Source organism: Aquimonas voraii, from assembly GCF_900101825.1.
Lineage (GTDB): Bacteria > Pseudomonadota > Gammaproteobacteria > Xanthomonadales > Xanthomonadaceae > Aquimonas > Aquimonas voraii.
The window spans coordinates 57,672-108,065 of sequence record NZ_FNAG01000012.1; the positions used below are offsets into that span (position 1 = coordinate 57,672).

Below are 50,394 nucleotides of genomic sequence, written 5' to 3' on the forward strand. Positions count from 1 at the left end.
AGGGCGAGCAGCACTTCGACTTTGACCGCGTGCTGCTGGCGCTGGGGCGTACGCCGAATACTCAGGGCTTCGGGCTGCAGGAGCTTGGCGTCGAGCTTGGCCCGCGTGGCCATGTCGCGGTCGATGCGCTGATGCGTACCAACTTCCCGAACATCCTCGTGGCCGGCGATGTCGCCGGGCCCTACCAGTTCACCCACGTCGCCTCGCACCAGGCCTGGTACGCCGCGGTGAATGGTCTGTTGGCACCGTTCTGGAGCTACGCCGTTGACTATCGGGTGATCCCCTGGGTCACCTTCACCGACCCTGAGGTGGCGCGCGTGGGCCTGAGCGAGGACGAAGCCCGCGAGCGCGGCATCGAGGTCGAAGTCACCCGCTACGGCATCGATGACTTGGACCGCGCGATCGCCGACGGCAACGCCCACGGCTTCGTCAAGGTGCTGACCGCACCCGGCAAGGACCGCATCCTCGGCGCGCTGATCGTCGGCGCGCACGCCGGCGAGCTGCTGCCCGAGTTCGTGCTGGCAATGAAACACGGTATCGGCCTGAACAAACTGCTCGGCACCATCCACGTCTACCCGACCATGAGCGAGGCCAACAAGTACGCCGCCGGCGTGTGGAAGCGTGCCAATGCCCCGCAGACCGCGCTGCGCTGGGCCGAGCGCTTTTTCGCCTGGCGGCGGTAGACCGGATCTCGCCGCCGGAGCCTGGGCGCCGGCACGTCGGCGCCGGCAGCCGCCCTTGCGATCGCGTGCCCGCACTGATCGAATCTGCGGCGGGCACATCGCCCGCGGCAGCAGGAGCCCGGCGTGGACGTCGACATCACTGAGCTGTTGCGCCAGCACCGGGCCGGCGATCGCACTGCCTTCGACCGCCTGCTGCCGCATGTCTACCCGCAGCTGCAGATGATCGCCCGCCAGCAGCTGCGGCGCTTTGCCGATGCCGCCCTGCTGCAGGCCACCGAACTGGTGCAGGAGACCTACCTGCAGCTGGTCGAGGAGTGCGGCGTGGACTGGCAGGACCGCGGACATTTCTTCGCCATCTGCGCGCGCGCCATGCGCCGCATCCTAGTGGATCTCGCGCGTCGGCGCAGCGCGCAGAAGCGCGGCGGCGACGGTGTCCACGTCGAGCTGGAGGAGAACAGTGCGTCCATCGAAGCCTTGAGCGAGCAGGTGCTGGCCCTCGACCAGGCCCTGCAGCGGCTGCACGTGGCCAATCCGCGCCTGGTCGCGCTGATCGAATGCCGCTGCTTTGCCGGCTTGGGAGAGGCCGAGGCCGCCGAGGCGCTGGGACTTTCGCTGCGCACCGTGCAGCGCGACTGGCTGCGCGCGCGGGTCTGGCTGCAGGCGGCCCTGACGTGATTCAGGCGCCGGGCCCGGCGACCTCTGATGGCAGCGTCTCCGGGACGGCGGCGCGGTCGGACGCTGGGCTGGAAGCCTCGGGCGAGAGCTTCGGCGCTTCGGCTTCCGCCGGTGCGGACCTTGCCGCTCTCGATGCCGAGGCTCTGCGGCAGCTCGACGCCGCGCTGGAGCGGCTGCTTGAGCTCGACGCCGCCGCACGCGCCGACGCCTTGGCCGCACAGCCGGCGGCGCTGCAACCTGCGCTGCGCCAGCTGCTGGCGGCCGCCGAGCACCTGCAGCCGGAGCGCACGGCGGCGCCGCTGCAGCTGCTGCAGGCGCTGGCGCAGGCACCCGAAGCGCCGGATCTGCAGACGCAGGCGACAGCTGACACGGCCGTCCAGCAGGTGGGCGAATGGCGGCTGCTGGCCGAGCTGGGCCGCGGCGGCATGGGCAGCGTGCATCTGGGCGAGCGGCGCAGCCATGGGTTCGTGCAGCAGGCGGCGGTCAAGCGCCTGCATGCGGGCATCGACTCGCGCGAGTTCCTGCGGCGCTTCGAGCGCGAGCGACGCATTCTTGCCGAGCTGTCGCACCCGGGCATCGCCCGGCTGATCGACGGCGGCGAAGACGCCGATGGCCGACCCTATCTGGTGATGGAGCGGGTCGAAGGCGAACCCATTGACCGCTACTGCGACAGCGCCCGGCTCGACATCGGTGCCCGCGTCGCGCTCTGCCTGCAGGTGCTGGATGCGCTCGCGCATGCGCACCGCAGCGGCGTGCTGCATCGGGACATCAAGCCCTCGAACCTGCTGGTCGATGCGTCCGGGCGGCCGCATCTGCTGGACTTCGGCATCGCCAAACCGCTACAGGGCGCGGCCGACGAGCAGGCCACCGCCACCGCGCTGCGTCTGCTGACGCCGCAGTATGCCAGCCCCGAACAGCTGCTGGGCCAGCCGATGGGCGTGGCCGCCGACCTGTACCAGATGGGCCTGCTGCTCTACCTGCTGCTGAGCGGCTGCCAGGCGCAGCAGCCCACCGACCCCAGCCCGGCGGCGCTGCAGCGCGCGGTGTGCGAGCAGCTGCCGCTGCCGCCGAGCCAGCACTTCGCCGAGGGCGACGACCTGCAGCGCCGCGCCGAGGCCCGCAGCGCCTCGCCGAAGGCGCTGCGGCGAAGGCTGCGCGGTGACCTCGACCGCATCGTGCTGATGTGCCTGCGCAAGGAGTCGCCTGCGCGCTATGCCGATGCCGACAGCCTGGCCGAGGATCTGCGGCGCTGGCAGCGAGGGCTGCCGGTGCGTGCGCGCAGCCCGAGCCTCGCCTATCGGCTGCGGCGCCTGCTGGCGCGGCATCCGTTGGAGTCCGCGGTGCTCGGGCTGCTGGCCGCGGTGCTGCTGCTGTTCGCCCTGCAGCAGCGCGAGCAGGCGCTGGCGCTGGCGGCCGAGCGCGACCACGCGGCGGCGCAGGCGCTGCGCGCCGAGCGGGTCAAGGCGATGCTGCTGCAGCTGCTCGCCCAGGCCGACCCCGAGCGCAGCGGAGTCGCCGACCTCAGCGTGCGCGAAGTGCTTGCACGCGGGCTGGAGCCGCTCGAAGCCGAGCTGGCGGCGGACCCGCCGCTGGGCTTCGACCTGCGCCTGACCGTCGCCGACGCGCAGCTCAGTCTGGGGTTGCCGGACGAGGCCTGGGCCGAGATCGAACGCGCGGGCGCGGTTCTGGCAGAGGGCGCGCGCAGCCTTGAGCAGCGCCAACTCTGGTGGCTCCTTGCCGGGCGCGCGCGCTATGAGCTGGGCGACTATGCCCAGGCGCGCACTCTGCTGGAGCAGGCCGTCGCCGGGTCTGAAGCTCATGACTCGGACGCATCGCGCACGCTGCAGTGGGAGGCACGCAAAGCCCTCGGCTGGGTCGAGCTCGCAGATGGGCGGATCGAGCGGGCCGATGCCCTGTTCAGCGCACTGTTGGCAGAGATCGAAGCGCAGACCGTGCCCACGAGCCGGCCACAGCCGGGCCTTCCGCCCGCCACCCCGTCAAGCTCACAGCCGGACAGCGAGCTGGCCCTGGCCGGGATCCTCAACAGTCTGGGCTCGGCGCGTCGCGCTGCCGGCCAGCTCGACTCGGCCACCGGGCTGCTGCAGCGCTCCAACGCGCTGTATGCGCGCCTGCTGCCGGCCGGCCATCCGGAGCGTATCCACGTCATCAACAATCTTGCCGTGCTGTATCGCAGCCGCGGCGATGAGGCTGCGGCTGAAGCCCTGTACCGGCAGGTGCTGGACGACAGCCGTGAGACGCGCGGAACCCTGCACCCTGGAACAGCGACGATCATGAACAATCTGGCGCGGCTGCTGAAGTCGCAGGGCCGCCTGGAGGAAGCGCTGGCGCTGTTGCACGAAGCCCTGAAGATCCGCAGCGAGCGCCTGGGCGAGCGTCATCCCCTGGTGGCGATGACCCACAGCGACATCGGCTGGGTGCAGCACGACCGCAGCGAGCTCGCAGCCGCAGAACAGCACTACCGGCTTGCACTCGATCTGTATCCCGCCGGCCACGCCTGGCGCGCCGCCACCGTGTTCAACCTCGGACGTGTGTTCGAGGCGCGTGGGCAGCTGGAGCACGCCGAGCAGCACTACCGCGAAGCCCTGCAGGACCAGCAGCGCCAGTACGGCGCCGAGCACGAACGGGTCGGCATCGATCATCTGCATCTCGGCATCGTGCTGCGCAAGCAGGGCAGGCTGCAGGACGCGGCGCTGGAGCTTGATCACGCCGCCCGCGTGTTCGCCGCTGCCCTGCCTGCGACCCACGACCGCTTCGCGCAGCTGTGGATCGCCCAGGCGGATCTTGCCGAGTCTGCCGGTCGCAGCGCCGAGGCGCGTGCCCTGCTTGAGCGCGCACTGGCCCACCGCCAGCACCGCTTGGGGCCGGACGATGGCCGCACGCAGGCGGTGCGCGCGCGACTGCGACCCTGATCCACGTTCAGCGGCAGGCCGGATCGAGCCGGATCTGCACGCGTCGGCGGTTGTTGCCCTCGTTCGATTCCTTGACGGCGTCGTCGACGTCGAGCACGGCTTCGATCCAGCTGGCTCCGCCCGTCAGCGGCACCGTCAGCTCGAAGGTCCGGGCTTCGCCCGGCTCCAGCGACGGCTGCTGCAGCTCGCCAACCGCTCTGCCGGGGCTGTCATCGCGCTGCAGAAGCGGGCGCTGGCGCAGCAGGTGCCGCGCTGGGTTGCTGGCGCGCTGGCCGCCGTTCATCACGCCGATCTGCAGCTTGAGCTGACAGCGGCCGGCGGTATCGGCGACCACGGAAACCTGCAGGCGGTCGCCCCATTGGCCTGACTGCGTACCGAGCCTCAACTGCGGCAGCAGCATGAGGTCGGGCCGCGGCAGCTGTATCGGCGCATGCAGATGCAGCTCGCCCTGTCCGGGCCCATCGGGGTCCGTGCAGTTGGAGTAGTGCACGGTGCCGCCCGGAGGTCGCGGGCAGTTGCCGGCCACGACGGCCTCGGTCACCGCCGCTCCGGGCGTGCTGGCGGTCGACGGATGGGAACCCACCGGCGCTGCGCCAGACGTGGGCTGAGCGGAGACGTCCCCGCCCGCCGCGATCAAGGCGCAGCCGAACGGCAGGAACAGGAGGCGGGCGGTCATGCGCATGGCGGTGTCCTTGCGGTGGGTGGGAGGGGCCGTGCCGGCTGGGCGAGGCCCGTGGAAGTAGTCGGATTCTTCCACCCAAATCCGCCAGCCGCGAGATTCGCGCCGAGGGTGGCGGGTTCTATCTGCGCTCTGCGACTAGGCCAAGGCGAGCCGGGAAACCGCCCGCGCCGCATTCCCCTGACCGAACCCGAGGAGCCCACCATGAACACCCATTCCAGCTTTGGCCAGAACACCGAAATCAACGCCGAACTGCAGGCCGAACTGCAGGCGCCCGTGGTCGAAGCGTTCGGCCCTGAACAGCTCGACGCCCGTGAGCGCGCGCAATCCGACCGGATCGCCCGCGAGGCCGCCGCGCTCTGCCTCAAGGCCCTGCTGCACCGTGTCGATCCGCAGCGACATCCGGTCAGCGCCGATCCGACCAGTCTGGAAGCGCGCGCCGCGGCCTGTGCTGCGACCTTGCCTGCACTCGCAGTCGCGCGTCTGGCGCCGGGCCTGAAAGCGCTCTCGCGCCGGCCCACCCAGCTGCGCCGCCTGCTGGGCGAGCAGGGCCCGAGCCTGGCCGATTTGCGTCCTGCCGGCCTCGATGCGAGGCTCGATCTGCGCCCCAGTCTGCCGGCGCTGCGCACGCTACCCGCACCGTCGCGACTCGCCCGCGCCACGCCGCGCTCGGCCACCCAGTTCACCCGCTGTCACCTGCTGCTGCGTGCGATCCACTGCGTGCGCGAAACTCAGCCGGCGGGCTGGGACGAGATCATCTTCGGTGGTCTGCGCATCGGCGCCAGCGGCAACGTGGCGGTAATGCGCGGCTTCGACGCCGGCGACTTCCGCACTGGCCACTACGCCAGCTATGGCGAACTGTTTCTGGGCCAGTACAGTCTGCGCACCACGCCGGGCTATCCGAAATCGCTGTACGCGATCTTCCAGCTGGTCGAATCCGACAGCAACGATGCCGCCGTGGCCAGAGCCCTGACGGATGCGCTCAGCAGCCTGGTGGGTCTGGTGGTGAGCTTCTTCGCAACGGCAGCCGCCGGAGCCGCCGCAGCGGCTGCGGTCACGCTGATCGGCAATCTCATCGGCGCGCTCATCGACGAAGATGCGCTGCGTCCCTATGGCATCCGCCTGACGCTGAACAGTCAGAACCAGTTCGGTGGTGCGGTCGGACCGAAGCAGCACACCGGCAACATCACCGGCCACGGCGGCATCTACCGCATCGGCTACCGCTGGGTGCTGGGGGCCTGAGCGAAAGGCGCTGCGGCCGCCACCGGCTCAACCGCTCAGCGGCCGCAGCGTTCGCGTGGCAGCGTCGACGACGAATGCCTGTCGGATTCGCCGCGCAGCGAGGCGGGCGGGATCGGCATAACCCTGCTCGCGGCAGGCCTCCGGCGGCAGACAGAGCAGCCGCACATCGAGCGCATCCATTCGCGCTTCGATCAGGGTCACGCCGTGCACCCGGGTCCGCGCGTGCTGTACGCGCGGGTCGCCGTGGACGATCAGCCGGTCGAGCGCATCCACCATGCGCCGTCCGACCTCGGCCGTGTTCGGATCGCGCTCGACCTCGCTGGCGAGGATGTCGGCCAGCGTGGTCGAGGACACTGCGGGCGTGGTGATCTCGACGCTGCGTGCGCTGTGCTGGGTGGCAAACGCCGCGTGGATGTCACCGGACAGCAGGACGGCGCCGCCGGCGGCCTCGAAGGCGTCGAGCAGGGCGCGGCGTGCCCGCGGAAAGCCATCCCAGTGGTCGACATTGAGCAGGAAGCGGCGCGCCAGCAGCGGCGGCGCACCGAGTTCCGGCAGCGACAGATCCAGCTCGATCGGGGTGAACGAGATCGAGCTGGCGACCGTCTTCCACACGGCGTCGCTGGTCTGCAGACGCTGCAGCAGCCAGTCGCGCTGAGTCTGCGACAACGGTGAATCCTCGGCGCCGCGCAGCGCGGCGAGTGCCTTCCACGGTGCCTGCAGAACGAAGTAGCGCGAGCCCACGCTGCTGAACAATCCGGTCTTGCCGAGGCTGGCCCAGCACAGGCCGCGGCCAATCGCCGCCTCAGCCCTTGGAATTTCCGCCCGCATGGCCTCGGGTGCGCTCGCGTTCCAGCGCTGCAGCAGGGCGGCCAGCACCGGCAGGGCGATGCGGCCGCGCGCGCAGCGCTGCGCATAGGCCATCGCCGCCTCGCTCGACAGGCCCTCGCGGGTGGCAGCCGCAGTGAGCAGGCCGACCAGGGTGGGCTTCAGCGCGGCGTGCTCTGCGCTCTCCAGATCGATGAAGGGCAGCAGGCTGTCGTCCAGCGTCGCCGGCTCGATGCCCACGCCGGGCAGCGCTTCGCGCAGCTCGGCCTCGGTGTACAGCAGTTCGCCGGGGAAGGCGTCCTCCGGCACCAGGTGATCCGGCCGCTCGCTGCGGGTGTCGATCAGGCTCACGTCGAGCACGCGACCGAAGCGCAGCCCGCGCCAGATCCGCGTGGCGGGAAACAGGGCCTCGCGCGCCGGGGCTGAGCCCTCGGCATCCAGCATGCCTTCGGGGTCGGCTGGCAGGTATTCGAACCAGGCCTGCTCGGCGTTGCGGCGACGCTCGCGGTCGCGCTCGTCGACGCGGCCGTCGTGGTGGGTGGCGACGTCCTGCCAGCTGTCGTCGGCGAACTCGTGGTCGTCCCAGATCGCGATCAGCGGAGCGCGCTCCAGCAGCCGCTGCAGCACCGGGTCGGTGCGCACGGTGCGGTGCAGCTGGCGGTAGTTGTCGAGCGAGTTGGCGGTGTAGTACGGCGGCTCAGCGCTGCCGAGCTTGAGTGCGCCGTCGAGGTCATCGAACACGATGCGGCGCTCGCCGCTCTCGCTCTGGAACTGCGGGTCGCCGGCGGTCTCGTAGATGAAGTCGCCGACGTGCAGCACGAAGTCGAGCTCTTCGTCCAGCAGAGGCAGCAGGCTGTTGTACCAGCGGCCGCCGTAATCCTGGCAGCTCAGCAGGGCGAAGCGCAGAGGCGCTTCGCTGTCGGCGGCGGGGGCGGTGCGGGTGCGGCCGATCGGCGAGCTGCGCCAGCCCTCGGGCGTGTCGACCACGAAGCGGTAGTGGTAGCGCGTGCCGGGCTGAAGGTCGGTGAGCCGCAGGCGCACGCAGCCGTCGTGTTCGGCGAGCGCACGCAGGGGCAAGCTGCGCGCCTGCGCAAAGTCGTCCGTTTCCGAGAGCTGCAGCCACAAGGGCGCTTCGCTCTGGCCCGGCGCGAGCTTGAGGCGCGTCCACAGCAGCACGGCCTGCGGGCGCGGATCGCCCGAGGCCACCGACTGCGGAAAGCGAGCGCGATCCACGCTGAGATCGGCCGCCGGCGGGGTGCGCCGGGTGCTGCAGGTGGGCAGGGCCAGGGCCAGGCTGGACAGGCTGGCGCTGATCAGGAAGTCGCGGCGATTCATGCGCGGCATGCGGCGTCATCGGTGTGGCGAAGGCCGCGCAGTAGACGCGAGTTCGATGACCCTACGGTGACGCACGGCGGTCATGCGGATGCAACTTCGGCTGCGCAGGCTTGCGGGCTTTCCAGCCCGGACGCTTTCCGCATGTCGCACGCCCGCTCTCCGCTCGCGTTGTCCATCGCCCTCGCCCTGCTTGCGCTGCCCGCGCAGGCCCTGCGCGCCGACGCCAGCGCTGCCGCCACCGAACTCGATCGCATCACCGTCACCGCGCAGAAGCGCGAGCAGCAGGTGCAGGAAGTGCCGCTCGCGATCACTGCGCTGTCGGGCGAATTCCTCGACCGGCTCAACATCAGCGGCTTCGCCGACATCAACGGCTATGTGCCGGGCCTTCAGACCCAGGTGCAGAGCCCGAACAACCCGGGCTTCGTGATCCGCGGCATCACCTCGGACAGTGGCGATTCGCAGGTCGAACCGCGGGTGTCGGTGTTCCAGGACGGCGTGTCGATCAGCCGCTCGCGCGGTGCCGTGGTCGAGTTCTTTGATCTGGAGCGCATCGAGGTGCTGCGCGGCCCGCAGGGCACGCTGTTCGGCCGCGGCGCGCAGATCGGCGCGGTGCACCTGATCCAGAACAAGGCCCGCAACGAGAGCTCGGCGCACGTGCGCTTCGGCCTCGGCAATCTGGATGCCATGTCGCTCGAAGGCCACGCCAACACACCGATCAGCGACACGCTGTCCGCACGTCTGGCGGTCTTCCACGAGCAGCGCGACGGCTTCATCGAGAACCTCTCCGGCGGCGATCTGAACGGCCGCGACACCAGCGCCCTGCGCCTCAGCTTCGGCCTGGATCTCGGCGAGCGCTCGCGCATGGACCTGATCTTCAACCACCAGACCGACAGCCCGCCTGGCACCGCCTTCCGCAGCAATGTGATCCCGACCCGCGAGGGCAGCACCGAGTTGTTCCGCAGCGCCGCCGATCTCAATCGCGGTGAAGAGTTGGGCCTGGACCGCCACGTCAACGGCGTCACTCTGCTGGGTGACTTCGCACTCAGCGACAGCGTGAGCCTGAGCAGCATCAGCGGCTGGCGCGACTTCGGCTCGCGCGAGGAATTCGATGCCGACGGCTCGCAGGTCAATGTGCTGGAGTTTGCCGAAATTGCCGAGGGCCGCCAGTTCAGCCAGGAGCTGCGTCTGAACTATGACGACGGCGGCCGCTTCCGCGGTTTCGGCGGCCTGTCCTGGTTCGACGAGCGCGGCAGCCAGCGCGTGCCCTTCGCCACCGACGAGCGCAGCTTCTACGCCCTGCTGTCGCCGGTGCTGAGCGGCGCCACGGGCGGCCAGCTGCCGGTGGTGCCGCTGCTGAATCCGGACGGCACGCCGAACACTGCCAACGTGCCGCCCGGCCTGCCGGGTCTGGCGCCGGGCCTGCCCGCCTTCATCGCGCTGAAGCCGCTGCATCGCGAGGAGTACGCCAACTTCGGCGCGGTCGAGGCCCTGGAGTTCTTCGCCGACGGCACCTGGCAGTTCAGCGAGACGCTTGAGCTCACCCTGGGCCTGCGTGGCACCCGCGAGAAGGTCGACAACGGCTATGAGGCGCTGTACTTCGGCCAGCCCAGCGCGCTCGGCCAGCTGCTGCCGAGCCCGGCCGCGCCGGCCTTTCCGAATGTGCTGTTCCGCCCCACCGATGGGGTGATCCGCGGCAGCGAGGACTATGACTCGATGGTCGGTCGCGCGGTGCTGGCCTGGCGGGTCAGCGATACCCTGAACACCTATGCGAGCGTGTCGCGCGGGCGGCGTCCGGACGTGCTGCAGGTCGACGGCGGCGGCGTCGAGGAGATCCCCGCCGAGATCGTGCTGAGCTACGAGGTCGGCGCCAAGGGCGAGCTGGCGGACGGCCGCTTCCTCTACGACCTCGCGGTCTTCCACTACGACTACAGCGACTTCCAGGCGCAGGTGCAGAACCCGAACGCGCCGCCTTTCTTCATCACCACCAATGCCGGCAACGCCTCGGCCCAGGGCGTGGAGCTGAGCTTCAGCCAGCGCATCACCGACAGCTTCGGCGGCTTCCTCAACGTCGGCTGGATTGATGCGGGCTTCGACAACACCGACGACGCTGGCCGTCCGCAGGCTCTGGCGGGCAACCGCTTCCGGCTGACCCCCGAGTACACCGCGGCGCTGGGCCTCGACTGGCGCATGGACCTCGCCGACGGTGCTTCGGTCTATGTGCGTCCGAGCTACAGCTGGCGCTCGCAGGTGTTCTTCGAGGACGCCAACCAGCCGGGTATCGAGCAGGGCGCGTACGGGCTGTTCAACCTCAGCGCCGGTTGGCGCTTCAATCCGCACCTGGAACTGCAGGTCTACGGCCAGAACCTGGCCGACGCGGAGTATCTGATCGACGCCGGCAACACCGGCGCCCTGTTCGGCATTCCCAGCTTCGTGCCCGGCACGCCGCGCACCTACGGGTTGCGCGTCCGTCTCGACTGGTGAGGTGCTTTGTGCAAAGGCTGAACAGGGGCGGCTTCTGCGCATATCTCGTGGTGATCCTGTGGCTGGCGCTGGGCTGCGGCCCGACGCTGGCGCAGCCGCTGCGCATCCACGGCTCCAACACGGTGGGCGAGCGGCTCATGCCCGCCCTGGTCGAAGCCTGGTTGGGCGCGCAGGGCCACCGCGAGCTGCGGCGCGAGCCGCAGGCGCTGGACGAGCTGGTGATCCACGCGGGCGACGGCATCCGCGTGCAGCTGCACTCGCATGGCAGCTCGACCGGATTCGCCGATCTGGAGTCAGGCCGCGCCGATCTCGCGATGTCGTCACGGCCGATTTCCGAGGCCGAGCGTGCGCGCCTGGGCGCGGTGCGCGAAGTGGTGATCGCGCTCGATGGCCTGGCCGTCATCGTGCATCCCGCGAATCCGCTGCGGCAGATCGAGCTGCGCGATCTGCGCCGGGTGTTCGCCGGCGAGCTCGGCGACTGGTCGCTGCTCGGCCGCAGCGCCGGCCGCATTGCGCTGCATGCGCGTGATGACCGCTCCGGCACCTATGACACCTTCCGCAGCCTGGTGCTGGGCAACGCGCCGCTGTCGCCGCGCGCGCAGCGCTACGAAAGCACCGAGGCCCTCGCCGCGGCGGTGGCCAGCGATCCGAATGCGATCGGCTTCGTTGGTCTCGCCGGCGTGCAGGGCGTGCGCGCGCTGGCGGTGGCCGATGGTGCACTGGCGCGCGCGCCTTCCGCGCGCGAAGTGGCAGTGGAGGACTATGCGCTGGCGCGGCGGCTGTTCCTGTACGCGCCGGCGAGGGCCGACGGCCGCCTGCAGTCGCTGCTGGACTTCGTGCTGTCGGACGCCGGCCAGCGCATCGTCGAGCGCACGGGCTTCGTCTCGCAGCGGGTGCAGGCTTTCGCGCCCGAGCTGACGTCCGACGCACCGCTTGCCTATCGACAGCTGGTGGAGGGCGCGCGCCGGCTCTCGCTGAACCTGCGCTTCGACGAGGGCAGCATCGCTCCCGACAGCAAGGCGCTGGCGGACCTCGAGCGGCTCGCGTCCTTCATGCGCGAGCCCGCACAGCGCGGTCGCGAGCTGCTGCTGATCGGCTTCGCCGACGCCGGTGAGGTGACCCCGCTGCAGGCCGAGGCGCTCAGCAACGATCGCGCCGACCAGGTCGCCGATCGCATGGAGGCCTTGGGCCTGCGTCCGCGCACTGTGCGCGGGCTCGGCGGGCAGCTGCTGCTGTCATCCGACAACAGCCCGCGTGGCCGCGCCCGCAATCGCAGAGTCGAGGTGTGGTTGCGCTAGGCATCTACTGTCACCCGTGTGCCTCCTGGCCTGCGCCGTTCAGTGCGCAGTCGCTCGGACCGTGCCGAAGTCCACGCCGACGCATGGGGCTCCCGCCTGCACGGGCGAGGCCGTGTCAGCTTTCCCGCGTCGGTGGAGGTGCGCCGGACGGGGCCGCGCGCACCTCGATGCAGCCTGCGCTAAGCAGGGCCTCGGCACTGGCACTTTCGCTCGGGCAGGGCGACAGGCCGGTGGCGAACAGGCCGACCACGCGATCGCGGCCGCTGCGCTTGGCGAGGTAGAGGGCGTGGTCGGCGAGGTCGATGACCTGCTGCCAGTCCAGCCAGTCGGGGCGGGCGGGGTCCAAGGGCAGGCAGGCGAGGCCGATCGAGCTCGTGCACTGGCCCACGCGTTCCTCGCCGAGCGGAAATCGCGCGTCGCGGATGGCGATACGGAGGGCCTCGGCGCGTTCAAGGGCATGGGCTTCGTCGCGCACGCCGAAGCGCATCAGGAACTCCTCGCCGCCCCAGCGCACGGCCATGTCGTCGCTGCGGCAGTGCCGGCGCAGCAGATCGGCGAAGGCGATCAGCAGGGCATCGCCGCCGGCATGGCCGTAGCGATCATTGATCTGCTTGAAGTGGTCGATGTCGAGCATCAGCACGACCTGGCGGCCGGAGTCGGTGCGCCGGCGCTCGTCCGCGCCGGCTTCCAGCCGCCGGCTGGCGTCGCGACGGTTGCCGAGGCCGGTCAGTGGGTCGGTCAGGCTGGCGCGCTCGATCTCGGCATTGGCCGCCCGCAGGGCGGCGTTGGCGGCTTCGAGCTCGGCGGTGCGCTGCTGCACGGTGGCTTCGAGCTCCTGCACCTGCAGTTCGATGCGACGGCGCATTTCGAAGGTTTCGATGGCGCGCTCGACGGTGAGCAGCAGCTGGTCGCGGTCGTAGGGCTTGACCACGAACTTGTGGATGCCGGCGCTGTTGATCGCTTCGACAACGGCGCCGACATCGACGAAGCCGGTGACGATGATGCGGATCGCCTGCGGCAGACGCTGCCCGAGCTGGCGGCACAACTCCACGCCGCTCATGCCGGGCATGCGCTGGTCGCTGAGGATGACGCTCGGCAGCTGTTCGGGCGGCAGTCCCGCCAGCAGTGCCAGCGCGGCGGCGCCGCCATCGGCTTCGAGCACGCGGTAGCGCGGCCCCAGCAGGGCACGCAGCACGCTCAGATTGCCGGGCTCGTCGTCGACCACCAGCACGCTGTGGCTGCGCTCGATGGACTGCTCCTCGGGCGGCAGACGTTCCTTCTTGAACACGCTCACGCGGTGCTCCCCCTGGATGCGCGCCGCGGCAACGCGCGCTGCCCTGGATCATGCGGCAGCCAGCGGCTTCCGCCAAGCGCGCCAGCCGCGACGATGTCGGCTAGCATCGGCGCGGTCGCCTTCGAGGGTTCGACGTGTCGTCGACGCTTGCCCGCCTTGCTGCGCTCCCCTGGTGTTGCGCCTTGCTCCTGTGCCTGCTGCCGCAGTGGGTGCAGGCAGCGTTCGACCCGGTCGATCTGCGTTTCCGCCGGCTCGATCAGGAATCCGGGCTGTCGCAGGGCAGCGTGCTGGCGCTGGCCCAGGACGCACAGGGTTTCGTCTGGATGGGTACCCAGGACGGCCTGAACCGCTTCGATGGCTTCGAGTTCCGCGTGTTCCGCCCCGATGCGGCCTCGCCCGGCAGCCTCTCCAACAACTGGGTGAGTGCGCTGGCAGTGGATGCCGAGGGCGCACTCTGGATCGGCACCCAGGCGGGTCTGAACCTTCTGCGTCGGGACGTCGAGCGCTTCGAGGTGTTCCGGCATCACCCGGACGACCCACGCAGCCTGGTCGGCGACAGCGTGCTGGCCTTGCACATCGACGGCAGCGGGCGGCTCTGGATCGGCACCGATGCGGGTCTGTCACTGCGCGAGGTGGACGGCGGCTTCGTTCATCACCGCCTCCCCGGCGCCGATCAACGGGTGCGTGCCTTGTTGATGGTTGGCGATGTGCTTTGGCTGGGCACCGTCGAAGGCCTGTGGCGCTTCCACCCGGACACGGGCGAGTTCGCGCGGGCGCCGACCGGGCCGGCCGAGGGGCGACCCGTTCATGCCCTGGCCGTGGATGGCAGGGGGCGGCTCTGGGTTGGCGGCGAGCAGTTGCCGCTGTCCCTGCTCGATCCGGCAACAGGCGCTTGGCAGACTGCGCCGGAGGCGCGCAGCGAAGTGCGCAGCCTGCAGGTCGACCGCAGCGGGGTGGTCTGGGCCGGCGATGAGACGGGCTTGCAGGCCTATCGCGAGGACGCCGACGGCGCGCTGCGGGTGCGGCGCTACGAGCACCAGCGGCACCAGCGTTACAGCCTCGGGCGGGGCCGCGTGATGTCCCTGCTGGAGGACCGCACGGGCACCCTGTGGATCGGCACCTGGGAGGGCGGCGTCAGCCGCCTCAGCGCCTACAACAACCGCTTCCGCAGCCACGACCCCGACTCGAGCTCGACCCGCGCGCTGCGCGCGCCGGGCATCGCCGCGCTGGTGGCCGACGGGGATGCGCTGTGGCTGGGAGGCGCCGAGGCGCTGTACCGCTTCCGCCCGGGGCAGGAGCCCCTCAGTGAGGTCGCGTCCGCGCCGGGCGGATTCATCTACTCGATGGACCTGCAGCCGGAGGGCCTGTGGCTGGCCAGCCGCGAGGGCCTGCACGTGCTCGATCGGCAGCGGCGCATGCGGCCCGCGCCGCTGCCGCCGGCCCTGCAGAGCGTGCGCTCGCGCCGCTTTCTCGTGGACGGCGAGCGCGTGTGGGTCGCGGCCGACACCCGCGGCCTGTTCGTGGTCGATCGTGCGCGCGGCGAGGTGCTGGCCGAACACCCGCTGCCGGCCATCGTCACCTTCATCGAAGCGCTCGATGAGGACACGGTGGTGCTTGGCGCACACGATGGTCTCTACTGGTTCGACCGACACAGCGGTGCGCTGCGCCACCAGCATCCGGTGATGACCCCGCCGGGCCCGGGCCAGCTGCCGGCCGGGCCGTCTGCCCTGCTGCAGGCCAGCAACGGTCGCCTGTGGTTGGCCACGTACGGCGGTGGCCTGCTGGAGCTGTTGCGTGGTGCCCGGCGCGATCCCGCGCGGGTCGAGTTGCGCCCGGCCTTGGCGGGCACCGCGCTGGCGGCGGGCAGCCTGAACGCCCTGCTGGAGGACGACCAGGGACGCCTGTGGATCAGCATCAACGGCGCAATCGCTCATTTCGATCCGGCCCGCGGTGAGTTGCGCCGCTATGACGCCGCTGACGGCGTGCTGGGGCGCTACTGGATCGGTGCGCGTGCGCGCCTGTCGGACGGCGTGCTCGCCTTCGCCGGGCCCGACGGCCTGACGCTGTTCGATCCGGACGACGTGGGGCGCGCTCCGCCACCGCCCGTCCCGGTGCTGACGGCGCTTGAGCTCGACAATCGCCGCATCGAGCCCGACGAAGCCTCCGCCGTGCTGGCCAGGCCCCTGCATCGGCTGGATGCGCTGGTGCTGCCACCGGCGCAGGCCCGCACCCTGAGCCTGCACTTCGCCGCGCCCGAGTACGTCGCGCCCGAGCAGCTGCAGTTCGCCTATCGGCTGGACGGCTTCGACGAGGCTTGGATCGAAGCACCGCGCGGCCGCCGCATCGCGACCTACACCAACCTGCCGCACGGCGATTACGTGTTCCGGGTGCGCGTGCGCAACGCCGAAGGCGCCGAGGCAGCGGCCGAGGCGCGCCTGCCCCTGCAGGTGCAGCCGTTCTGGTGGGACACGCTGGGCGCGCGCTTCCTGTTCGTGCTGCTTGCGCTGGGCCTGGCCGCGGCGCTGGTCGGCCTGCGCATGCGCCAGCTGGAGTCACAGCGCCTGCGCCTGCAGCGCGAGGTCGACGCGCGCACGGCCGACCTCACCGCGGCGCTGGGCAAGCTGGCCCTCAGCGAGCGTCTGGCCGCCGCCGGCCAGCTTACCGCCGGACTTGCGCATGAGCTGAACAATCCCGCCAACTACGTGCAGCTGGCCAGCCGCAATGCCGACGAGGCCCTGGCCGAGTTCCACCGCTTCCTGCTGCTGCTGGGCGGCGAAGACCTGGAGCCCGAGGTGGCCGCCGCGATCGCGCGTCGGGTGGAGGCGCTGGCCGCCCAGCTCGCCACCGTGGCCGAAGGCAGCCATCGCATCAACCACATCGTGCAGGCGCTGCGGGTGTTCTCGCGCCTCGATGAGTCCGAGCGCAAGGCCGCGCCCGCCGACGAGCCCTTGCGGGCGGCGCTTCAGCTCATGGACGCGCGCATGCGCGGCGGTGGCATCGCGCTGGAGAGCGAGATTCCGCCGTTGCCGCCGCTGCAATGCCAGCCGGCACGGCTGTCGCAGGCCTTCCTCTCCATTCTCGAGAACGCCGCGCTCGCGATCGAGGCGCAGCGCGCGCATGCGCCCGAGGGCTGGCAGGGGCGGCTGAGGGTCCGCGCGCGTGCGTTGCCGGAACGCTTCGAGTTCGAGCTCTGCGACAACGGCTGCGGCATCGCGCCCGAGGTGCTGCCGCACATCTTCGAGCCCTTCTTCACGACGCGTCCTGTGGGCCAGGGCAGCGGCCTCGGGCTGTCGGTGGCCTGGGGCATCGCCGCCGAGCACGGTGGTCGCCTGCGGGTCGACTCCCGCCCCGGCGAGGGCGCCTGCTTCATCCTGGAACTTCCGCGTTGAGCGGGGTCCGAGCGCCCTGGCTGTTGCCGGCCGAACAGGCTGCGCTGCTCGCGCATGAGCTTGGCAACCCGCTCGGGATCGCGCGGCTGTGCACCCAGGATATCGAGGCCGAACTGCAGGCCTTCCATGCCCAGCTGCTGGCGCTGGCGGGCGAGGACCTCGACCCGGCGGTGCGTGCGCATTTCGCGCAGCGCTTCAGCGGCTTCGCCGAGCGCATCGACACCCTCGCCGCCGCGCAGCAGCGCATGGCCGGTCTGGTCGAGGAGCTGCGGGCGCAGGGGCAGGGCGCGGCGGCGGCCAGCCAGACCTTTGACCTTGCCGAGCGGCTGCGCGCGGCCCTGCGCCTGGCCTCGGCGCGGAGCGGGCGTGCCATCGAACTGGGCGAAGAGTCCGGTCAGGCGTCGGAGCCGACCCAGCCCTGGCATGGGCCGCTGGCGGTGCTGGACCGCGTGCTGTTGAATCTTGCGATCAACGCGGTGCAGGCAATCGAGCGTCGCGCCGAGCAGGAGGGCGAGGGCTTTCGCGGGCGTCTGCGCGGGCGCTGCCTGCGCCAGGACGCGCAGCTGGTGGTCGAGATCGACGACAACGGCATCGGCATCGCGCCCCAGGAGATCGATCGCGTATTCGAGCGCGGCTTCAGCCGGCGCCGCGATTCCGGTGGCAGCGGGCTGGGCCTGAGCTACGCCCGCGAGGCCATCCGCGCCCTCGGCGGTGACATCGGCGTGGCTTCCTTGCCTGGGCAGGGCACGCGCTTCCGCCTGTGGCTGCCGGCCGCTGCCGGCCAGGCCGTGGCCGCCGCGTCGGCTTAGTCTTCCCGCTGCGGCGCCAGCGGGCGCTGGCCGCGACGCACCAGGTGGGCGCGCATCATCATCAGCGCCGACACTGGTGCGGTGATGAACAGGAACAGGGTGATCAGCAGCTCGCGCAGGCTGAAGCCGTCGCTCCAGAACAGATGGAACAGCATCGAGGCGATCAGCACGCCGCCGACGCCCAGGGTGGTCGCCTTGGTCGGCCCGTGCAGGCGCTTCTCGAAGCTGCCGAGCTTGAAGAGGCCCCAGCTGCCGACCAGGGCGAAGAAGCCGCCGACCAGCAGCAGCGCCGCCACCAGGTACTGCAGAACGCTGTCGATGTTCATTCGATGATGTCCCTGCGCATCACGTAGCGCGACAGCGCCAGCGTGCCGACGAAACCGAGCATGGCGATCACCAGCACGGCCTCGAAGTAGATGTCAGAACGCAGCCACATGCCGAGCAGCATCAGCAGCGCGATGGTGTTGATGTACATGGTGTCGATGGCGAGGATGCGGTCCTCGACGGCGGGGCCGCGCAGCAGGCGCCAGGCGGCCAGCGCGAGCGCCAGCAGCAGCATGCCCATGACGATGCCGATGACGGTGTCGATCATTCGAAGATCTCCTTCAGCGGGGCCTCGTAGCGCTGCTTGATCTGGGCGATCGTGCCGGCCTCGTCGTCAAGGCTGAAGCAGTGCACCAGCAGATGGCGGTTGTCGGCGCTGACCTCGGTGGAAAGCGTGCCCGGGGTCATGGTGATGATGCCGGCGAGCGTGGCGATCGCATGCGGATTGCGGATCTCCAGCGGCAACCACAGGAAGCCCGGATGGATCTTCGATTCGCGGCCCAGGATCAGCTTGGCGACCTGGATGTTCGAGACCACGATGTCCCAGAGGACCACGAGCATCAGGCGCAGCGCCACCAGCGGACGACGGATGCCGGCGGCGCCACCGCGCAGGCGCTGGGCGACCAGCGGCAGCAGCACGGCCTGCAGCGCGGCCAGCAGCAGATGGCCGGGGGCCACGCTGCCGACCAGCAGCAGCCACACCACGAACACGCAGAGGCTGAGCAGCGGCGCGGGAAACAGCGTCTTCATCAGGGGGCCTCCTGGGCGGCGGGCGCCAGCGGCGTGGTGGAGCGCAGGCGCGGCGTGGCGGCCTCGACCGCGCGTCGGTAGTCCTGGGTCGAATGCACCTGCTGTGCGGCTTCGCGGCCGTAGCGCAGCAGGGGATTGGCGAACAGGCTCATGCCGATGCCAAGCGCGACCAGCGCGCCGACCGCGACCAGCTCCACCCGCGCCGGCCGAGCGGCGGCCTCCTCGGCATCGGTGTCCTCATCGCCGCGCACGCTGCCGCTCTTCCAGAACAGCCGGCTGCCGGCGCGGGCCATGGCGATCAGGGTGAGCAGGCTGCAGATCAGGATCAGCGGCCACAGCCAGGCGGCCTGGGCTCCGTCCATCGAGGCCAGCAGGGTGAACTTGCCGACGAAGCCCGACAGCGGCGGCAGGCCGACCAGGCTGACCGCAATCAGCAGATAGAGCGCACCGAACAGGCCGCGGTTAGGTACCGGCACCAGCGCCTTCAGGCTGTCACCGGCGCTGCCCCGGCGACGACGGATCAGGTCGGCCAGCAGGAACAGCGCGGCGGCGCCGAACGTGCTGTGCACCAGGTAGTACAGGCCCGGGCCGGTGCTGGCCGCTGCGTCGAGGCCGAGCACGATGAACAGGGTGGCCGCCGAGCCGACCACGAGATAGGCGGCGAGCCCGCGCAGGCTGCTGGCGGCGACCGCCCCCAGGCTGGCCAGCACCAGTGCGATCGCTCCGGCCGGCAGCAGCCAGTCCGCTGCCCAGCCCGCCATCGGACCGGCGTCCTCGCCGAACAGCAGGGTGTAGACGCGCAGGATCGCGTAGATGCCGAGTTTGGTCATGATCGCGAACAGCGCGGCCACGGGCGCGGGCGAGCGCGCATAGGTCTGCGGCAGCCACAGGTACATGGGCAGCAGCGCCGCCTTGGCGCCGAACACCACCAGCAGGATGCCGCCAGCGGCAAGGATCAGGCCGTGCTGCGCGGCCGGCGCCGCGGCGATGCGCGCGCCCATCTCGTGCATGTTGAGCACGCCGAGCAGGCCGTACAGCAGGCCGAGCGCGACCAGGAACAGGGTCGAGGCGGTGACGTTGAATACCACGTACTGGAAGCCCACCCGCACCCGTGGCCCGCGTCCGCCGGAGAGCAGCAGACCGTAGCTCGCGATCAGCAGCACCTCGAAGAACACGAACAGGTTGAAAAGATCGGCGGTCAGGAACGCACCGTTCAAGCCCGCCAGCTGGAACTGGAACAGGGCGTGGAAGTGCAGGGCACGGCTGTCCCAACCGGAGCCGGCGTAGAGCAGGGCGGCGCTGCCCAGCACGGCGGTGGTCGCCACCATCAGAGCCGACAGGCGATCCAGCGCGAGGCTGATGCCGATCTGCGCTGGCCAGTCGCCGAGCAGATAGACGCTGACCTCGCCGGTCGCGGCACTCTGCAGCAGCAGGCCGGCGACGCCCAGCTGCAGGAGCATGGCGACGGCCGCCAGCGCGCGCTGGGCGCTGAGGCCGGCGCGCTCGGTGATCAGCAGCAGGGCGCCGGCCAGCAGCGGCAGAACGATCGGAAGTACGGGCAGGTGGTTCATGCCTCGCCCCCATCGCGCGACACCGCGGATTCGGGCTCACGCCCATCGACGTGGTCGCTGCCGTTGTCGCCGCGGTTGCGGATCGCCACCACCGCCATCACCGCGGTCATCGCGAAGCTGATCACGATGGCGGTGAGCACCAGGGCCTGCGGCAGCGGATCGGTGTGGTTGGCCAGCGTCGGCGCAAGGCCGTCGCGCAGGATCGGCGGCGCTCCGACCTTGAGCCGGCCCATCGAGAAGATGAGCAGGTTCACCGCGTAGGAGAACAGGGTGAGGCCGAGCAGCACGTCGAAGGTGCGGGCGCGCAGCAACAGGTAGATGCCGGTGGCGGTGAGCACGCCGATGGCGCTGGCCAGCGCGAACTCCATCATGCGCCTTCTCCTTCCGTGTGGATGGCGGGGTGGGCGGGCTGCTGCGCGCGCGGCCGGCGCACGTGGCCCAGGCTGGCGAGGATCAGCAGCGCGCCGCCGCAGACGGCGAGCAGCACGCCGGTGTCGAAGGCCATCGCCGAGGACAGCGCGAACTTGCCGACGATCGGCAACTCGACATAGCCGTAGGCGCTGGTCAGGAAGGGATAGCCGAACACCCAGGCGGCGACGCCGGTGGCAGTGCCGATCAGCACGCCCCAGCCGATCGTGGTGGCGTAGTCGAAGCCGATGCGCTGCTCGACGTAGCGGCTGCCCGACAGGATGTACTGCAGCACCAGCGGCGACACGAGCACGAGTCCGGCGATGAAGCCGCCGCCCGGCTCGTTGTGGCCGCGCAGGAACAGATAGACCGCAGCGGCCAAGGCCAGCGGCAGCAGCAGGCGCGCCAGGGTGTTGGGCACCGAAAGCCGCTCCGGCATGCCCGGCTGGAGCTCGTCCGGGGTGACCCAGGCGCGTCGCAGCAGGGCGTGCACGACCAGACCGGCAATGCCGAATACGGTCAGCTCGCCCAGCGTATCGAAGCCGCGGAAGTCCACGAGGATCACGTTGACCACATTGGTGCCGCCGCCTTCGGGCACCGAGCGGGCGAGGATCTCACTGGCGACGGTGTCGAGCGGGTGGGTGATGATCGCGTACACCAGCGCGGTGACGCCCGCGCCGCAGGCCACGGCGATACCGAGGTCGCGCCAGCGCCGCAGCGCGCCGCGCTCGACCGCGCCTTCCGCCGGCAGGTAGTTCAGCGCCAGCAGCAGCAGGATCACGCTGACCGTTTCGACCAGCAGCTGGGTCAGGGCCAGATCGGGCGCCGACAGCATCACGAAGCTGAGCGAGACCAGCAGGCCGGTGCCGCCCATGACGATCAGTGCCGTCAGACGATCACGGTGCAGCACGGGCACCGCGATCGTCGACGCGATCAGCAGCGCCCACAGCACCCAGCCGAACAGCGGCATTGCCTGGCCCTCGCCGAAGCCACCCAGGTCGTGGCCAAGCAGGAACGGGGCGGCGGCCAGCACCAGCGCCGACAGCACCATCAGCAGCAGGTAGCGCTGCAGGCTGCCGTCCTCCAGGCGCTGCGTCAGGCCGCGCGAGAACGCGGTCAGCAGATCGATCTTCCAGTGGAAGGCAGCGAAGCCGAAGGAGCGGCGCACGTCGCGGTGCAGGGCGACGAAGCGGCGCAGGCCGAAGTACAGGGCGATACCGCCGGCGACCGCGATCGCGCTCATCAGCAGCGGCAGGTTGAAGCCATGCCACACCGCCAGGTAGTAGTCCGGCACGTTGCCGTGGGTCGCGCCGCGCACCGCGGTTTCCAGCACCGGGCCGATCACCCAGGCCGGCGCGATGCCCACCGCCAGGCAGAGCAGGACGAGGATCTCGACCGGCACGCGCATCAGTCGCGGGGGCTCATGCGGCGTCTTGTTGAGGACTTCGGTGCTGCCGGTGAAGAAGCAGTCGTGCACGAAGCGCAGGCTGTAGGCCATGCTGAAAATGCCTGCCAGCACCGCCGCGATCGCCAGCACCCAGCCCATCGCGCCGTGGCCGTCCACCTGCAGGGTCTCGGCGAAGAACATCTCCTTCGACAGGAATCCGTTCAAGAACGGAATGCCGGCCATCGACAGCGCCGCGATGATCGCCAGCGTGCTGGTGATCGGCATCGTCTTCAGCAGGCCGTGCAGTTTGCGGATGTCGCGGGTGCCGGTCTCGTGGTCGATGATGCCGGCGGCCATGAACAGCGAGGCCTTGAACACCGCGTGGTTGAGGATGTGGAAGACGCCCGCCACCACCGCCAGCTCCGTCGGCAGACCGAACAGCAGGGTGATCAGGCCGAGGTGGGAGACCGTCGAGTAGGCCAGCAGGCCCTTCAGGTCGTGCTGGAAGATCGCGAGGTAGGCGCCGGTCAGCACCGTCGCCGCGCCGAAGCCGCTGACCGTGTAGAACCACAGATCGGTGCCCGCCAGCGCCGGATGCATGCGCGCCAGCAGGAACACGCCGGCCTTCACCATGGTCGCCGAGTGCAGGTAGGCCGAGACCGGGGTCGGCGCTGCCATTGCATGCGGCAGCCAGAAGTGGAAGGGGAACTGCGCCGACTTGGTGACCACGCCGCCCAGCACCAGCAGGGTCGCGACCGGGTACAGCGCATGCGCGCGGATCGCATCACCTGCATCCAGCACGGCGTCGAGCTCATAGCTGCCGACGATATGGCCGATCACCAGCACGCCCGCGAGCAGGGCGAGGCCGCCGGCGCCGGTGATGGCCAGCGCCATGCGCGCGCCCTTGCGGGCGTCGTCGCGGTGGCTCCAGAAGCCGATCAGCAGGAAGGAGCTGATCGAGGTGAGCTCCCAGAAGGTCGCCAGAAGCAGCAGGTTGCCGGCGATCACCATGCCCAGCATCGCGCCCATGAACAGCATCAGGTAGGCGAAAAAGCGCGGTGCGCTGTCCTTGGGCGACAGGTAGTAGTGGGCGTAGACCACGATCAGCAGGCCGATGCCCAGGACCAGGCCGGCAAACATCCAGGCCAGGCCGTCGATCCGCAGCGAGAGGTTCAGTCCGGCTTCGGCGATCCAGGGCGTGAAGCTGCGAATGACCTCGCCCTCCATCACCTGCGGCGTGATCGACGCGAGGATGGCGAGGCCAGTGAGCGGCGCCAGCGCGGCGATCGCGGCCGCCACGCTGCGCGAAGCCCGATGGGCGAGCGCGATCAGCAGGGCGCACACGAAGGGCGCAGCGAGCAGGATCTCGAGCATGGTGCGGTTCCATTGCGGGGGAGGCGTGCGCAGGACCCGATCACGCGGTGGGTTCACCGCTCCACCGCAAGGGTGAAGGCCATGCGCAGCGCCGCTAGTCTAGCCCATGGATGTGAAGACTCCGCGGGTTTTTCCCGTTGATTCCGCGACTTGCGCTTGCAGCGCACGTATAAGTACGTAGAGCCGGGATTGGGGATTCGGGATTGGGGATTCGCCGAAGCTTGAGCGCATGAGATGCGTCTCAGCTCGCGCCTTGTCGATTCGTCTTGCGCACTGCGGGCGTGACGGCTGGCCGCGGGTTCCCAGTCCGCCGCGCTCTTCCAATCCCGAATCCCGAATCCCCAATCCCCGCTCTTTCAGAGCACCATCCAGCACACCAGGGTGATGACCACCGCGCCGATCACGTTGAGCGCGATGCCGTGCCGCAGCATCTCGCGTGCGGGGACCTCGCCGGTGCCGAAGACGATCGCATTGGGCGCGGTGCCGACCGGCAGCATGAAGCTGCAGCTCGCCGCCAACACTGCGGGCGCCATCAGCAGCGCGGGGTCGAGGCCCATGCCCACCGCCGCGGCGGCCAGGATGGGCATCATCAGCACGGCCGTCGCCGTATTGCTGGTGATCTCCGAGAGCAGGCTGACGCTGATCGCGATCAGGGCGATCTTGAGCGGCAAGGGCAGATCGAGCACGCTGCTCAGGGCGCCGGCGGCAGCATCCGACAGGCCCGAGCCCTGGAAAGCGGTTGCAATCGCGATGCCGCCGCCGAACAGGATCATCACACCCCAGGGAATGCGCTCGGCGCTCTTCCAGTCCAGCAACTGGCCGCCGCGTCCGTCGGGCATGAGCGCCATGGCGATCACGCCGAGCAGGGCGACGCTGGCATCGTTGGCGTTCGGTAGATCCAGCCACGCGCGCCAGCCGCCGAAAGGCTCGGTGCGGGTGACCCAGGCCAGGGCGACGAGGGCGAAGATCAGCAGCACCCGTTTCTCCGCGGCGCTCCAGGCGCCGAGTTGCGGCAGCGCCGCCCGCGGCGTGCCGCCGAGACCGCGCGACAGCCACAGCGCCGCCAGCGGCAGCATCAGCAGCACCGTCGGCAGGCCGAAGCGCATCCAGTCGGAAAAGCCCAGCGCGGTGCCGGTGGTCTGGGTGTAGACCTGCATGAAGACCAGGTTGGGCGGGGAGCCCAGCGGCGTGCCCAGGCCGCCGATGCTGGCGCCATAGCAGATCGCCAGCAGCAGGGGCACGGCCAGGCGTCGATCGGGATAGGCCTGCAGAATCGCCAGCGCGACCGGTACCAGCATCAGCGTGGTCGCGGTGTTCGACAGCCACATGCTGCACAGGCCCGCCGCGGCGGCGAATCCGAAGACCAGGGCCCGTCCGCCGCCACCCCCGAAGATATGAACCATGCCCAGCGCCAGACGCCGGTGCGCGCCGGCCTGCTCCAGCGCCTTCGACAGCATGGCCCCACCGACCAGCAGCAGGATCAGTTCATTGCCATACGCTTCGGCCACCTGGCGCGCGCTCAGCACGCCGGTCAGCGGAAAGACCGCCAGCGGAATCAGCGCGGTGATCGCGTGCGGCGCGGCTTCGAGCATCCACCAGGCGGCGCACCAGACAGTCACCGCGAGGGTGAGGCTGGCCCCGGCCGACAGGCCCAGGTTCGGGCCGCCCAGCCAGGCGAAGGCGGCGAGCACTGGGCCGCTGAGCAATCGGATGGGGTAAGCCTGCATGTCGACCACGGTGGCGGAGAGACCGGCGCGCACTGTAGCGGCTCCGGTGCGCACGCATGCCATGCTTGTGTCATGCGGACGCAGAACCTTCCCCATCGATGGCTGGTGTTTGGCGGCAGCGGCGCGGTCGGCCGCTTCCTGCTGCCGGCGCTGGCCGAGGCGGGCGCCGAGGTGCTGGCCCTCAGTCGTGCGGTGCAGGCGTCCGAGCTCTCGGGTCAGCGCTGGCTGCAGGGTTCGCTGCAGCACTCAGCGAAGCTCGATGCGGTGCTCGCCGAAGGTGAACACTTCGACGTGCTCAGCTCGCTGGGCCCGCTGGACGCGTTTGCGGACTGGCTGGAGCGGCACCCGCCCGCAGCAGGCGTGCGCGTGCTCGCGCTCTCTTCGCTCAGCGCCGAGTGGAAGCAGCGCTCGCCGAATCCGGCCGAGCGCGCGCTGGCAGCCTCGCTGCTTGCGAACGAGCAGCGCGTGCTGAGGATCAGTTCGGCGCAAGGGGCGAGCGCCACGCTGCTGCGCTGTGGCCTGATCCACGGCGCCGGCACCGATCGAACTCTCACCCCGCTTCTGCGCTTCGCCCGTCGCTGGCCGCTGCCCTGGCCGCGCGCCGCCCGCGGCCTGCGCCAGCCGGTGCATGCCTTCGACCTGGCGCGTGCGGTGCTCGCCGCAGCCGCTCGCCCCGAACTGGCGCAGCAGCTGCTGTCCCTGCCCGGCCCGGAAGCGCTCACCTTTCGTTGCATGTTGCAGCGCAGCTTGGAACTTGAGGGCCTCGCCCGACGCCTGATTCCACTTCCTGCGCCTGGTCTTCGCTGCCTGCTCGAGATGGCTGCGCGCGGGCGAGGGCGTATTTCGGCGCGCGCAGCAGCGCTGCTCAGGCTCTACGACGATCAACTGGGCGCGCCAGCAGGCTGGGCGCAGCTCGGCATTCCCATGGACTCGTTGAGGCGTGTTGCTGCGCGCGCGACCTTTGATTCCAGTACCGGTGAGGTCAGGAATTGCCAGTCGTGATGCGGCTTCGCAGAGTTTGTTGCGCTGCCGCATGACTGATTGCAGCGGCCATACGGCGCAGCATTGCCATCCTTAATCGCGGCTGGCTACAGTACCGGAGCACCACCTCCCGATAACCAGAAAGGACACCAACATGCAGGCTCGATTGACCCTGGCATTGGCGCTGTCGGCTTCGCTGCTCGCAGGCTGCAGCGGTTCCTCCAATAGCCCACGCGCGGTGCCGGTGACGCCGGCGACCAACAACAACGGCACGCCGGTGGCGGGCGTCATCACCGCCCGTTTCGATCCTGCTGCTGGCGTGGTTCCCACGCCCAACAACCTGCTGCTGTCGGGCACCACCGACCTCACCCTGAACATTCCGGTCCAGGGCGGTGAGGCCTCGACCAACTTCGCCGACCCGCAGGTCGCGATCAATACGCTGGACGGCTGGAGCACCACGGCACCGTGGTCGTTCTCGTTCAGCGACGCACCCAATGCCGCCTCGGTGGTGCCGGGCCAGAGCGTGCGCGTGTTCGAAGTCGTGCTGAGCGGGCCGGGCGGCGCGGTCACCCGCGTGGTGCGCGAGCTGACCGCCGGCGTCGATTTCGCCACTGCGCCGCAGAGCAGCGATGCCACCGGCCGCAGCTGGGCGATCGTGCCGCTGAAGCCGCTGAAGCAGCTGACCTCCTACATGGCGGTGCTGACCAACGGCATCCGCGACAGCCGCGGCAACGACACCACGCCTTCGCAGACCTACTTCCTCGCCAAGCGCACGGCGCCGCTGTGCGCTGCCGGCGCCAGCACCGACCCGCTGCTGCCGGCCTCGACCGCCTGCGCGCTCGAGCCCGTCCGCCAGCTGACCAACGCCCAGCTGGCCGCGGCCGCTTCAGCCGGCGTCAACCGCGATTCGGTGGTGCTGAGCTGGGTCGCCACCACCCAGAGCATCACCCCGGTGCTGCAGGCGGTGCGCTCGATCGCGCAGCCGGGTGCGGTCATCGTCGCGCCCTCGGGCCTCAACACTTCGATCGCCGGCCTGCCGCCGATCGCCGACATCTACATCGGCACCTTGCGCGTGCCCTACTACCTGTCGGCGCCGAGCCAGGCCAACCCGACCGCGCCGCTCAACACCTTCTGGCGTGCGGCGCCGGGCGCTTACGTGGCGCCCTTCAATGCTGCCGGCCTGAACCCGACCTCGCGCAACATCACCTTCGCCAATCCGATCCCGGTGGCGACCGGCAACGAAAACATTCCGGTGCTGATGACCGTGCCGAACGCCGCTTCCGGTCGCACCAAGCCGGCCGCGGGCTGGCCGGTGGTGATCTTCCAGCACGGCATCACCCGCAACCGCAGCGATGCGCTGGCGATCTCCGCGACCATGGCGGCGCAGGGCTTTGCGGTGGTGGCGATCGACCTGCCGCTGCACGGCCTGCCGGCCAGCAACCCGCTGGCGATCGGCAACACGCCCTTCGGCGCGGTCGCCCGCGAGCGCACCTTCGGCGTCGACTACATCAACAACACCACGGGTGCGGCCGGCCCGGATGGCGTGGCGGATGACTCCGGCGCGCACATGATCAACCTGAGTTCGCTGCTGACCTCGCGCGACAACCTGCGCCAGGGCGTGGCCGACCTGTTCGTGCTGACCAAGACCCTGCCGAACATCGACCTCGATGCCAACGGCGCGGGTGACCTCGATGCCTCGCGCGTGGCCTATGTCGGCCAGTCGCTGGGCGCCATCGTCGGCACCTCCTTCCTGGCGCTCGAGCCGACCGTCAACGTCGGGCTGCTGTCGGTGCCGGGCGGCGGCATCGCCCGCATGTTGGAAGCTTCACCGACCTTTGGTCCGCGCATCCGCGCCGGCCTGGCGGCCGCGGCCGGCCTGCAGCCGGGCACGCCGTCTTACGACCAGTTCTTCGGCGCGACGCAGCAGATCATCGATTCGGCCGACCCGGTGAACTACGGCTTCGCCTCCGCCACCGACGCCATCGTCGTGCACGAGGCTGTGGGCAACGGCAGCAACGTGCTGCCCGACCAGGTCATCCCGAACCGCGTGACGGGTGCGCCGCTGTCCGGCACCGAGCCGCTGATTGCCGCGCTGGGCCTGCCGGCCATCACCGCCACCACCCAGGCCGCGAACGGTGTGCGCGGTGCGGTGCGCTTCACCGCGGGTGACCACGGCTCGCTGCTGAGTCCGACCGCCTCGGCTGCCGCCACCGCCGAAATGCAGGGCCAGATGGCCAGCCTGATCGTCTCGGCCGGCCAGGCCGTGCAGGTCACCAACACCTCCGTCATCCGCACGCAGTAAGCGAACACCTCAAGGGACATCACCATGACCAAGATCCACACGCATGTCCGCGCGGGCCGTCCGCTGCTGCTGCGCGCGCCGATGGCGCTCGCGGTGGGCGCCGCTCTGCTGGCCGGCTCCGCGCACGCGGCGGAGTTCAGCCGCGGCGACTTCACGATGAGCATCGACACCACGCTGACCTACGGCGCCTCCTCGCGCATGGAGGACCGCAACAACGATCTCGTCGGCAAGATCAACCTCGACCCGACTCTCGGCGCCCGCGTCACCGCCCTGCAGCAGCAGAACCGCTGGGCCGAGGCGCAGGCGCTGGCGGCCTCGGCACCGGGCCGCTTCTCGGTCAACTCCGACGACGGCAACCTGAAGTACGAGAAGGGCGACCTGATCTCCAACGCCCTTGGCATCACCTCTGAAATCAGCATGAACTGGACCAATTGGGGCGCCTTCGTGCGCGCCACCGGCTTCTACGATTTCGAGACGATGGACCGTGACGACATCAGCGATGCCGCCAAGGACCGCATCGGCCGCCGCGCGCGCCTGCTGGACGCCTTCGTCTACCGCGACTTCATCATCGCCAACGACATCAGCGGCAACTTCCGCTTCGGCCGCCAGGTGGTGAGCTGGGGCGAGAGCACCTTCATCCAGGGTGGCATCAACGTCGTCAACCCGGTCGACGTGTCGCGCTTGCGCGTGGCCGGCGCCGAGCTCAAGGAAGCCTTCCTGCCGGTCAACTCGATCTGGGCATCCTTCAGCCTGACCGAGAACCTCTCGCTGGAAACCCTGTACCTGCTGGAGTGGTCGGAAACCGAAGTCGAGCCCTCGGGCACCTACTTCGCCAACAACGACTTCGGTCTGACCGGCGGCGAGTTCGTGATGCTGAACTTCGGCCTGGTTGACGAGCCGGCGAACTTCGGCGTCTGTCGCACCACGCCCGCGGCCGACCCGCGCTGCGGCGCGGCCTTCCCGCGCGCCAACGACCGCGAGGCGCGCGACCTCGGCCAGTACGGCCTGGCCCTGCGTTACTACGCTTCCGAACTGGGCGACACCGAGTTCGGCCTGTACTACCTGCGCTACCACAGCCGCCTGCCCTTCGTGTCCGGTACCTCGATCACCAGCGCCAACCCGACCTCGGGTCGCTACTTCATCGAGTACCCCGAGGACATCAACCTCTACGGCCTGAGCTGGAACACCAACATCGGCACCATCGCCTTCCAGGGCGAGATCAGCTACCGCGACAACGCACCGCTGCAGATCGACGACGTCGAGGTCCTGTTCGCCGGCCTGTCGCCGCTGAATCCGCTGATCCAGGAGCCCTTCCTGCGCTTCCGCAGCCGCTTGGGCCAGTTCGGTCCCGGCGAATACCTCAAGGGCTGGGAGCGTCACGAGATCAGCCAGCTGCAGTTCACCCTGACCAAGGCCTTCGGCCCCGGCAACTTCCTGGGCGCCGACCAGATCGCCACCGTCGGCGAGTTCGGTGCGACCAAGGTGTGGGACCTGCCGGATCTGGAGATCCTGCCCTACCAGGGCGACGGCACCGACACCGGCTGCGGCCCCGACTGGATCAGCGGCGGTGGCCGCAACCCGCTCAACGCCTGCGACGGCTTCGCCACCTCGTTCTCCTGGGGCTACCGCCTGGCTGCGCGCGCCGACTACAACAGCGTCGGCGGCAGCACCTGGAACATCTCGCCGCGCATCGCCTTCAACCACGACGTCAACGGCACCACCCCGGGCGCGGGCGGCAACTTCATCAAGGGCCGCAAGTCCTCGACGGTGGGTGTGGAAGGCAACTACCTCAACAAGTGGGTTCTGGACCTGTCCTACACCTCGTTCTGGGGCGGTGGCATCTACAACCTCACCAGTGACCGTGACTTCGTGGCGGTCTCCGCCAAGTACCTCTTCTGATCCCCGCCAGGAGGAATCGCACCATGCGCAAGTTCACCACCACCGCCCTGGCCATCGCCGCGCTGACTTTCAGCGCCGGTGCGCTGTCGGCGGTCAGCGCCGAGCAGGCCGCCCGCCTGGGCAAGGACCTGACTCCGGTCGGCGCCGAGAAGGCCGGCAACGCGGCCGGCACCATCCCGGCCTGGGAGGGTGGCATCACCGCCCCGCCGGCCGGCTACACGGTCGGCGACCACCACCCCGATCCGTTCGCCGCGGACCGTCCGCTGTTCAGCATCACCCCGGCGAACTACAAGGAGCATGCGGACAAGCTGACCGTCGGCCAGCAGGCCATGTTTGAGCGCTACCCGAGCTTCCGGATGGATGTCTATCCGACCCGTCGTTCGGCTTCGTTCCCGCAGCGCACCTATGACTTCACCATCAAGAACGCCACCACCGCGCAGCTGGTGGCGGATGGCGACGGCGTCGAGAACGCAGCGGAAGGCATTCCCTTCCCGATCCCGCAGAACGGCCAGGAAGTCATCTGGAACCACAAGATGAAGTACAAGGGCGTGTCCAGCGCCCGCTGGGCCAACCAGGCGGCGGTGACCGCCAACGGCCAGTACAACCTGGTGCGCATCCGCGAGGAGTTCCTCGGCCTGTACTACAAGCCCGGCAACACCATCGCCGACATCAACAACATCCTGCTGTACTTCTACCAGGTGGTGGAGAGCCCGGCGCGTCTGGCCGGCCAGGTGCTGCTGGTGCATGAAACCCTGAACCAGCAGGCGCAGATCCGCCAGGCCTGGGTCTACAACCCCGGCCAGCGCCGCGTCCGCCGCGCCCCCAACGTCGCCTACGACAACCCGGGCACCGCCTCCGACGGCCTGCGCACCAACGACATGACCGACATGTTCAACGGTGCGCTCGACCGCTACGACTGGAAGCTGGTCGGCAAGAAGGAGATGTACATGCCGTACAACTCCTACAAGGCGCACAGCGACGAGGTGAAGGTCGCCGACCTGATCCGCCCGAACCACCTGAACCCCGATCACCTGCGCTACGAGCTGCACCGCGTGTGGGTGGTCGAGGCGACGCTCAAGGAAGGCCAGCGCCACATCAACCCGCGCCGTACCTTCTACGTCGATGAGGACAGCTGGCAGATCCTGGTGCTCGACCACTACGACAGCCAGGGCGCGCTGTGGCGCTATTCCGAAGCGCCGTCGGTGAACTACTACGAGGTGCCGGTGTTCTGGACCACGCTGGAAACCCACCACGACCTCAAGTCCGGTCGCTACATCGTCAGCGGCCTGGACAACGAGGACGGCATGGTCGACTTCTCGCACCAGAGCACGCCCGACAGCTACTCGCCGCAGAATCTGCGCGCGCGCGGCGTGCGTTGATCGCGGCGGCTGCGCCCGCCCCGTTGAGCGCTCCACCCTCGGCCAGCCGCGACCCCAGGGTCGCGGCTGGCCGCGTTTTGGCCGTCATACTTGGGGCCTGCACGGGAGGGGGGCTTGCCATGGCCCGTCCCGTATGAACACGAGCCCGCACGCGCAGGACGCCGTGCGATGAAAGGAGGCAACCGTCCATGAATCGAGTCCTGCCGGCGTTGATCGCCGCACTGTGTTTCGGCCTGCCCTGTGCGCAGGCGCAAACCGCGTCGCCCGGGCCGACACAGCCGCTCGCCGAGATGCAGCCCTTGGCCTTGCGCGAGGCCTTGGTGCTGGATTTCGCCGAGGCTGCCAATCGCGCGATCGCGGTGGGCGAGCGCGGCCACATCGCGGTCTCCGAGTCCCGCAGCGACTGGCGACAGGTCGAAGGCGTGCCGACCCGGGCGACGTTGACCGCGGTCACTGCGATCGGCGAGCGCGCCTGGGCGGTGGGCCACGACGGCACCATCCTCGGCAGTCGCGACGGCGGCCTGACCTGGTCCGTCCAGCGCGTCGATGTCTGGGCACCGCTGGCGGAGGATGACTTCGATGCCGAGTTCGATCCCACCCAGGGCGCGCCACTGCTGGATGTGATCGCCCTCGATGCCGACCATGTGATCGCGATCGGCGCCTACAGCCTGATGCTGGTGACCCGCGACGGAGGAAGCAGCTGGCAGCGCGTGGATCCGAATGCCGGCGCGCGCGCCGAGGCCGCGGTCGCCGATGCGGCCCCGGGTGCCGACGCCGCCGAAGTGGACGAGGACGACTGGACGATGTCCGAGGAGTCGCTGGTCCTCGAAGACGAGGCCGAGCCTCACCTCAATGGCATCGCCCGCACTCCCGACGGCACCCTGCTGGTGGTTGGCGAGCGCGGTTCCGCCTACCGTTCGCTGGACGGGGGCGAGAGCTGGCAGCGCATGCGCCTGCCCTACGACGGCTCGATGTTCGGAGTGCTGGCGCTGGGGCCGGCGCACCTGCTGGCCTATGGATTGCGCGGCAACGTGCAGGAAACCTTCGACGGTGGCGAAAGCTGGCTGCAGCCGGACTCAGGCAGCCTGCTGAGCCTGCAGGGCGGCAGCGTCCTGCCCGACGGCTCGGTGCTGCTGGTGGGTTCGAACGGCGTGGTTCTGCATCGCCCGTCCGGCGCCCTCGAGTTCCAACGCTCCACCTTCGTCAATGACAGACAGGAATCCCCCGTGCTGTCGGCGGTGCTACCCCTGTCTGCCCGCGAGTTCGTGCTTGCCGGCGAGAAGGGCATCAGCCGCTTCTCGATGCAGTGACCGCAGCGCCTGACCGGATGACCCCATGAGCAAGCCTTCCTTCTTCCATCGTGGCGCCGAGGCCCTGGTGTTCGGCGCACGCCCCCTGGTGCTGGCGCTGTTCGCCGTGCTGACCGTGGTGATGCTGTATTTTGCCACCCAGCTGCGCGTCGATGCGGGCTTCAAGAAGCAGATCCCGCTCGAACACGAGTACATGCAGACCTTCCTGCAGTATGAGCAGGACTTCGGCGGCGCCAATCGCGTGCTGATCGCGGTGATGGCGAACGACGGCGACATGTTCGACCAGGAATTCTTCAAGGTCATGGAGCAGGTGACCGCCGAGGTCATCGCGATCGACGAGACCGACGACGCGCGCGTCCGCTCGATCTTCACTCCGAACGTGCGTTTCGTCGAAGTCGTCGAAGATGGCTTCGCTGGCGGCAACGTCATCCCGCCCGAGTTCACACCCAGCCTTCAGGGTTGGACGGCTACACAGCAGGACTTCGACACCGTCCGCGACAACATCGTCAAGGCCAATATCGTGGGCCGCCTGGTGGCGCGCGACTTTTCCGGGGCCATGGTCTGGGCTGACCTGATCCCCGAGAGCGAGCAGAACAAGCTCGACTACCAGAAGGTCGCGGCCGAACTCGAAGCGATCCGCACCCGCCATGAGAACGCCGACTACACCGTGCACATCATCGGCTTCGCCAAGGTGGTCGGCGACATTTCCGATGGCGCCAAGTCGGTGGTCACCTTTTTCGGCGTGGCGATCGCCCTGACCTTCGTGTTGCTCTGGTGGTACGCCGGCAGCTTCCGCCTGGCCGGCTGGACCGTGCTGGCGGCGCTGGTGGCGGTGGTCTGGATGCTGGGCGCCCTGCGTCTGCTGGGCTTCGGCATCGATCCCATGAACATCCTCACGCCCTTCCTGATCTTCGCGATCGGCGTCAGCCACGGCGTACAGATGATCAACTCGTGGCTGTCCGAGCGCCTGTTCGGCGGTGCCGAAGGCGATGTCGCCGCGCTGACCGCCTCGCCGGGAGTCGATTCGCTGGATGCGGCCAAGCGCACCTTCCAGCGCCTGCTGGTGCCGGGTTCGATCGCCCTGCTCTCCGACTGCATCGGCTTCGTCACCATCCTCTTCATCAACATCCGCATCATCCAGGAGCTGGCGATCACCGCCTCAGTGGGCGTGGCGATCATCATCTTCACCAACCTGATCCTGCTGCCGGTGTTGCTGTCCTACACCGGCTTCGGCAGGCGTTACGAGGGCTACCGCGCCAAGCGCATCGCCAAGGCCGGCAAGCCGCATCCGATCTGGGCCGCGATCGGCAGCTTCTCGCGGCCGCTGCCGGCGGCGGCTGCCATCGTCGCCTGCGTCATCATCGGCGTGCTGGCCTGGGGCAAGGCGCAGCAGATGCAGATCGGCGACAGCGAGGCCGGTGTGCCCGAACTGCGGCCTGATTCGCGTTTCAACCGCGATGCCGCGGCTATCAGCCAGGCGTTCTCGCTGGGCGTGGATACCCTGTACGTCATCGCCGAGGCGCGGCCCGATGCCTGCACGCTGAGCTACCCCAGCATGGAGCTGATCGATCGTTTCAGCTGGCACATGCAGAACGTCGAGGGCGTGCAGCAGGTGATGTCGCTGCCGGTGGCGGCGAAGATCGTCAACGCCGGCTGGAACGAAGGCAACAGCCGTTGGCGCGTGCTGCCGCGCGACTCCGATCAGCTGCGCGTCGCCACCCAGGGCTTCGAGACCGACTCCGGCCTGCTGAACGCCGACTGCAGCGCGATCCCGGTGATGCTGTTCCTCGCCGATCACAAGGCCACCACCATCCAGCGCGTCCTGGATGCCGTGAAGAGCTTCCGCGAACAGAATGATGCCTGGTTCCCCGGTACCAACCTGCGCCTGCAGCTGGCCGAGCAGCGCGATGCGGCGGAAGCCGCGGGCGAGGAGTTCGTCAGCCACCAGGTGAATCTGCGCCTCGCCACCGGCAATGCCGGCGTCATGGCGGCAACCAACGAAGTGGTTGCAGCGCAGCAGCTGCCGATGATGCTGTGGGTGTACGCGGCGGTGATCGTGCTGTGCCTGCTGACCTACCGCAGCCTGATGGCGACGCTGTGCATCGTCATCCCGCTGGCCCTGGTCTCCATCCTTGCCAACGCGCTGATGGCGCAGATGAACATCGGTCTGAAAGTGAACACCCTGCCGGTGGCGGCGCTGGGCGTCGGTATCGGCGTCGACTACGCGATCTACATCTACAGCCGCATGCGCGAGTTCCTCGACGAGGGCGCGAGCCTCTACCAGGCCTACATCAAGGCGCTCAAGCTGACCGGCAGCGCGGTGCTGTTCACCGCGGTGACCTTGGCCATCGGCGTCGGCACCTGGATGTTCTCGGCGCTGAAGTTCCAGGCCGACATGGGCATCCTGCTGAGCTTCATGTTCCTGGCCAACATGGTTGGCGCGATCGTGCTGATGCCGGCCCTGCTGCGCTGGCTGACCCGGCCGAAGCTGAGGGCCGCGGATCAGTGATGGAAAGCGGGATTGGGCAGTCGGGATTCGGGATTCGTCAGCAGCCCGGCTGATCCCGCCCACCGGCACGATGTACTTCACACACCCGCCCGCAAGGGCGGGTGTGTGCTTTTGTAAGGTGCCGCAGTGGGTCCCGGTTGGCGCCCTCTTCGAGACGCGACGACGGACCTACCTTCGGTCGAATCCCCCCGGCCCTCGCGCATAGCGCTCGGGCGTTCGCCAGCGCACGCGGCATGCCGCGTAAGCGCGCCGGCTCACCCCCAATCCCGGCTCTCAAATCATCCCCCGAGCCGCGAACGAATAGGGCTCGCCTTCGCCGACGATGAAGTGGTCGAGCACGCGCACGTCGATCAGGGCCAGCGCGTCCTGCAGGCGGCGGGTGATCTGGCGGTCCGCGGCCGAGGGTTCGGCGACGCCGCTCGGATGGTTGTGGCCGAAGATCACCGCGGCCGCGTTGTGGGCGAGACAGCGCCGCACCACCTCGCGCGGGTGCACCTCCGAGCCATCAATGGTGCCGCGGAACAGCTCCTCGAAGGCCAGCATGCGGTGGCGGCTGTCGAGGAACATGCAGGCGAACACTTCATGCGGCGCACGCTGCAGGCGCTGGCGGAACAGCAGCCCGGCGCTGCGTTCGTCGCTGATGGCGGGTCCGCGCTGCAGCTGCGCGCTCAGGCAGCGCGCGCCGAGTTCGTGTGCGGCCAGCAGCAGGGCGACCCGCGCCGGCCCCAGGCCCTGCTCGCGCAGCAGGGCCTCGGTGCCCTGCGAGGCAAGTGCCCCCAGGCTGCCGTGACGGGCGATCAGGCCACGCGCGCAGGCGACGGCATCCTTGCCGGCCACGCCGGAGCCGAGGAACAGGGCCAGCAACTCGGCATCGCCCAGCGCCTGCGCGCCGCGCTTCAACAGCTTCTCGCGGGGGCGCTCGGCCTCCGGCCAATGACGGATGGACATACGGGCGTGGTCTCCTTGCGAACCGCGCCAGCCTGCCGGGTCCGCGCGCGTTCCGCCTGCCGGAGAGCGTGGCCCTTTCGGGTAATCTATCGGCCGTTTTCGGGGTAGGACTTCTCCTGTGACCGCAGCATCCTCCGCGCGGCGCATTCTGCTGGGCGTTTCCGGCGGCATCGCCGCCTACAAGTCGGCTGAACTGGTGCGCCTGCTGCGCGCCGGCGGCGCCGAGGTCCAGGTGGTGATGACTGCCAGCGCCCGCCAGTTCATCGGTCCGCTCACCCTGCAGGCGCTCTCCGGGCATCCTGTCCGCGATTCGCTCTGGGACGCCGCCGCCGAGGCGGCGATGGGGCATATCGAACTGGCCCGCTGGGCTGATCTGATCCTGTTGGCGCCTGCCACCGCCGACCTGCTCGCGCGGCTCGCCCAGGGGCGTGCCGATGATCTGCTGACCACGCTCTGCCTCGCCTCGGATCGCCCGCTGTGGCTGGCGCCGGCGATGAACCGGCTGATGTGGGCACATCCGGCCACGCAGGCGAACATGGAACTTCTGCGCGCCCGCGGCGCGCAGGTGCTCGGCCCCGGTGTGGGCGCGCAGGCCTGCGGAGAGACCGGCGAGGGGCGCATGCTCGAACCTGCCGACATCGCGACGGCTGCGCTCGCCGCGCTGGCCCCGCGGGTGGCGGGGCTGGCCGGGCGGCGCCTGCTGATCAACGCCGGGCCGACCTACGAGGACATCGACCCGGTGCGCTTTCTCGGCAACCGCAGCTCGGGAAAGATGGGCTTCGCCCTGGCCGAAGCCGCGGCGGCCTCCGGCGCCGAAGTCACCTTGGTGGCCGGTCCCGTGGTGCTGCCGACGCCCCCCGGGGTGGAGCGCATCAACGTGCGTTCGGCGGCGCAGATGCGCCAAGCCGTGCTGGATCGCCTAGACGGCATGGACGTCTTCATCGCCGCCGCCGCGGTGGCCGACTACCGGCCGCGCGAATGCGCCGAGCAGAAGATCAAGAAATCGGCGGAGGCGTTCAGCATCGACTGCGTGCGCAATCCCGACATCGTCGCCGAGGCCGCCGCGCGTCAGATTCGGCCGCTGGTGGTCGGCTTCGCCGCCGAAACCCGTGAGGTTGAGGCCTACGCCCGCGACAAGCTGGAGCGCAAGGGCCTCGATCTCATCGCCGCCAACGATGTCGCCGCACCGGGGCTGGGCTTCGAAAGCGAGAGCAATGCCCTGACCGTGCTGTGGAAGGGCGGTCGCGCGCGCATCGAGACCGCGCCCAAGGCCGATGTGGCCCGTCTTTTGCTGGAGATCATCGCGGAGCGGCTGGGAGGCCGGCGATGAGTGCGCCGGTGCCGGTGGCCCTGCGCGTGCTGGACGCGCGTCTCGGCAGCGAATTCCCGCTGCCGGAGTATGCGACCGCCGGCGCGGCGGGGCTGGACCTGCGCGCCATGGTCGAAGCGCCGCTCAGCCTGCAGCCCGGCGAGTCGGTCCTGGTGCCTTCGGGGATTGCGATACATTTGAACGATCCGGGGCTGTGCGCCGTCGTGCTGCCGCGCTCGGGGCTGGGGCACAAGCAGGGACTGGTGCTGGGCAACCTGGTGGGGCTGATCGACTCGGACTATCAGGGGCCGCTGATGATCAGCCTGTGGAACCGCAGCGCCCAGGTCTGTCAGGTGGCGCCCGGCGATCGCGTGGCGCAGCTGGTGGTGATGCCGGTGCAAAGGGTGGCGCTGCAGCGCGTCGAGGCCTTCGAGGCCAGCGAGCGCGGAGAGGGCGGGTTCGGTCACACCGGAATCCGTTGAGACGTGGGTAGTGCGGGCGAAGATGCCCGGGGGCGTAGGGGAAGATCTCGGCGATGGCCAAGCGCAGGAAGAAGCAGAAAGAAGCCAAGCAGTTGCCGCCCGAAGTGCTGGCGCTGCGGCGGCCTGCGTATTTCGTGATTGCCCTGCTGGCCCTGGTCGGCGGCCTGCTGATCATCTGGCAGGGTGTGCTGGCGTGGCAGAGCGAACGCGCCGGCCCGCGGCTCGAAACCCTGCGCGAGAGCCTTGCCAGCACCATCAGCGATGACATCGCGGCGCGCACGCGCCGCATCGAGCGCGCCGTCAGCGACCCCTACCTGCGCGCCGATCTCGCCGCGGGTGCGCTGGAGTCGGCCAAAGAGCGCGCCGTACGAGTTTGGAACGATGCCCCCAGCCTGTCGGCCTACAGCCCCAAGCTCGACGAGGTGTTCGAGCAGGACATCGCCGGCTTCGGCTTCAGCCGCCTGCAACTGCTCAACCGTGCGCGTGCCGGCAGTGGCCCGGTGGTCGGCCCCATCGGTCGCGGCACTGCGATCGTCATGGGCATCGCCGCGCCCTCGATTGACGACGGACGGGTGCTGGGCGTGATCCTCGCCGAGTTCCCGGTGCAGTCCTATATCGACATCGTGCGCAATGCCGACCTGCCGGGCGGCTACCTCGACCTGCGCACCGATGCCAGCGTGCTGGTCAGCAGCGGCAACGCGCGGTTGGCGGAGGAAGCGCGGGCCGTGCCGATTGATGGCAGCGGTCTGCTGATGGGCATCGCCACCCCGCCCGTGGTGACCCTGATCCCCTACGACCCGATGATGCAGATGGGCCTGGGTGCGATCGCCATCCTGCTGGGCATCCTGCTGGTCTGGCAGCTGCGCCGCGACCCGAACTTCCACGCCGCGCCGGTGCGCGCCGACGAGCCGACCTTTGCCCAGACCCTGGCCCAGCAGCCGAAGGCCGAGGCCAAGCCAGGCCCGGCCGCGACCTCCGCCACTGCGCCCAAGCCGCGGGCCCAGGTCAACGTCGACCGTTCGATCTTCCGCGCCTACGACATCCGCGGCGTGGTCGGGCAGAGCCTTGATGAGGGCGTGGCCCGGCTGATCGGCCAGGCCGTGGGCAGCCTGATGGCCGAGCAGGGGCTGCGCGAGATCGTGGTCGGCCGCGACGGCCGCCTGTCCGGTCCCGCCCTGTCCGAAGCCCTGATCAGCGGCCTGCGAGCGGCCGGTCGTGATGTCATCGACATCGGCCTGGCACCGACCCCGGTCGTCTACTTCGGCGCCTTCCAGCTCAACACAGGGTGCTGTATTGCGCTGACCGGCAGCCACAATCCGCCGGACTACAACGGCTTCAAGATCGTGGTCGGCGGCGAGACCCTGCACGGTGGCGCCATCCAGGACCTGTACGCGCGGATCGCCGAAGGCCGGCTCAGCGACGGCGGCAACGGCGGCCTGCAGCAGTTCGACATCCTTGACGACTACGTCTCGCGGATCAGCGGCGATGTGCAGCTGGAGCGCCGCCTGCGCGTGGTCGTGGACTGCGGCAACGGCGTCGCCGGGGTGATCGCGCCGGCGGTGCTCGAGGCCATTGGCTGCGAGGTCGAGCCGCTGTACTGCGATGTCGACGGCAACTTCCCGAACCACCATCCCGACCCGTCGGAACCCGACAACCTGCGCGACCTCACGATGATGGTGAAGCGCCTGGGCTTCGATCTCGGCATCGCCTTCGACGGCGACGGCGATCGCCTGGGCGTGGTCTCGGCCGAGGGCGAGAACATCTTCCCTGACCGCCTGCTGATGCTGTTCGCCCAGGACGTGCTGAGCCGCAACCCGGGGGCTGCGATCATCTACGACGTCAAGTGCACCGGGCATCTGGCCGGGCATGTGCTGCGCAACGGCGGCAGCCCGATCATGTGGAAGACCGGGCACTCGCTGATCAAGGCCAAGATGCGCGAGACCGAGGCCGAACTGGCCGGCGAGATGAGCGGTCATTTCTTCTTCCGCGAGCGCTGGTTCGGCTTCGACGACGGCATCTACTCGGCCGCGCGCCTGCTGGAGATCCTCGCCGCCGACGGCCGCGAGCCCACCGAGGTCTTCGCCGAGCTGCCCAAGGGCGTGTCCACGCCCGAGCTCAAGGTCAAGATGGAAGAAGGCGCGCACTACGCCTACATGGACAAGTTCGCGCAGCGCGCCAAATTCGAGGGCGCGAAGCTCGCCACCATCGACGGCATCCGCGCCGACTGGCCCGACGGCTGGGGCCTGGTGCGCTGCTCGAACACCACGCCCTGCCTGGTGCTGCGCTTCGATGCCGACAACGAGGTGGCGCTGGCGCGCATCCAGGAGGCTTTCCGCTCGCAGCTGCTGGCGGTGGACCCGGGGCTGCAGCTGCCGTTCTGAGCCGATACCCCTGTTCGCGGCAGGCGTGGGCGTCCGCGGCGGTGAGGTGCGGACCGCGGTGAACAGCCGAGCTGGCACATCCAGCCAAGGGCACACGCCCTGGGCCGGCGCGTGCGCGCCCTCGCGCTCAATCGCGCTGCCCCGCTCGCGCATGTCTGATGCGTCCGCCTACCCCAGACGTCGATGTCCGAGGGGCTTGATGCTGCCCCCGCGCGATTCACTCCGGCGTGCAGGGCGGCTTTCACTGGCGCAGGGACGTGTTCGATCCGCGGACCGCGCTTGCCGGTGCGCGACAGGTCCCACAGTGCCGAGTCGCGCGCAGCGCAAACGAAGAGGCCGGATGCATGCGCATCCGGCCTCCAGACGAAACCACCTCCTGACTGGAAGTGCTTCCCTTACGGCGTCGACTCGAACCCGTGCTTGAAGATTTCGGGCGTTTGCGAGGCGGCGGCCGGCAGCAGGCACCAGCTGACCACTTGGCCGGTGTCGGCACCGGCATTGTCGCTGACCCGCAGCGACCAGGCGCCGCTGAGCTCGGTGCCGGTGAATGCCGCCAGGGGATTGGCCGGACTGTACTCGGCACCCGGCGTATAGGCGGGGTTGGCATTCGCACAGTTGGACTGGACGCTGAGGGCGGAGCCATCGGCGAGGACGATGTCCATGTTGTCACCGTTGCACCCGTTGGTGGATGCGGGCACGCCGGGGCGATTGACCAGCTCGACCGTGGTGTCGTCCTTGCTCAGCCAGACCCGCAGGTCACCCATCCAGGTGTGGTTGATCTTCAGTCCGAGGCGTAGGCCATCGAGCGCGCCGGTGTTGACGACATTGAGCGTGTCGGTGGCGCCGGTGGCGTTGTTGTCCGGGATGTTGAGGCCCGGCTCGCTGCAGATCAGGTTGCTGGTGGTGAAGCTGCGCACGCTGGAGAGTTCACCGGCACCGCAGCGATTGGTCGCCGACACACGCCAGAAGTACTCGGTGTTCGCGGCCAGCGCATCGAACAGGGTCAGGCTGGTGCCGGGCACCGTGGTGTCGACGATCGGGCTGGTGAACTGGGCGTTGTCGGCCACTTCAATCCGGTAGCTGGTGGCGCCGGGAATGGCATCCCAGCTGAGGCTGGGACGCAGCGGCTGGTCGACGGCGCCCTGGGCGGGAGCCGCCAAGCCGACCGCGACCGGCGCGGCCGCATCGACCGGCACGTTCACTGTGCGGGTCTTGGTCGAGGCGGGGAAGCCCGGACCGTTGGACGCCGCGGTGATGTCGAAGCTGAAGGTGCCGGAAGGCAGGCTGCCGGTGTTTCCGATCGCCAGCGTGCTGGTGGCGGCTGGCGTCGCCGGGGTCAGCGGGTTGACCGAGAAGCTGCCGGTGAGACCCGCCGGAAGCGTCGAGTGGCTGAGCGTCAGCGGGTCGCTGAAGCCCTCGAAAGCGGTGGCGCCGATGCTGAGATTGATGGGCTCGCCCGCGCAGATGCCAGCACTGGCACCGCTGGTGCCGAGGATGAAGTCCGGCTCGGTCAGGCCCAGCAGCTTGCCGGTGGCGGACAGCGCGAAGGGCTGCGGACCCTGGGCGACCTGGATGCCGCGCACGCGTACGACATAGCTGCCGGTGGCGGGCGTCGGCAGCTCGATGTTGTGCACGTTGTTGCGATCGTCATAGTCGACGGTGCTGGTATCCGCGACCGGATTGGGATTGGTCAGGCCGCCGCCGGCCGGCAGCTTCTGCGTCCAGATCTGACCGTCCGGGGTTTCGACCTCAAGACGCAGCTGGTTGACGCCATGCGGGTTGGCGTTCACCAGGGCCGGCGCGTCATGCCACACCAGGGTGACGATCAGCGGTGCGCCGGCTTCGACCGCCAGCATTTCGGTGTAGACATCGCCGGTTTCCAGGCCAGCAGTCTGATCGTCCAGCCAAAGGCCGCGCGCGTCCTCGTGGAAGTACAGGCTGCGGTCGAGGTTGATCCGGCCCCAGCCCTGCGATTGGCTGGGCGCGCCACCGGTCGTGCCGGTGCCGGTGATCTCCTGCGCGCCGTTGATCATGATCGCCTTGATCAGGGCGGCCGAGGGCGTCGGCAGGGCGTGGTCGGGGTTCTCGATGCCGCTCGGGTAGAAGCCGCGCTGCAGGTACTCGCGCACCAGGGCCGAGAGGCCGGCGGCGGTGGGCGTCGCCATCGAGGTGCCGCTCATGGTGGCGGTGCCACAGGCGGTGCGCGAGGCGGAGACGATGCTGCCGCCCTGGGCGGTCATGTCCGGCTTGAGGCGGCGGTCCTGAGTCGGGCCGCGCGAAGAGAAGTCCGACATCGCGTCACCGCCGGTCCCGCGGTCGTTGCTGCCGATCGAGAACACGTTCTTGGCGTTGCCGGCCGCGCCGACGTCAGCGCCGGGGCCGCAGCCCGCCCTGCCGCCCAGGCCGCCGCTGTTGCCGGCGGCGACCAGCACTGCCAGCTGCGGATGCTCCCAGACCACCGCATCGGCATCGCGGGTGGTGGCGCGGTACTCGACCTGGCAGTCGGCGATGCACGCGCCCAGCGAGTTTCGGCAGGACGAGCCCCAGGAGTTGTTGTGGGTGCGCGCGCCGTTGGCATAGGCCGTCGCCGCGGCGTGGAAGATCGTTCCGCCGCCGCTGTTCAGGTACTGCAGGCTGGCGCCCATTTCCTGCGAGATCAGCTTGGCGCCCGGCGCCGTGCCGTCGAGATCGGTCAGGCCGCCGGGGCTGGTGCGGGTGTCGCAGTCCACCGCGCCGGTTGCCGGATTGTTGCCGGTAATCGTGGCCATGACGTGGGTGCCGTGGCCGTGGCCGTCGGCCGGCGCGCCCGTGGTGCTGCCGTCCCACTTGTAGTGGGCGCCGATCTTGCGGTGGTTGAAGTCGGGGGTGATGCTCGGGCAGCCGGCGCCGGAGGCGCAGATCGAGGTGACCGGTTGGCCGAAGGTCGCGTCGGCGAACGAGCAATGTGTCGCGTGCAGGCCGGAATCGGCGGCGGCAACGATCTGGCCGCAGCCGAACAGCCCGTTCTCGAAGGCCGGCATCGAGCCCGCCACCGGCGTCTGTTGGCCGCTCTGGTGCAGCCAGCCGGCCTGTGAGTTCATCAGCTCGTTGGGCCAGCGCAGGCTGACCGTGGCGACTTCCGGATTCAGCGCCAGCGCCTGCACGGCGTCAGCCAGCGCGCTGCGCTCGAAGCCCACCACGATGCGCTCGTGGTCGAAGCCCTGTTCGGTCAGCTTGTAGGACAGGCCAGGGGTCGAGAGCAGGGCACTGCGGCTGCGCGTGCTGTCGATCCCCGGATGCAGGGCAATGCTCAGCTCTTCGACGCCGGCCTCGGTCGAGATCGACACGCCTTTGCCGCCAGCCAAGGTGTTGGCGATGTCGTTGGCGAGGTTGATGTCGAGCTTCCACACCGGCAGATAAGCGCCAGTCCAAAGCACGCCGGGCAGCGCCTTGACGCGGGCCTCGGTGGTCGTGTCCATCCGCACGAGGTAGGCGTAGTGCGGGGCATAGCCAAGAATCTGCACGCCCTGCGCCTGCAGCGCGCGGCGCTGCGCGGCGCGGATCGGCGCATCGAACTTGACGATGCGGAACGGCGAGTTCGCGTCGGCATTGCCCAAGGAGCGCAGGGCCTCATGGGCGAGCTTCAAGTCGCCCGTGCAGACATCGAGCGTCGCCGCATCGAACGAAACCTGACAGCGCTTGCCGTCCTCTGCGGCATAGCTGACCAACGGAAGCAGCAGCAGGCCTGGAATCCAGAATCGCATGTGTTTTTCTCCCCCGACCGGGCGGTCCCGGCCCCAGTGATGCAGCAGTGGCAATCGTGCGAACTGCACGCGCAGACGCCAGATCCGCGGCACTGCCCAGGGGCAGGCGTCGCAGAACGCGAGCAAGGTGATCGATGCGGCAATGGTCCCTGCGCTGGCGCTGGCGGACGCTGACTGGCGTCGCCGACCGGGCTCCCCCACGGATTCCGGCTGCGAGGGCGAGGATAACAGCGCGCGCCTTCACAGGCACTTCACCAAGCGTGAGCCGCCGCGCGCTTTCGACAAGGCATGGCCCCGCCGGAGGCCGGGTGCCCGCCACCCCCTGCTATCCTGCCGCGCCCCGCCCGCGGCCTTGAGGCCAGGACCTCATGCGCGCCATGCGCCTGCTCTACACGCTCGCCATGTACCTGCTGACGCCGCTGATCTTCTATCGGCTGCTGGCGCGCGGGCTGCGCATGCCCGGCTACCACGCACGCTGGCGCGAGCGTTTTGGCCATTTCAAGCCGCCGGGCTTCGAACGCAGCATCTGGGTGCATGCGGTGTCGGTGGGTGAGGTCAACGCCGCGGCGCCGCTGGTGGAAGCCCTGCGTCGCCGCTATGCCAACCTGCCCTTCGTGCTGACCACGGTGACGCCCACCGGCTCGGACCGCGTGCGCCAGCTCTGGGGGGATGACGTTTTCCACGTCTACCTGCCCTATGACCTGCCGGGCTCGGTGCGACGCTTCCTCGCCGCCACCCGCCCGCAGCTGGCGGTGGTGATGGAGACCGAGATCTGGCCCAACCTGTTCCTGTCCTGCGAGGCCGCCGGCATCCCGGTGGTGGTCGCCAACGCCCGCCTGTCCGACAAGTCCCTGCGCGGCTACGGGCCGGTGCGGCCGATCATCCGCGCGGCGATCCGCAGCGCGCGCTTTGTCGCCGCGCAGTCGCAGCAGGATGCCGACCGCTTCCTCAGCCTCGGCGCGCGTCCGGATCGCCTGCGCGTGGTCGGCAACCTCAAGTTCGACCTGCAGGTGAAGCCCGAGCTGTTCACCGCCGCCGCCGAAGCCCGCCTGCGCTGGGGCGCGCAGCGCCCGGTATGGATCGCCGCCAGCACCCACGAAGGCGAGGAGCATGCGGTGATCGAAGCCCACTCGCGCCTGCTGAACCGCTTTCCCGACGCCCTGCTGCTGGTTGCGCCGCGCCATCCCGAGCGCTTCAAGCCGATGGTCCAGCTCTGCCGCAGCTATGGCTTCGCCACCCGCACCCGCAGCGAGGACGACGAGCCCGATGCGCACAGCCAGTGCTTCGTCATCGACACCCTGGGCGAGCTGGTCAACTTCATCGCCTGCGCCGATGTCGCCTTCGTCGCCGGCTCGCTGGAGGCGATCGGCGGCCACAACGTGCTGGAACCCGCGGCGCTGGGCGTGCCCGTGGTCGTGGGGCCGCACACCTTCAACTTCGAGGAAGTGACCGATCTGCTGCTTGAGCAGGGTGCCGCCCTGCGTGTGGTCGATTCGGAAGACCTCTCGCGCACGCTGCAGGCCCTGCTGGCCGATCCAGCGCGGCGGATGCAGATGGGTGAGGCCTGCAAGCGCACCGTTGGCCACGAGCGCGGCGCGGTCGAGCGCACCCTGGAGGTCATCGGCCGCGTGCTGCGCGGCGAGACCGAGCCGGGCGCCGACGCCAGCGACAGCCGCCCCGGGCTGCGCGGGCGCTGAGGCTGCGGGCTCGCGCCCGCGACTCGCCCAGCCCCGGGCCCGCGCCTAGAATGCGGGCGCCCCCCTTTGGCCGCGGCCCATGCTCGACTGGCTGACCCTGGATGCCCGGACCCTGCTGCAGGTCTCCCTGCTGCTGGTGCTGTTGAACGCCGCCGCGTTCGCTCTGCTGCTACCCAGCCTAGCCGATGCGCTGAGGCCGAGTGCGCGCAGCTGGGGTCTGGGCATCGCCCTGCAGTGGCTGGGAGGGCTGGTCTTCGCCTACGAAGCCGCGCTCGCTGACATCCTGCCGGTCGCGGTGCTGGCCGCCTTCCCCCACTTGGCGGCGCTGGCGGGCATGAGCCTTTACGTCCATGCGCTGCGACGTTTCAACGGCCTCCGCTTCCACTGGCCGCAGGCCCTGCCTGGCCTCGCCTGCGGTCTTGGCATCGTGGGCGCCACGGTGCTCGACGGCGGGCTCGCGACGCGCATCCTGTTCACTTCGCTGGGGCTGGCCGTGCTGCTGTTGATGGGCCTGCGCCTGCTCAGCATGGACACGCCGCTGGCACCCCGAGTCAGCCGCCGCGTGCTGCGTCTGGCCCTCGCCACGCTTGCATTCGCTGTCGCGGTGCGGGCGGTCTACGTGATCTTCGAGCCGCCGCAGGTGTCCGCCCTGGTCGAAATCGGCCAGGGCCCCCTGGTGCTGCAGCTGCTGCTGATGTGCGCGCTGCCATTGGTTGGAACCAGCGCATTCTTCGCGATGTGCTCGGAGCGCGTGCGCCTCGGCTGGGAATCGGCGGCCTCCACGGATTTCCTCACCGGGCTGCCGAACCGCCGCAGCCTCGTCGATGCGGCGCAGCTGGCCATCCGCCAGACGCGTGAGCGAGGTGGCAGGCTCACGCTCACGATTCTCGACGTTGACCACTTCAAGCGGCTCAACGACCGCTTCGGCCACGCCGTCGGCGATTTCGCCCTCGTGCATCTCGCCGACCGCTTGCGCGCGCTTTGCGCCGAGCACGACCTGCCGGCGCGCGCCGGCGGCGAAGAGTTCTGCCTGCTGTCGTGCGGCAGCACGCCAGAGGCGGTGGCCGAGCGACTCAGCCGACTGCAGCGCGCACTCCATGACGAGCCCCTCGATTGGCAGGGCCAGCGGATCGAACTCAGCTTCTCGGCGGGCGTCGCCGGACTGGAGGCCGGCGACGGCGGCTTCGACAGCCTGCTCGGACGCGCCGACCAGGCCCTGTACGCCGCCAAACAGCAGGGCCGCCAGCGTGTGCTGATCGCCCGACCGCCCGGCCCGCAGGCCGAACTGGCCTGGGAGACCGCATGAACAGGCTGTCGGAGTCTCCCGATGACCGCGAACTGCAGGCCTGGCTGCGCGGCATGCACCGCATCGCCGTGCTCGGCATCAAGACTGAAGCCGCCTCCGCACAGCCCGCCTATTACGTGCCCGAAGCCCTGCAGCGCGCGGGCCTCGAGATCGTTCCGGTGCCGGTGTACTACCCCGAGGCCACCCGGATCCTGGGGCAGCCGGTGTACCGCCGCCTGCAGGAGGTTCCCGGGCGCATCGATCTGGTCTGCGTGTTCCGTCGCCCGCAGGATCTTGCCGCCCACCGCGACGACCTCATCGCTGCCGGTCCGCGCGGCGTCTGGCTGCAGTCCGGCATCCGTGACGAGGTTTTTGCCGCGCAGCTGCGTACCGCCGGCATCGACGTGGTGCAGGACCGCTGCCTGATGGTCGAGCACCGGCGGTTGCTGGGCGCGCGGTAGCGGCCTTGGCACCGCCTGCCGTGCACGCTTCCAGGCGATGGCAGTGGCAGGTGGATCCGATTAGCCGAGCCAGGCGCTGAACACGCCCCAGGGCTGGTGCGCCCGCGCCACCGTGTACATGAAGCCGAAAGTGGCCAGCGCGGCGAGATACCAGGCCCAGCGCTGCGCCGCGGTTCGCGCGCGCCCCAGCGCCATGACCCCGAGCACGATGTAGAGCACCAGCAGCACCAGCTTGGTGGCGAGCCAGGGCGTGGTGAACGGGTTCAGCTTCAGCACCACCAGCAGCATCAGCGCTGCGGTCAAGAGCGCCGAGTCGATGGTGTAGCTCAGATAGCGCACGGCCGCGGCATTGGCCCAGCGCTGGCCCAGCAGCACCAGCAGGCCGCGCAGGGCGAACAGGCTGCCGCTGAGCAGCACGAGGCCGATGTGGGCGGCTTTGATCTGTGGGTAGAGTTCGAGCATCTGGAGCCGGGATTTTGGATTCGGGATTGGGGATTCGGAGTGCCGTGCTGGCGTGCGGGCCTGAGGCTTCTTCTGCCTGCCGAATGGAAAGGATGAGGTGGAAGCGGAGTCCATGCTGGGCCAGGGCCCACCCTATGCGCGCAGGTGGAATTGGATGATGCGGCCGCCTCAGCCGGGCCGGCCATCCGCGCGCGGCCGCAGGTAGATCCATAGCGAGCGTGCGACCCAGGGCAGGAACACCAGCAGCCAGCCCAGCGCCGCCGCGCGATACCAGTCCATCGGCGATGCCACCAGCTCGCCGACCACCCGCAGCACGGCGACCGCCTGCATGCCGATGAAGGCGAACAGGGCGACCCTGCCCAGCACCAGCGGCCGACCCGAATGGCCCTGCGTCACCCGCGTCACCATCGCCACCAGCAGGCTGCCGAACAGGCCGATCGACAGCGCGTGCACCGGCGCGCGGCCGAGCGCGAACTCGCCGGTCCAGAACATCCACAGGCTCTGCGCGGCGTACAGGGCCATCGCGACCGGCAGCCAGGCATAGCCGACGAACAGCACCCGCAGCAGGCCGGGCATCGGCCCGCGCGGCCACCAGCGCCAGACGCTCAGGGCTGCGAGCGCGAACAGCGGCAGATCGACCAGCCACAGCCAGACGTGGCCGTGCACCAGCTCCAGCGCCAGATGCGCCAGCCACAGCGGCCACTGCGCCGCCAGCAGCCACAGCGGCCGCCAGGGCGCATAGCCCGGCACCACGTTGGCGGCGAAAAAGGGGAACATCCGGTGCGCTACCGTCGCATACACCGGCAGCAGCAGGCCGAAGCTGCCGAGCTTGATCACCACATAGGCCAGCCGCGCGTCGCCGGTGTGCAGGTAGACGGCGAAGCACAGCAGGCCGGCGAAGCCGATCACCAGCGCCGCGAAGCAGCTGGTCGCATGCCAGGTGGTCTGGCGATCACGCAGCAGCACGCTGCCCAGTACCGTGAGCCCCGCGGCCCAGCCCGCGAGCGTGTTGACCACGCCGAGGTGCAGCAGCAGGCCGCTGCCGCTGAACATCGAGGCGAGGCACAGCAGTTGACCGCTGATCATGCCCAGACCCACCGGCACGTAGTGCCAGCGACCGAGTTCGGGCAGGCCCATCCAGCGGGGGAACACGGTGATCAGGAAGCCGAAGAAGAAGCTCGGCAGCACCTGGTACTGCAGGATGAAGGCGTGCATCCAGCCAGCCGGCACGCTGCCTGCGGGCAGGGCGGCAGGGTTCATCAGCCACAGGGTCCACCAGGCCATGGCGGCCAGCACATTGGCCGCACCGACGAAGAACAGCAGCCGATGCGGCGCGGCCGACAGGGTGCGGGCGAGATCGGCGGGGAGCGTGAGGGTGTTCATGGGCGCAGGATGCCCGTGGCGCGCGGGGAGCGCGCTGATCTGCGTCAGCCGATGCGCGTTGGCCCCTCTCCCCGCGGGGGAGGGGTTGGGGAGGGGGCTGGGCGAAGCGTTTGCTTCGTGCCTTGCCGTGCGTTGTGACTTGGCTCATGGCTGATGTGGCGCCAGCGCTTTCGTCGCTCCGAGCGAAAAGCACGAGCAAGAGCTTTCGGTCAGCCCTGCGGGCTGCCCGACCTCGGTGCAGTCATAGGGTGGGCCCTGGCCCACCATGAGCTCCACGCTCGCCTCGGTTTCCCTTTGTGGTCGAGAGCGAAGAGCAAGAGCTTTCGGTCCGTCCTTCGGCCGGCCCGACCTACTTCTCTTTGCGTGGCCACTGCGCCGCAGGAGCGGCGCGAACGCCGAAGGCGGCCCCGGAGGGGCGGAGGGCAGGAAGCCCGGAGTCAAGAGAAGTAGGCAAGAGAAAGGCCACCCCGCGTCCGCGCCCCCTGCGCATCCCTGCGCAGAGGGTCCGCGTGAGTCCGCGGGTGTTCGTGGACAGTGCATCCCTGCACTGTCACGAACATCGCCGGCCTCCCTGCCGGCGCCCCTTCGGGCTGATCCACGGCCTCCCGTCGCTCCCGAGGGGCCCCGTGGAAAGCGCGGGCTCCTGCCCGCAAGAGCCAAAGCGAGGAGCGAGAAGCGAGAA

At 69.6% G+C, this 50,394-nt stretch carries 34 protein-coding genes (1 of these 34 cut by a window edge); 20 read left to right on the forward strand and 14 right to left on the reverse strand.

Annotation, left to right across the window (positions count from 1 at the left end; genetic code table 11):
* The 3 genes from BLP83_RS15075 to BLP83_RS15085 all read left to right on the forward strand — a co-directional run.
* Positions 1-683, forward strand: partial view of an FAD-dependent oxidoreductase gene (locus BLP83_RS15075; RefSeq protein WP_091244603.1) — the end only. Its footprint begins 1,456 nt before the window's first position; 683 of the gene's 2,139 nt are visible here — the last part of the coding sequence; its start codon lies off the left edge, out of view; it ends in the stop codon at positions 681-683.
* Between the two features lie 123 nt (positions 684-806).
* Positions 807-1,358 (forward strand): ECF-type sigma factor, encoded by a 552-nt coding sequence (locus BLP83_RS15080; RefSeq protein ID WP_176764224.1) that lies wholly within the window; start codon positions 807-809, stop codon positions 1,356-1,358.
* The gene (locus tag BLP83_RS15085) at positions 1,355-4,288 is read left to right on the forward strand and encodes a serine/threonine-protein kinase (protein ID WP_091244607.1); all 2,934 of its coding nucleotides are present in this window, start codon (positions 1,355-1,357) and stop codon (positions 4,286-4,288) included. Before BLP83_RS15080 ends, BLP83_RS15085 begins: the two co-directional genes overlap by 4 nt.
* A 7-nt stretch (positions 4,289-4,295) precedes the next feature.
* Here BLP83_RS15085 and BLP83_RS15090 read toward each other — a convergent pair whose 3' ends face one another.
* Positions 4,296-4,970, reverse strand: a complete 675-nt coding sequence (locus tag BLP83_RS15090; protein WP_143006711.1) for a CARDB domain-containing protein — start codon at positions 4,968-4,970, stop codon at positions 4,296-4,298.
* Positions 4,971-5,171: 201 nt separating this feature from the next.
* On the opposite strand from BLP83_RS15090, the gene BLP83_RS15095 reads away from it, so the two are divergent.
* On the forward strand, positions 5,172-6,209 hold the full coding sequence (locus tag BLP83_RS15095; protein ID WP_091244612.1) for a hypothetical protein: 1,038 nt from the start codon (positions 5,172-5,174) through the stop codon (positions 6,207-6,209).
* 27 nt (positions 6,210-6,236) lie between these two features.
* Here the strand turns inward: BLP83_RS15095 and BLP83_RS15100 are convergent, their stop codons facing one another.
* Positions 6,237-8,369 (reverse strand): alkaline phosphatase D family protein, encoded by a 2,133-nt coding sequence (locus BLP83_RS15100; protein WP_176764225.1) that lies wholly within the window; start codon positions 8,367-8,369, stop codon positions 6,237-6,239.
* A 141-nt stretch (positions 8,370-8,510) separates the two neighbouring features.
* On the opposite strand from BLP83_RS15100, the gene BLP83_RS15105 reads away from it, so the two are divergent.
* Both BLP83_RS15105 and BLP83_RS15110 read left to right on the forward strand, forming a co-directional pair.
* Positions 8,511-10,850 carry a TonB-dependent receptor gene (locus BLP83_RS15105; RefSeq protein ID WP_091244617.1) on the forward strand — a complete coding sequence of 780 codons (2,340 nt, stop codon included), beginning with the start codon at positions 8,511-8,513 and terminating at the stop codon, positions 10,848-10,850.
* 8 nt (positions 10,851-10,858) lie between these two features.
* Positions 10,859-12,148 carry a substrate-binding domain-containing protein gene (locus BLP83_RS15110; protein WP_143006712.1) on the forward strand — a complete coding sequence of 430 codons (1,290 nt, stop codon included), beginning with the start codon at positions 10,859-10,861 and terminating at the stop codon, positions 12,146-12,148.
* A gap of 115 nt (positions 12,149-12,263) precedes the next feature.
* On the opposite strand, the gene BLP83_RS15115 is transcribed toward BLP83_RS15110, so the two are convergent.
* Positions 12,264-13,442, reverse strand: a complete 1,179-nt coding sequence (locus BLP83_RS15115; RefSeq protein WP_091244623.1) for a diguanylate cyclase — start codon at positions 13,440-13,442, stop codon at positions 12,264-12,266.
* 182 nt (positions 13,443-13,624) lie between these two features.
* Here BLP83_RS15115 and BLP83_RS15120 point away from each other — a divergent pair, with 182 nt between their 5' ends.
* Positions 13,625-16,831, forward strand: coding sequence for a sensor histidine kinase (locus tag BLP83_RS15120; RefSeq protein WP_091244626.1), 3,207 nt, complete (start codon positions 13,625-13,627; stop codon positions 16,829-16,831).
* Positions 16,828-17,640 carry a sensor histidine kinase gene (locus tag BLP83_RS15125; protein ID WP_143006714.1) on the forward strand — a complete coding sequence of 271 codons (813 nt, stop codon included), beginning with the start codon at positions 16,828-16,830 and terminating at the stop codon, positions 17,638-17,640. Before BLP83_RS15120 ends, BLP83_RS15125 begins: the two co-directional genes overlap by 4 nt.
* Here the strand turns inward: BLP83_RS15125 and BLP83_RS15130 are convergent.
* From BLP83_RS15130 to BLP83_RS15160, 7 genes are all read right to left on the reverse strand, one after another.
* On the reverse strand, positions 17,637-17,966 hold the full coding sequence (locus BLP83_RS15130; RefSeq protein ID WP_245680059.1) for a Na+/H+ antiporter subunit G: 330 nt from the start codon (positions 17,964-17,966) through the stop codon (positions 17,637-17,639). The genes BLP83_RS15125 and BLP83_RS15130 overlap by 4 nt on opposite strands.
* Entirely contained in the window at positions 17,963-18,232 is a 270-nt protein-coding gene (locus BLP83_RS15135; protein WP_091244632.1) for a K+/H+ antiporter subunit F, read from the reverse strand. The genes BLP83_RS15130 and BLP83_RS15135 overlap by 4 nt, the downstream gene beginning before the upstream one ends.
* Positions 18,229-18,714, reverse strand: a complete 486-nt coding sequence (locus tag BLP83_RS15140) for a Na+/H+ antiporter subunit E (RefSeq protein WP_091244635.1) — start codon at positions 18,712-18,714, stop codon at positions 18,229-18,231. The genes BLP83_RS15135 and BLP83_RS15140 overlap by 4 nt, the downstream gene beginning before the upstream one ends.
* A complete protein-coding gene (locus BLP83_RS15145) occupies positions 18,714-20,285 on the reverse strand; it encodes a monovalent cation/H+ antiporter subunit D (protein ID WP_091244638.1) in 1,572 nt (523 codons plus the stop codon). Before BLP83_RS15145 ends, BLP83_RS15140 begins: the two co-directional genes overlap by 1 nt.
* On the reverse strand, positions 20,282-20,653 hold the full coding sequence (locus BLP83_RS15150) for a Na+/H+ antiporter subunit C (RefSeq protein ID WP_176764226.1): 372 nt from the start codon (positions 20,651-20,653) through the stop codon (positions 20,282-20,284). Before BLP83_RS15150 ends, BLP83_RS15145 begins: the two co-directional genes overlap by 4 nt.
* On the reverse strand, positions 20,653-23,454 hold the full coding sequence (locus tag BLP83_RS15155) for a monovalent cation/H+ antiporter subunit A (protein WP_091244643.1): 2,802 nt from the start codon (positions 23,452-23,454) through the stop codon (positions 20,653-20,655). Before BLP83_RS15155 ends, BLP83_RS15150 begins: the two co-directional genes overlap by 1 nt.
* Positions 23,455-23,810: 356 nt before the next feature.
* On the reverse strand, positions 23,811-25,214 hold the full coding sequence (locus BLP83_RS15160) for an SLC13 family permease (protein ID WP_218121259.1): 1,404 nt from the start codon (positions 25,212-25,214) through the stop codon (positions 23,811-23,813).
* A gap of 39 nt (positions 25,215-25,253) precedes the next feature.
* Between BLP83_RS15160 and BLP83_RS15165 the strand changes: the two genes are divergently transcribed.
* The 6 genes from BLP83_RS15165 to BLP83_RS15190 all read left to right on the forward strand — a co-directional run bounded on the left by BLP83_RS15165 (position 25,254) and on the right by BLP83_RS15190 (position 35,561).
* The gene (locus BLP83_RS15165; RefSeq protein WP_091244646.1) at positions 25,254-26,183 is read left to right on the forward strand and encodes an NAD-dependent epimerase/dehydratase family protein; all 930 of its coding nucleotides are present in this window, start codon (positions 25,254-25,256) and stop codon (positions 26,181-26,183) included.
* 133 nt (positions 26,184-26,316) lie between these two features.
* A complete protein-coding gene (locus tag BLP83_RS15170) occupies positions 26,317-28,464 on the forward strand; it encodes an alpha/beta hydrolase (RefSeq protein ID WP_091244649.1) in 2,148 nt (715 codons plus the stop codon).
* A 24-nt stretch (positions 28,465-28,488) separates the two neighbouring features.
* Positions 28,489-30,363 (forward strand): DUF1302 domain-containing protein, encoded by a 1,875-nt coding sequence (locus BLP83_RS15175; protein ID WP_091244652.1) that lies wholly within the window; start codon positions 28,489-28,491, stop codon positions 30,361-30,363.
* Between the two features lie 23 nt (positions 30,364-30,386).
* Positions 30,387-31,742: a DUF1329 domain-containing protein gene (locus BLP83_RS15180; RefSeq protein WP_091244654.1), complete on the forward strand. Its 1,356-nt coding sequence runs from the start codon at positions 30,387-30,389 to the stop codon at positions 31,740-31,742.
* A 188-nt stretch (positions 31,743-31,930) separates the two neighbouring features.
* Positions 31,931-33,052, forward strand: coding sequence for a WD40/YVTN/BNR-like repeat-containing protein (locus tag BLP83_RS15185; RefSeq protein ID WP_091244656.1), 1,122 nt, complete (start codon positions 31,931-31,933; stop codon positions 33,050-33,052).
* A gap of 25 nt (positions 33,053-33,077) precedes the next feature.
* Positions 33,078-35,561, forward strand: a complete 2,484-nt coding sequence (locus BLP83_RS15190) for an efflux RND transporter permease subunit (RefSeq protein WP_091244659.1) — start codon at positions 33,078-33,080, stop codon at positions 35,559-35,561.
* Positions 35,562-35,834: 273 nt separating this feature from the next.
* On the opposite strand, the gene radC is transcribed toward BLP83_RS15190, so the two are convergent.
* A complete protein-coding gene (gene radC / locus BLP83_RS15195; RefSeq protein WP_091244661.1) occupies positions 35,835-36,509 on the reverse strand; it encodes a RadC family protein in 675 nt (224 codons plus the stop codon).
* Positions 36,510-36,627: 118 nt separating this feature from the next.
* Between radC and coaBC the strand changes: the two genes are divergently transcribed.
* The 3 genes from coaBC to BLP83_RS19290 are packed head-to-tail and all read left to right on the forward strand — an operon-like array spanning position 36,628 to position 40,681.
* Positions 36,628-37,839: a bifunctional phosphopantothenoylcysteine decarboxylase/phosphopantothenate--cysteine ligase CoaBC gene (coaBC, locus tag BLP83_RS15200; RefSeq protein ID WP_091244665.1), complete on the forward strand. Its 1,212-nt coding sequence runs from the start codon at positions 36,628-36,630 to the stop codon at positions 37,837-37,839.
* Complete coding sequence (dut, locus tag BLP83_RS15205) at positions 37,836-38,300, forward strand: dUTP diphosphatase (RefSeq protein ID WP_091244668.1); 465 nt, start codon at positions 37,836-37,838, stop codon at positions 38,298-38,300. Before coaBC ends, dut begins: the two co-directional genes overlap by 4 nt.
* 53 nt (positions 38,301-38,353) lie before the next feature.
* Positions 38,354-40,681: a phosphomannomutase/phosphoglucomutase gene (locus BLP83_RS19290; RefSeq protein WP_091244671.1), complete on the forward strand. Its 2,328-nt coding sequence runs from the start codon at positions 38,354-38,356 to the stop codon at positions 40,679-40,681.
* A gap of 395 nt (positions 40,682-41,076) precedes the next feature.
* Here the strand turns inward: BLP83_RS19290 and BLP83_RS15215 are convergent, their stop codons facing one another.
* Entirely contained in the window at positions 41,077-44,424 is a 3,348-nt protein-coding gene (locus BLP83_RS15215; protein WP_091244673.1) for a S8 family serine peptidase, read from the reverse strand.
* Between the two features lie 368 nt (positions 44,425-44,792).
* Between BLP83_RS15215 and waaA the strand changes: the two genes are divergently transcribed.
* From waaA to BLP83_RS15230, 3 genes are all read left to right on the forward strand, one after another.
* Positions 44,793-46,121: a lipid IV(A) 3-deoxy-D-manno-octulosonic acid transferase gene (gene waaA, locus BLP83_RS15220; RefSeq protein ID WP_342670449.1), complete on the forward strand. Its 1,329-nt coding sequence runs from the start codon at positions 44,793-44,795 to the stop codon at positions 46,119-46,121.
* Positions 46,122-46,200: 79 nt separating this feature from the next.
* On the forward strand, positions 46,201-47,427 hold the full coding sequence (locus tag BLP83_RS15225) for a GGDEF domain-containing protein (RefSeq protein WP_091244679.1): 1,227 nt from the start codon (positions 46,201-46,203) through the stop codon (positions 47,425-47,427).
* Positions 47,424-47,867, forward strand: coding sequence for a CoA-binding protein (locus tag BLP83_RS15230; protein WP_091244682.1), 444 nt, complete (start codon positions 47,424-47,426; stop codon positions 47,865-47,867). Before BLP83_RS15225 ends, BLP83_RS15230 begins: the two co-directional genes overlap by 4 nt.
* A gap of 60 nt (positions 47,868-47,927) precedes the next feature.
* On the opposite strand, the gene BLP83_RS15235 is transcribed toward BLP83_RS15230, so the two are convergent.
* Both BLP83_RS15235 and BLP83_RS15240 read right to left on the reverse strand, forming a co-directional pair.
* Positions 47,928-48,329, reverse strand: coding sequence for a SirB2 family protein (locus BLP83_RS15235; protein ID WP_091244685.1), 402 nt, complete (start codon positions 48,327-48,329; stop codon positions 47,928-47,930).
* A gap of 168 nt (positions 48,330-48,497) precedes the next feature.
* Complete coding sequence (locus BLP83_RS15240; protein WP_091244688.1) at positions 48,498-49,712, reverse strand: NnrS family protein; 1,215 nt, start codon at positions 49,710-49,712, stop codon at positions 48,498-48,500.
* Between the last annotated feature and the right edge of the window lie 682 nt (positions 49,713-50,394).

Bases quoted from the DNA above. Each gene is read 5' to 3' on its own strand.
- BLP83_RS15100 (WP_176764225.1), bottom strand. From the start codon at position 8,369: ATGAATCGCCGCGACTTCCTGATCAGCGCCAGCCTGTCCAGCCTGGCC.
- BLP83_RS15140 (WP_091244635.1), bottom strand. From the start codon at position 18,714: ATGAAGACGCTGTTTCCCGCGCCGCTGCTCAGCCTCTGCGTGTTCGTG.
- dut (WP_091244668.1), top strand. From the start codon at position 37,836: ATGAGTGCGCCGGTGCCGGTGGCCCTGCGCGTGCTGGACGCGCGTCTC.
- BLP83_RS15215 (WP_091244673.1), bottom strand. From the start codon at position 44,424: ATGCGATTCTGGATTCCAGGCCTGCTGCTGCTTCCGTTGGTCAGCTAT.
- BLP83_RS15185 (WP_091244656.1), top strand. From the start codon at position 31,931: ATGAATCGAGTCCTGCCGGCGTTGATCGCCGCACTGTGTTTCGGCCTG.
- BLP83_RS15175 (WP_091244652.1), top strand. From the start codon at position 28,489: ATGACCAAGATCCACACGCATGTCCGCGCGGGCCGTCCGCTGCTGCTG.
- BLP83_RS15235 (WP_091244685.1), bottom strand. From the start codon at position 48,329: ATGCTCGAACTCTACCCACAGATCAAAGCCGCCCACATCGGCCTCGTG.
- BLP83_RS15135 (WP_091244632.1), bottom strand. From the start codon at position 18,232: ATGATCGACACCGTCATCGGCATCGTCATGGGCATGCTGCTGCTGGCG.
- BLP83_RS15190 (WP_091244659.1), top strand. From the start codon at position 33,078: ATGAGCAAGCCTTCCTTCTTCCATCGTGGCGCCGAGGCCCTGGTGTTC.
- BLP83_RS15180 (WP_091244654.1), top strand. From the start codon at position 30,387: ATGCGCAAGTTCACCACCACCGCCCTGGCCATCGCCGCGCTGACTTTC.
- BLP83_RS15225 (WP_091244679.1), top strand. From the start codon at position 46,201: ATGCTCGACTGGCTGACCCTGGATGCCCGGACCCTGCTGCAGGTCTCC.
- BLP83_RS15090 (WP_143006711.1), bottom strand. From the start codon at position 4,970: ATGCGCATGACCGCCCGCCTCCTGTTCCTGCCGTTCGGCTGCGCCTTG.
- BLP83_RS15150 (WP_176764226.1), bottom strand. From the start codon at position 20,653: ATGGAGTTCGCGCTGGCCAGCGCCATCGGCGTGCTCACCGCCACCGGC.
- BLP83_RS19290 (WP_091244671.1), top strand. From the start codon at position 38,354: ATGGCCAAGCGCAGGAAGAAGCAGAAAGAAGCCAAGCAGTTGCCGCCC.
- BLP83_RS15170 (WP_091244649.1), top strand. From the start codon at position 26,317: ATGCAGGCTCGATTGACCCTGGCATTGGCGCTGTCGGCTTCGCTGCTC.
- BLP83_RS15165 (WP_091244646.1), top strand. From the start codon at position 25,254: ATGCGGACGCAGAACCTTCCCCATCGATGGCTGGTGTTTGGCGGCAGC.
- BLP83_RS15155 (WP_091244643.1), bottom strand. From the start codon at position 23,454: ATGCTCGAGATCCTGCTCGCTGCGCCCTTCGTGTGCGCCCTGCTGATC.
- BLP83_RS15230 (WP_091244682.1), top strand. From the start codon at position 47,424: ATGAACAGGCTGTCGGAGTCTCCCGATGACCGCGAACTGCAGGCCTGG.
- radC (WP_091244661.1), bottom strand. From the start codon at position 36,509: ATGTCCATCCGTCATTGGCCGGAGGCCGAGCGCCCCCGCGAGAAGCTG.
- BLP83_RS15145 (WP_091244638.1), bottom strand. From the start codon at position 20,285: ATGAACCACCTGCCCGTACTTCCGATCGTTCTGCCGCTGCTGGCCGGC.
- BLP83_RS15130 (WP_245680059.1), bottom strand. From the start codon at position 17,966: ATGAACATCGACAGCGTTCTGCAGTACCTGGTGGCGGCGCTGCTGCTG.
- BLP83_RS15105 (WP_091244617.1), top strand. From the start codon at position 8,511: ATGTCGCACGCCCGCTCTCCGCTCGCGTTGTCCATCGCCCTCGCCCTG.
- BLP83_RS15095 (WP_091244612.1), top strand. From the start codon at position 5,172: ATGAACACCCATTCCAGCTTTGGCCAGAACACCGAAATCAACGCCGAA.
- BLP83_RS15240 (WP_091244688.1), bottom strand. From the start codon at position 49,712: ATGAACACCCTCACGCTCCCCGCCGATCTCGCCCGCACCCTGTCGGCC.
- waaA (WP_342670449.1), top strand. From the start codon at position 44,793: ATGCGCGCCATGCGCCTGCTCTACACGCTCGCCATGTACCTGCTGACG.